The sequence below is a fragment of the Granulicella sp. L60 genome (assembly GCF_009765825.1).
Taxonomy (GTDB): Bacteria; Acidobacteriota; Terriglobia; order Terriglobales; family Acidobacteriaceae; genus Edaphobacter.
Genome location: NZ_LMUR01000015.1, coordinates 261,635 through 319,305 on the forward strand (window position 1 = coordinate 261,635; position 57,671 = coordinate 319,305).

A 57,671-nucleotide genomic window follows, 5' to 3' on the forward strand; every position below is an offset into this window, starting at 1 on the left:
GCTCCAGTTGGAGCTACCTGTGGACGCCGACTGTTGTGAACTCCTCGACGACGCTCTTGAGCCGAGCGGTGGATGACAGCGCCAACCTGGAAAGCCCAAATAGTGGGGTCACCGTCAATGTACTCCCGCAGACCTGCCCTTGTAGTATTTGGAACTCCTCGTACGTTCCTGGAACCGTAGATAGCGGTGACAGCAATGCCGTTGAATTGGGTGTCAAATTCCGTGCGGATGCAGACGGCTCCGTCATAGGCGCCCGTTTCTATAAAGCAGCAGCAAATACGGGTACCCATATAGGTCACGTCTGGTCCAGCGCAGGAACAATACTGGGAACCGCTACTTTTACCAGCGAGAGCAGCTCTGGCTGGCAGCAGGTCAATTTCGCATCCCCGATTTCGGTGCTTGCGAATACAACCTATATTGTTTCCTATTTTGCGCCAGTAGGACACTACTCGAATGACTCAAATTATTTTGAACAATCTGGTGCAGATAATCCTCCTCTGCATGCTCTAGCAAGCGGGGTTGACGGTCAAAACGGAGTCTATGTCTATCCGCCTTCTAATACCGCGGGTGGTTTCCCCACGTCTAGTTCTCTTTCGACAAATTATTGGGTAGATGTCGTCTACACTTCTTCCAATACTTACAACATAAGTGGGACGATAAGTGGGTTTGGAGGCCTTGGAGCAACGCTGAGCCTGGCTGGGACAGAGACGCTAACGACGACAGCGGACGCGTCTGGTAATTACAGTTTCAATGGTGTGGCTAACGGAAGCTACAGTATCTCTGCGAGCAATCCAGGTGTCACCTTCACTCCTTCAAGTCAGTCAGTGACCATCAATGGCGCTGTGGTAACTGGTGTCAACTTTACGGCTGTCGTGACCAATCCATTGAGTGTCTCAGGAACAATCACTGGTGGCGCGGGAGCGACTGTGAACCTCGGTGGAAGTGCTTGGGCCACAACAACGGCAGATGCATCTGGGAATTATTCGTTTGGTGGGCTATTGAACGGTTCTTACAATGTTACGCCTTCTGAGACCGGTTATATCTTTAGTCCAGGCCTACAGTCCGTGGTTCTAACGGGGACAAGTGCCGCTGGTGTAAATTTCCAGGGACAGGCTTGTAATTGCAGCTCGATTTGGCAGCCATCGGCAACACCAGCGTTGATTGATAGTAACGACGCCACTCCGATCGAAGTTGGCGTTACGTTTACAGCTGATGGTCCTGGCTTTGTCACCGCGCTAAGGTTCTACAAAGCAAGTACAAACGTGGGTAACCACATCGGACATGTGTGGACTAGCTCTGGTGTTCTGCTAGGTAGCGCAACGTTTACTGGCGAAACGGCATCCGGGTGGCAGCAAGTAGCCTTCTCCACGCCTATCCAGGTGTCGGCAAACACTCCCTATATCGCATCCTATTACGCACCTTCAGGGCACTACTCCGCAGATACGAACTATTTTGCAACGGCGGGAGTGAACAGCCCACCGCTTCACGCATTGGCAAATGGCGTCGATGGTCCAAATGGGCTGTATCTTTACACCACAAGCCAGAGCGGTGCTTTTCCTACCAACACCTACTCATCAACCAATTATTGGGTAGATATTTTGTACACTGGCGCCCAGGCATACAGCATTAGTGGAACTATTACGGGTGGAGCAGGAGCCACCGTAACGTTGAGCGGGACGAGCAGTGCAACGACCACCGCGGATGGTTCCGGAAACTATATCTTCAATGGCATCTACACTGGTTCTTATTCGATCACTCCAAACCTCGCGGGCGCTGCCTTCGTTCCCGGCAACCAAGTTGTGTCAATAGCTGCAGCTAACGTCACGGGTGTTAACTTTGTCGTGCCGCAAATCTGCCCATGCAATACAATTTGGCAGCCTTCAACACAACCTGGAACGGTTGATGCAGCTGATCCCTTATCATACGAGCTTGGAGTTAAGTTCCGCGCAGACTCTGATGGCTACATTCTCGGAGTACGCTTTTATAAGGCAGTTGCGAATACCGGCGTTCACATCGGTAATCTCTGGTCTACTACGGGAAACATAAATCCGCTCTCGCAAGCCGCGTTTGTAAATGAGAGTGTTTCGGGATGGCAACAGGTACTATTCGAAAATCCTGTACCGGTTAGCGCAAATACTGCGTATATCGCCTCCTACTTTGCTCCATCGGGGCACTACTCAGATGACCAGTCGTTCTTTGCCACTGCGGGCGTTGATAGCGCACCTTTGCACGCGTTGGCAAATGGAGTGAATGGTCAGAACGGCGTCTTCTCGCAGTCGTCGGCTAGTGTGTTACCAGTGGGTAGCTTTAACGCCAGTAACTACTGGGTGGACGTGATCTACGCGACGACAATGACGCACAGCCTTGGAGGGATAATTACTGGCGCTGGTGCCGCGGAAGCGACAATTGCTCTGAACGGTATGGCAACTGCGACCGCCACTTCAGACTTGTTTGGAAACTATAGCTTCGGCGGCCTTGCCGATGGGACTTACACGGCGACGCCAAGCAAATCTGGCTATGTCTTCAGTCCTGGAAGTCAAACGATTACCATTAGTGGAGCACACAATCTCGCTGTCAACTTTACCACCGGACCATTGACTTATGTTGTTTCGGGCACGATCGCTGGAGGACCTGGGATCACAGTATCTTTGGTGGGGACATCTACGGCAACTGCCACCACGGATACCTCCGGAAATTACAGTTTTCCTGCGGTGCCAAACGGCACGTATACGGTAACGCCAAGCGCTGTGGGATTTACTGTCAGCCCCATCAACCAGAACATCACTGTCAATGGAGCGAATGTGGGGGCAGTAAACTTCACCGCCACCGCTATCACTTACTCGATTACTGGCACGATCAGCGGAGGCGCAGGAGCGACAGTGAGTCTGACGGGGGCGGCCAATGCTACAACTACAGCTGATACTTCCGGAAATTACAGTTTTTCCGGCGTAACGAGCGGGTCTTACACCATAATCCCTGCCAAGACTGGCCTGGTCTTTACTCCGACAACTCTTGCCGCCACGGTCGCAGGAGCGAATGTCCTCGGCGCGAGCTTTGCCGTGCCACAAAATTGCCCATGCGACACAATATGGCAGCCTGCAGCAATGCCCTCCGTTATTGATGCCGCGGATAATAAAAGTATCGAAGTTGGAGTCAAATTTCGCTCCGACTCCAGTGGATATATAGTGGGAATAAGATTTTACAAGAGTGCGGCGAATGTCGGAACTCACAAAGGGAATCTCTGGTCGAGTACGGGAACGTTGCTTGCAACTGCGACCTTCACCAATGAGGGAAGCTCCGGATGGCAGCAGGTCTTCTTCACCAATCCGGTTGCGATCGCGGCGAACACGACTTACGTTGCTTCGTACTTCGCGCCAGAGGGTAATTACTCAGGCGACTCGAGTTTTTTTGCAAGTGCAGGAGTGGATACTCCTCCGCTGCACGCGTTAGCCAATGGGGTTGACGGCTCGGACGGAGTCTACCTCTACGGCCCTAGTAGCGGATTTCCGATTAGCAGTTTTAGCGCCGCGAATTACTGGGTCGATGTCATATATGTGCCGACATACACTATCTCGGGCACTATTAACGGAGCCGGTGGTGCTGGTGCAACGGTAAACTTAAGTGGGGCAGTGACGGCTAGCACCACAGGAGACGCATCTGGCAATTTCAGCTTTAGCGGATTGACCAGTGGTAGTTACACGGTTGTACCCAGCAACACCGGATATGTATTTTCCCCGACAAGTCAGAGTGTGATGGTGAACGGGAGCAATGTTACCGTTCCTGCTTTTACTGCTACTCCTCAGACTTATACCATCTCCGGTACGATCAGTGGGACAGGAGGTAATGGAGCAACTGTGAGTCTAAGTGGAGCAGCAACAGCTACCATTACTGCGAATGCTTCCGGCTTCTACACTTTCTCTGGCTTAGCAAATGGATCGTACACGCTGACACCGACCAAGACTGGCTACGTCTTTACACCTGCAAGCCAAGTAGTCACGATTAGTGGAGCAAATGCGGCTGCGAACTTCACTTCGGTAATACCGACATATGCAATTACTGGCACGATCAGCGGGGCAGCGGGCAATGGAGCGACTGTGAGTTTAAGTGGAGCAGCAACAGCTACCACTACAGCGAATGCTTCCGGCGGTTACACTTTCTCCGGTTTAGCAAATGGATCGTACACACTGACACCGGCCAAGACCGGCTATGTCTTTACGCCGACAAGTCAGGCAGTCACGGTTGGCGGAGCAAATGCGACCGTAAACTTCACCTCAGCGCAAGCATTCACGCTCTCTGGCACGATCAGCGGTGCTGGTGGGTCGGGAGCTACAGTGACGTTGACGGGAGCAGCGACAGCTGCAGTGACCGCCAATAGCTCCGGTGTTTATAGCTTCTCCGTTAGAAACGGCTCGTACATGGTAACGCCCACAAAAGCTGGATACGCGTTCACTCCAACGAGCCAAGGAGTTACGGTGAGCGGAGCGAATAAGACCGCAAATTTCAGCTCAGCGGTGACCTATACGATCACTGGCACGATCAGTGGAGCTGGAGGCAATGCAGCAACAGTCAGTCTCACCGGAACCTCATCAGCTACCACGACAGCAAGTGCCTCCGGTGTCTATAGCTTCACCGTTGTGAATGGCTCGTACACGGTAACACCCATCAAAGCTGGATATGTATTGACTCCAGCGAATCAGGCAGTCACCGTAAGCGGAGCGAACAAGACCGCAAACTTTAACTCAGCACCGACCTATGCGATCACTGGCACGATCAGTGGAGCTGGAGGTAATAGCGCGACGGTGAAACTGACTGGAGAAGGGACGGCTACTACGACGACGAATAGTTCCGGCGCGTATATGTTATCCGGCGTAGTGAACGGCACGTACACTGTGACGTCTACTAAAACTGGCTATGTCTTTACGCCGGCAAGTCAGGCAGTCACAGTTAATGGAGCGAATGCTACAGCGAACTTCAGCTCTGCAGCTCAAACCTATACGATCAGCGGCACGATTACCCACGGATCGGGTGCGACGGTGAAGTTGACGGGAGCGGCAACAGCTTCTGTGACTGCGAACTCGTCGGGAGCCTTTACATTTACGGGTGTGACGAATGGATCGTATACTGTTACGCCTAGCAAATCCGGTCTTACATTTACTCCTTTGAGCAAAGCGACAACGGTCAACTCGGGGAATGTGACGGGATTGAACTTCGTTGTTCTCCAGTGATAGTGGCGCGGATGGCGGGGGTAATTCTTGGGAAATGTATCGGTTAGAGCGCGCTTGATTCAATGGTTTGCTATCAATAGGGTCGTTTAGGAGCTGAGCGCCTGAAGTGTCTCGATAATATAGTCTTGCTCGGACTCAGTCATTTGGTGGAAGAGGGGGAGAATCAGCGCGGTATCGGTGGCGAGGTTAGTCTGTGGTAGAGCGTGGTCCCAGCGCTCTGAGCGGTAGGGTGGTTCACGATGTATCGCCATGATTGCTCGCCGCGTGGAGATCTTTTTCTCCAGCAATTCCTGCATGACAGCGTCGCGTCTTGCTGCAAAAGCACCGACCAGGCGCACTAGGTAGGACTGGTAGTTATGGCGGCAATTAGCGGGGACCATAGGCATCCGCAACCATGGAAGCGTTTGAAGAGCTTCAGTGTAACGCGCGGCCAAGTAACGTCGCCGCTGCAGAAAATCGCTCAGACGGCTAAGTTGTGTAATGCCTACCGCCGCCTGCATGTCTGTCATGCGGAAGTTGAAGCCGACTTCATCGTATGTCTCAGTGGTGGTCTGCATTGCATTATGGCGAACCACATCTGACAAACTCATGGCGTGCTGTCTGAGCCGCCGAAGCCTCTCTGCGAGTTTAGCGTCGCTCGTGGTGATCATTCCACCCTCACCGGTTGTTAGCACTTTGCGGGGATGGAAGCTGAAGCATGCCATCGTGCCCAGAGGCTGGCCAATCAGTCTTCCGTTATACTCGGAGCCGATGGCGCACGCAGCGTCCTCGATCACGGTGAGATTATGCCTGGCAGCTACGGCTAAAATGCCATCCATGTCCGCCGGAAGTCCAACCTGGTGAACTACAAGTATAGCTTTTGTGCGCGGTGAGATAACCTCTTCGATCCGACCGGGATCGAGATTATAAGTTTCCAGATCGATGTCACCGAAGACCGGGGTTGCTCCGGTGTGGGCGATCGAGTTAGCAGTGGCGATAAAGGAGAGGCTCGGGCAGATAACCTCGTCTCCCGAGCCTATGCCACTTGCCAGCAGTGCAAGATGGAGTGCAGTAGTACAGGAGGAAACGGCAACGGAATAGTCGCAACCAATATACGCCGAGAACTTCACCTCGAATTCGGCGGCGCGAGGTCCTTGCGTTACCCAACCGGTGCGCAGTACGTCGATAACGGCCTGTTCTTCCTCAGCCCCTATATATGGACGAGCGACAGGAATCATCTTCGTAACAGGAGTCGAGAGAACACTCACTTTTCACCTCCTACGGCAGCTGACATCTCCAACCTAGTTTCATTGCGCCACTGGATTAACGTCTTCAGGCCAGTTTCGAGATCTGTCTGTGCTCTGAAGCCTAGCATCTTCTCAGCTTTCTCGATTGCAGCGCGACGTGTTTGAACATTGTTTACTTTTCGTGCTTCGTGGTACTCCGGCTTGAGGTGTGATCCGGTAACCTCCAGTAGCATATGGCATAATTCATTCAAGGTCGTTTCAACACCCATTCCAACATTAAAGATCTCGTCAGTGACGTCGGATACGAGGCCCGCAACATTTGCGCGAGCCACATCCTCTACAAACACGAAATCCATCGACTGTGAGCCATCTCCAAAGATTTTTGGAGATTGGCCGTTTTCAATAGCATCCATCCAGCGGACCAACACCTCAGTGTAGACACCGTCCAGATCCATACGCGGTCCATAGATATTGAAGTAACGAAAGGCAACGTAAGGCAGCTGAAACATTTCGTAATAAGCCCGAAGCATTTGTTCGTTAGCTATCTTGCCAGCTCCATAAAGAGTCCGATTATTAAATGGGTGGCTCTCATCCATTGGAAGATAGGAGGGATTACCGTAGACAGAGGCTGAGGACGCTGCCACGATCTTCTTGACCTTGTGACGAACCGCACTCTCCAAAACATTTGAGGTGCCATCCATGAGAACCTGGACAGCTTCACGCGGCGCTTCGGCACAGCGGGTGATACGGAGAGCAGCTTGGTGAAAAATATAGTCGACACCATCTATAGCGCCGTCTACCGCATTGGCATCACGTATATCTCCGTCAATGATTATCACGTTTCCTTTTCTTTTTGCGCTCTCTAGATTTCTCAAGTTTCCACGGACAAAGTTATCCAATACGCGCACTTCAGTTGCACCTGCATTCAGCAGCTGGTCTGCAGTGGCGCTCCCTACGAAACCTGCTCCGCCTGTGATGAGTATCTTCGCCCCTTGAATAGGATTCATTTCAGGCTCTCCTGCCACTTCCCTAACTGTTTATCACCAGTCTTCATAATAATTGCCCAACTTGACGCGAACGATTGCTCAACTGACTACTATGTACGATGCCGAATTACTCGCGCAGGTACTCCCGCTACGACTGCATATTCCGGAACATCGACAGTAACTACAGCCCCCGCGCCGACAATGGAATGAGCACCCACATGAACACCGGGAAGAATTGTGGAATTTGTACCAATATCCGCTCCGTAGCCTATGACTACCGGCTTGATACTGAGTTCTGTCGCAATGATGGGGACGTCTATCGGCTTACCCGTGTGGGAGGATCCGAGCACCTTCGCTCCTGGACCCCACCCTACGTAATCCTCAATAACCAGATCCCGAGCATCGAAGTAGGCGTGGGGGCCGATCCATACATGGTTGCCGATGCGGCATGTTCCGTCAAATCTTCCCTGAATCATCGTTTGAGGCCCGATGAACACGGCATTTCCAAGCTCCATGGTCTCGGGATGCTTCAAGACAACCTCGGGGCTAATCTGCAGGCTATGTCCAGCCGTTCGACACATTGCACGAAAGATCATGCGCCGAAGCTGGGTTTCAAAGATGCCCTCCTCGCTCCGATATCTGGAGTACAGAGCGAGTAGCTCGAGCGGCGAATGATTCTGTTTTAAGTGCGCAGCGAAGTCCCATTCCCAACCTGGATCAAAGAGTATTTTAGTGCTTCCGAACACCGCAGGCACAGCTCTGGCCTTCGAGGTTTTTGCTGTCTCGCGCTCAACCAACATGGCAACTCTCCCGGAGCTCGGATACGACCCGTTCGATCGTTTGCGTGCGGATACCTGGGTACATCGGAAGTGAGAGAATACGATTCTTAACTCTCTCGGCTACCGGGAAGTCGCCCTCCTTGTAGCCAAGAAAACGGTAAGCCTCTTGTAGATGAAGTGGTATCGGATAATGCAGCCCAGATTCAATGCCAGCGTCAGTCAATTGATGGCGAAGGGCATCGCGATTGGACGTTTGAACGACGTAAAGATGATAAACGTGATGGCCGTAGTCCATTTCGTTGGGTATCTCAATATCGGTATCAACGAATGCTTTGTCGTACGCTGCTGCCGCTTGGCGCCGCTGATTATTCCATCGGTCGAGATACTTGAGCTTTACGGAAAGAATTCCACCTTGAAGCCCATCCATGCGCATATTGAGTCCGGGGAATATATGTTCATATCTTTTTGATGATCCGTGATCGCGCCATAACCGAATGCGCTGTGCAAGGTCACCATCGTCAGTAGTCACAGCTCCGCCTTCACCACAGGCTCCAAGATTTTTCCCTGGATAAAAGCTGAAGCATCCAGCTATGCCGAATGCACCTGCTTTACGGCCTTTATATTCTGCACCATGAGCCTGGCATGCGTCTTCAACTACTGGAATACCATGGAGGTTTGATATTTCAAGGATCCGGTCCATATCCGCAACCTGCCCATAGATATGGACAGGGATGATGGCGCGGGTTTTGCTCGAGATAGCTGCTTCGAGCAGCGCAGGATTCATCGTGAAGGAAACAGGGTCAATATCTATAAATACGGGACGAGCTCCAACGGCTGTAATAGCCTCTGCGGTGGCGATAAAGGTATGAGGAACTGTAATGACTTCATCTCCAGATCCGATGCCGAGAGCTGCCAGAGCCAGTTGAATGGCAGCAGTTCCAGTATTCACTGCCACGCAGTGGGTCGTTCCGACATACGCAGCAAACTCCTGCTCGAATCTCTGAACCTCAGGTCCCAACACAAAGGTCGACTCATTGAGGACGCGATCAAATACATCGCGAAGCTCTTCCTTTATTTCGCTGTGCAGTAACTTCAGGTCCACAAAAGGGATCTTCATTTTTTCTCCATTTGTCTCAGCGTGCGAGCAGGATTACCCGCGACAGTCGTATTAGGAGGAACATCACGAGTAACGACACTGCCAGCGCCTACTGTGGAAAATTCACCGATAGTAACTCCGCAGAGAATTGTGCAACTTGTGCCTATTGATGCACCACGTTTCACAAGTGTCCGAACAACCTGCCAGTTTGCTTCAGTCTGCAGTTCACCACCGGCGTTCGTGGCGCGGGGATACTTGTCGTTGATGAACGAAACATTATGGCCAACGAAAACATCGTCTTCAATCTGAACGCCTTCGCAGATGAACGTGTGGCTCGAGATCTTTACGTTCCTACCTATTTCAGCGTTCTTCTGGATCTCGACGAACGTCCCAATTTTGCTGTTTTCGCCAATCGAACATCCATAGAGATTCACGAATGCAAAGACACGCACACCCTCACCTAGCTTTACATCGGGAGCGATGCGGCTGAACTCGGACATCTCGCGACGCGATGTCTCAGGCGCAATTTGGCCTTTGTAGAGAGGCCACAAATCGATATTGATTCGAGGATCAGTCATCTTTAAGCAGCTCCGCGACTCAGCACGAGCCCGTCAGGCGCGAGATGTACTAGTTTGCCGCGCTGCTTCATCGAAAGCGAAGCACTTTCGAGAATGCGGACAACTCGCAATCCTGCCTGGCCTCCTGTAATTGGCTCAGCTCCAGTCTGGATACACTCAGCAAAATGCTTTATCTCAACCTTCAGGGCCTCTGAGAGATCCAACTGGGGAGCGAACATATCGCCTGAACGGTAGCCAACTAGTGCTTGATATCGCGAATCAGGTGACCCATTTACGGTAATTCCTTTGTCATAAACCTTGACCTTTTCGCTTGGCTCCATGTCGTCGTACACGATCATCTGTTTGCTACCACCAACCAGCGTGCGCCGAACCTTGACAGGCGAAAGCCAATTGACATTGACGTGCGCGATCAGATTTTCTTCGAAAAACATAGTGATATACGCCAGATTTTCCGTGCCGCCAAAGACATGATTGATTCCAGTTGCGGCAATGGCACATGGAGACGATGGAAGGATGTAGTCCATAATCGCAAGGTCATGGACTGCGAGGTCCCAGATAACATCGACATCGCGCTGGAACAAGCCTAGGTTTATACGAGTGGAGTCGTAGTAAAGAATATCACCTAGTTTTCCGGATGCCGCAATGTCTTTAATCTTGCGAACTGCCCCTGTATAGACAAAGGTATGATCCACCAGCAGCGTCAACTTGCGGCGTGCGGCTTCGTCTATCAACCGAAGAGCCTGATCAGAAGAAGAGGTCATCGGCTTTTCAACCATGACATGTTTGCCGCTTTGCAGAGCCTGTAGGGCCAGATCGTAGTGGGTCGAAACTGGCGTAGCGATCGCAATCGCGTCAATCTCGGGGTTGTTGAGTAACCTGCGAAAGTCCGTCGTCACTTCAACAGAGGGATAGCGGTTGCTCAATTGCTGCAACCGTTCTTCGCGCATGTCGCTGACTGCAACCACGCGAGTTTCCGATACTTCGAACATATTGCGGACTAGATTAGGTCCCCAATATCCGTAACCAATTATCCCGAAATTTATCACGTTTCCTCCACGACTGCGTAAACATAACCATCGGAGTGTCAACCTAATACAAAAAATTGCACATACATACAGGCTGAATGACCAAGGAAAACCTTTAGAGCCTTATTGATTTTAATCTTTCTACTCATCCATCTACGGACTGCGTAAACATTTATGAGAGAAGCATGTCGACTTCCAAACTTGCATCTGGAAGAGTTATCTGAAGTCATTAATTCCAGGCAACTTCTGAAGATCACGAAATGGCAACTTATGCTGTGGCGGATTCGCAGATTGAACTACGGGTAGTCCAACTTCCTTGATTTTGTACAACAGCGTGCGATAACTGATATCCAATGAATGTGCAGTTTTCCTCCGGTTCCATTTATGTGCCTCGAGCACGCCCAAAATAATCTTTCTCTCCAAGTGCTGAATCGCACGCTTTGTCTGGACGCGCAGGGGAGTTGTCAAATCGATTACCTCTGGAACTAGCGGGCGAAGCTCTTCAGGCTCCCTCATTAGAGAAAGAATGTGTTCATCTCCACCTAACACGACGTATCGTTTTGCCATGTTCTCAAGCTCTCGAATGTTTCCGGGCCAGTGATAGGATTCAAGCGATTTCATAAAAGACAGATGCAGCGGCGCTGGCGTTCCTCCGAACTGCGCACTATACATCTTGACGAAATGGTTCATTAGGATGGGTATGTCAGAGACGCGCTCGCGTAAAGAAGGCATCTGAACCCTAATCACATTGATCCGATAGAACAGATCGGTACGAAATCCACCTTTGGCTACTTCAGCCTCAAGATCGCGGTTTGTCGCGCAGACTAGTCGAATATCGATTGCGCGTTCATCCACTGCTCCCAGCCTCACGACCCGGAAGTCCTGGAGAGCGTGCAAAAGTTTAGGTTGGAGGGCCAGATTCAGCTCTCCTATCTCGTCCAGAAATAGTGTGCCCTTATCAGCCTGCTCACATTTACCGGCTTGCGATCCCGTTGCTCCCGTAAATGCGCCCGGTTCATGTCCAAAGAGCTCACTCTCAAAGAGTTGGTCCGGGATGGCCGGGCAACTCACTTTGAGGAAACTGTGAGAACGGCGTGCACTCAGATTATGTAATAGTCTTGCAGCCAGCTCCTTGCCCGTGCCGCTCTCACCCGTTATGAGAACTGGAACTTCGGTCAATGCCGCTTTTTGCAGTTGATCGCTAATTCGATGGATCGCCGGTGAGTCACCAATAAGGGCTTCAACCGGTCTACATCCTTGAATTTCGAGCATACGCCGCCCTCAGCAGGAAGAAAATATGCACGTGGGTGACCAAAGCGAAAAATGAAAATTACTGCCACTACCACTATCATCCCAGCAGGTAATCCGTCTGTTGGGTACATGCGTGGAGTAAAGGAGCTATAGAGCTGAAAGAAACTGGATCGAAGAAACACAAGCTCTTGGTCGTAGTACAACAAATTGCACACTTTGCAAATTACTGCAGAATCCACGACATTTCTGGGCCGATTTTCGCAACCATATGGTGGCAAATCGCTGAAAAGCCCTTTTGTCTTTGGCCATCTATTTGCTATTTATCAGACTCGAGGGTAAACCACGGTAGATGCGTCCTTATGGCTCAATTCGGTTGTTCGCTACCCTAATAGTGTTAGGTCTTTCGGCGAGCTACAATCAAGCACAAAGTGTCGTCGCTACTGAGCCGGATGCCATAAGGCCGGCAAATGCCAGACAACCCAGTGTGGCAGCGAATGTCGAGTTGCGGGCTTCCAGCGAGACATCTCAATTCGCCCTCGGTGTAGCCGATGTGATTCACGTAAATGTTTGGAAAAATGCCGATCTTTCGCAAACGGTAACGGTTGGTCCGGATGGTTTTGTGTCGTTACCCCTGTTGGGAGATGTGCATGTCGCGGGAATGACCGCGAATCAACTGGCGCAGTCTCTGTCTTCCCGGCTCACCACCTATGTTGTGAGTGCTCAGGTGACGGTTAGTGTAGTCGAGATCCGGAGCAGGCAAGTCTACGTGATGGGGCAGGTCGGCAAACCCGGCGGATACCCTCTGATTGCACCGATTACGATTCTTCAACTCATTGCTCAGGCAGGAGGACTAAACACGTTTGCGAATCGCAAGCGAATATTTGTGATTCGAGGAACGAAAGGGGAGATTCAGCGACTAAAGTTCAACTATGTTAACGCCTTACAAGGGGATACTCGGCAGAATATTAGTCTGCAGCCAGGCGATACGGTCGTCGTCCCATAGGGAAAGTCATGAGCAAATTCGAGCGTATTCGCCTTATAGTCGCGCTATCTACCGGTCTTATTGCGGGATCTCTTTTGGCCCAGACGTCGAGCGAAGATCAGACAAGCACAAGCGCCCAATCTCCCGCCGAAGTAACGGGTATGGTTGCTGAAAATTCTGTTCAAGATTCCAAAGGGAGAGAGGAAGAGCAGATGCAATATGCTGCGGCGCTCAACGGCTCAGGATTGATCTCTATGGAAGGCTCCATGAGCTCGCATCTACTTCTTGGCGCGACTGTTGCCGGTGGATGGGATAGCAATCCCGACAGTCTCGGAAACGGGATGTCGTCAGGAGTGTACACGCTAAGTCCATATTTAGGGATACAAGCAAATACTGCTAAGATGCAGGTTCTTCTCCAATATCAACCCTTGATGACTGGGTACAGTTCCGATGTTTACTCGAATCAGACAATGCATATGGCGTCCTTCGCAATTTTAGGAAACGTAAACGAGCGTTGGAAGTGGGAGTTAAAGGGTACAGGTAGTTACGGACAAGATTCAACCCGTTTACTTGCGCCTCAGCAGACGGTAGTCGTAGGAGAGGTTTCTGGAGCGGGTCCCAATTCTGCTTCGTATATCCCCAACGCTGGCACAATAACATATATTGATGGTGGGTTGGAAGTCCACTATAAAGAATCTGAGCGGGATTCAATTGAATTTCGCGTTGCGAACTCGTTCAACCAATACTCTGGCTTCAGTTCAAGAAACAGTATTGCAACTACTAGTCTCAGCTATAATCGAGACCTCTCATCTACGCTTGGGCTATTTGCCTATGGGCGGAACTCCTACTATTATGGGTCTTTCAATTGTTCAAGCTTTGGGGGTGGGCTCGGCCTCCGGTGGCAAGCGCTTGAGAAGACATCCTTATCGCTAAGCGGTGGACCGCAGCTCGATACTGCGGCATGTGGAAATCAGCAAGGTTTTTCCTACAACGCAGCTTTTAGTACTAGACTGTCCGATAAATCGCAGATATACCTATTGGCGGCTCGTGAACCCGCTACGTCCTATCTTGGGCCCGGACTGTGGCTAATAAGCACATCTGGAGGATATCAGCGGCAAGTGGTGACCACAGCTACTTTGAGCCTGGATTTAGGCTATGTCAGTAGCAATACTCTGACTACTACAAATTCCTATCATGACATCTATTTCGACTGCATATACAACCATAGTTTGGGCCACGGATTGAGTATTTCGTATAGCTATCGTGGCTATGTAGGAGACACAGGGGAGACTAGCTTTCGTCGTAACGCTGCACTGTTCTCGATAGCATGGTCGCCAAATGCGGGAAAGATTTTTCAGTAAAAGTTGCAATTTTAATATTGAGAGGACTCATGAATCAGAGACAAGTCAATCCAGACGGCTCATCTATGTCGATCAGGCAATGTCTGGAAGCCCTGAAGAAGCATGGTCATATCGTATTTTTGTCTTCGCTTCTCCTTGCGGTTTTCGGCATAGTTGGCGTATCTCTGCTACCTGACGTCTATCGCGCTAAAACTACAATCTTGGTAGATCCGCAGAAAATTCCTGAGCGCTATGTCGCCTCAACAGTTACCTCCGATCCAAATGCACGTATGAACACGTTGACGCAACAAGTACTCAGCACCTCCAGACTGCAAGAGATCGTAGACAAGAACAATCTCTATCCCGATCTGCGTAAAAAGTGGTCAAGGGAAGAAGTCATAGAATACATGCGCCAGAAGACGACAATAGAGCTAAAGCTAACTCCCCCCCCGGAGCAGGGACTGAGTAGCTTTAGCATCTCGTACGAGGACGAGGATCGATCGCTTGTGGCGAATATAGCGAATCAGCTTGCTTCAAGTTTCATAGATTGGAATCTTAAGGTGCGCGAGCAGCAAGCACTCGGCACCTCACAGTTCCTTTCAACCGAATTGGGACAAGCCAGAAAAAGTCTCGAGGAGCAAGAGGGGCAGCTTGAGGACTTTAGAATGAAACATTCTGGGGCTACCCCAGACCAAGTCAACTCTAATTTGCAGGCATTGTCCCGATTGCAGGCTGACGTCCAGACAAATGCGGACACGATCAGCAGGCTCGACCAAGAGCGAATCTTGTTAGCCCAAGTGAAGCCTACAGAAGCGCGCGACACCGCTTCGCTTACTGAGCGGGGACGCATGCTTCAGGAAAAGCGCCGTTTGGATGGCGAGCTTTGGAATCTGAAGAGACAGTTCACAGATACGTATCCGGACGTCATTGCTGCGACGGAACAGCTCAAGAATCTAAACGCACGGTTAGCGGCAATGCCTGAACCTCCTGCAGACTCTGTTGATTCGTACGACTCTAACACTCAAGTCCGTCTCACTCTCATCGACAAGGAATTGCAGCGGCGCAAACTGCAGCAGGCGGCTCTTCAACAACAGATTCAGTCTTATCAGGGAAAAGTAGATTCCGTACCAGTTCTCGAAACCCAACTCGCTGAACTCACGCGCAACTACGAAGTGTCGAGACAGAACTATCAGTCTCTACTCGACAAGACATTCTCCGCGGGAATGTCCGAGGAGTTGGAACGCAAGCAACAGGGACAACGATTTACGGTTCTGGATACTGCCAAGACTCCCGAAAAGCCGATTAAACCAGACCGAATCCTGCTAATGGCTGGTGTCATGGCTCTAGCTCTCCTTCTGCCAGCAGGGATAACGATATGTATTTATTTAATGAGCGGCTCGATTAAGTCCGAGGCCGAACTGAAGGGAATGCTTCCGCTTAAAATCCAAGTTCTTGGAACAATCCCGCCGATTACGAGCAGAGCTGATCTGCATCGTGGACGGATGATCACAGTTCAGACAGTTTTAGTGTCAGTGATTGCATGTACAGCGTTAGTTATCTTTCTGCTTAAGGTTAGGCCTATTTTATGAGTTCAACTCTAGGGCTGCATACAGCAAACGCAGTTCGTTTAGTCGATAGCACCCCTCTACGCATGACGCCAGGGAGACGGATGATTACAATCCAGCCGAACAAAAAGTCCCGCCTGGTTTTCTTGACTGAGCCCACGGGGCTTGCGGTGGAGCAGTATAAAATACTGCGTCGTCGACTCTGCACGCTCCATCCAGATGGCGGAACAGTTTTGATCACGAGCCCAAGTCCAGGTGAGGGAAAGACCCTAACCTCGGTCAATCTCGCCTGGTGTCTTGCAGAGGCTGGGCAGCGTACTTGCCTGGTTGATCTAGATTTTAGGGCTCCAGGAATTGGTCCTACACTAGGCTTTGCGTTCGAAGAGGATGGCGTCGAGGAAGTGCTGGCTGGTAAGCGGACTGTCAGCCAATCTATTCGTCAATTAGGGGATCGTTCGCTGTATGTACTAGGTATTAAAAGGCGTCTTATCTCGCCTGGGGAGCTTCTGTCACCCACAGCTCTAATTCCGCTCTTGACTGATCTCCGCGCCATGTTCCAATGGGTAATTCTAGATTTTGCACCGATAATCCCCATGTCGGACGTTGCCGAGGTCGTAGCAAACGTAGATGGGGCGCTTATGGTGATACGTTCCGGAAAAACGGATAAATCGATGGTCCCACCATCTCTTGAGATATTGGGGCCCAAACTCTGGGGGATGATCATGAATGACTCTCCTATCATCGGTGGCTCGTACTACGGTTACTACGGTAGCCGTAAAGACTAAATTGCACAGAAAGAACCCGAATATCCATTGAGTTAGTGCATTTATTGCATCTGCGGTGTGCTCTTGTCCAACTTGTATCCTGGCATTGCAGCGTGGGCTAGGAAAGGTAATTGAGTTGCCTTTGCTCATAGTCTAGCTTGAATAGCTTCCTTGCTAGGCTTCGGAACGATCATCCATCTCTATTTTAGAGAAAAGAGGGAAGTGTTGAATAGTCGGCGATATCGCGGTATCTCTTTGGTCGTGCTCCTGACTCTGGTTGGCATTCCGAGTAACGCTCAGGAATCTATGCCAATGCCACCTAACAACCAAAAGTCCGCGGAAGTGCCGGCAAATGTGCTCAAAGATAACGGTAAGATGCCGACATATGATGAGGGTAGGCCTGGGATCGTCCGCACGTACTACATAGCCGCAGATGAGGTCGACTGGGATTACACGCCACGGGGACGTAACTTGGCTGGGGTACCGCATGTTGAGACGGCCGAAGACGAGGCTGGTGGAGCAGGACGCCATCGCATATATCATAAGGCCATCTATCGCGAATACACCGATGCTACCTTCAAAACACTGAAGATTCATACCCGGCAGTGGGAACATCTGGGCATTCTGGGCCCGCTAATTCGCGCAGAGGTTGGCGACTCGATACGCGTTGTTTTTAGAAACAATACTCATCTCTCGGTTACTATGCATCCACACGGTCTGGAGTACAAAAAAGATGCAGAAGGAGCCTTGTATAACGATGGAACTTCCGGGATTGTGAAAGAAGATGACAGAGTCGGTCCTGGTAGGACTTATACTTATATCTGGACTGCGCCGGAACGAAGTGGACCCGCAGTCATGGATCAAAGCTCAGTATTGTGGATGTACCATTCGCACTTTGTGGAATCCACGGACATAAACACTGGTCTTATTGGTCCTATTATCGTTACGGCTCGCGGTTTGGCCCGGCCTGATGGATCGCCGAAGGACGTGGATAAAGAGTTCATTACGGACTTCGCAATATTTGATGAGACCGATAGCTGGTTCTTCGAAGGCAACTCGGGAAAGCAAGGGCGAGCTATGCGCTCAAAGGCTGCAAACCCCTTGCTTCGCGAGCAGAATCTGCTCTACACGATCAACGGCTATATAGAGGCCAATCTTCCTTTGCTGACGATGAGGAAAGGCGAGCGTGTCCGTTGGTATTTACTTTCCAACAGCAACGAGGATGACATTCACATGGCTCATTGGCACGGAAACACCGTGGTCTGGAACAAAATGAGAATGGACTCACTCTTTCTAGGACCCATGGCGATGGCCACCGCGGATATGGTGCCAGACAATGAAGGAACCTGGCTTTTCCACTGCCATGTAAACGATCACTTCATGGGTGGGATGGTAGGGCTATACCAAGTACTTCCTTAATGCGGCGCATACTCTGTGTCGAGTCGAAACCTTTCAATTGAAACGGAAGTGAAGTTTTGTCTGCACGCATTTGGGAGGATTTGGCTCACATGTTCTACCACTGAGATATCCGTTCAGCGTTCAGGCAATTAATACCACAGAGGCGGTTTCAATGTAATCTACGAGTCTGGCTCCCGCCCTTCATTTTGGTGCTTAAAAAAATCTTATCCTGCGGTAGTAGTCATGGCTTTCATTCACAGTCTCTCCTGCGTTGTTGATGTGAAGATTTTTGGTGACGATTATGCAGGTCGTTGCATAAGTTCGACCCATCTGCTGAATCACCTCCGCCAATTCCTAGGATGGCCCGAATGGCGTTAGGATTTGGAACTGCTTACTTAGACCTTGAAAACTCGTCGGATGCTTCTTTTTATCTCGTCCACTGCAAATAGGCCTCACAATTTTCTACGTCATGGTGACCAACGTCTTGGTAAGATCTTGAGTTGAACAACTCCTTGCACACTTGTTATGCCACGATTCACCGGGTTATTCGGGCGAAGAAGCCGATTGATCTCGTCGATTTGACGGCAGAATACCGAGGCCTTCGCCTCCTCAGAAGTTTTGTCCCTGTCATTTTACGGGCAGTGACTGCCGTCAAGTTGTTGAAAATAGGTTTCGCGAATCCAATCAGGTAGTTTTAGATCGGTCATTACGGCCAAGAGCTTCCCTGATCTGAACCTTGAGGAAACTTCCCATTTCTCGTGGAAACCGTCCCCAGCTGATAAGCAAGAATATCGATTAATGAAAAGAATCGACATTCTGCCCCCCTAAAAAGCTTGATCTTACCCCATGGTTGGTGAAGCCTATGAATACGGTCGTTGGGGACCGAACATAGACATGTAATATCTTGCCATATTGCGAATGTGCAAGTTCAGCTGGCATTCCAATTGCTTAGGTTATTGAGTCAGAACAAGAGCGCCCTGATCAGAATTGACAGCTCGGCCCCGATCTCGATGCACGCTAACTGTTCCGCTTTATTCGACTTTATATATGGTATTTGGTGCAAATTTAGCCTGAACTTAGGTTTTCACAGTGACCACTGTAGGTTACCATCGCGAAGCGTTGCCTAGTATTGGTTGACGCGATTTGGGAGGGGCAATGAGCTGTCTAGCGGAGTCGTTGTCGAACTACGCCTCAATCTTAAATCCAGCCGCGAGTGATCGCCCTCATTGGTATGCCGTATATACCTACCCGCGCCATGAAAAAGTTGTGACACAACAGCTCGAATCAAAGTCTGTTGAAGCTTTTCTTCCCACTTTTGTCACTGAAAGCCGCTGGAAAGACCGGCGGGTACGAATTCAAACCCCAGTCTTCCCGGGATACGTATTTGCACGAATCGACCTGAGAGAGCGAAGCAAAGTATTTACCATCCCAGGGGTGATCAGGATGCTGTCATTCAACGGCACACCCGCCCCAATCGAAGACTCCGAGATCGAGGCAGTCAGGCTCTGCGTGGAGCGAGGCATTACTTTAGAGTCATGTCTATCTCTCGAAGTTGGAGATCGTGTCAGGGTTCGATCAGGCGTGCTACAGGGCTTAGAGGGCTTGGTTTCGCGGTGTAAGAACGATCGCAGACTGATAGTTCCTATCTCGCTGATTAATCAATCTGTAGCAATCGAGATCGACGTTCGATTGTTGGAGCCGCTTAGTGCTCAGCATGATATCCAACGTAGACATTTAACCCAATTGGGGACACAGGGTCGACAGTGAGTCCAACACGAATCGGATGGATCGGTTCGATGAGGTGTGAGCTTGCTTCTAAGAAACTTAGCATCTATTACGTATCCTGCACAAGAACACTGGTCACCATCAACGCAGCTTCAAATTATCGCCTGATATCCCAATATTCTAAGGATCATTTGGATGGCTACTCAAAAATCAACGTTGTTGCCGTGGATAAAGAAAGCTTATTCCAAAGATGATTTTGCGGCATCTTTTGAGGATCAGCTTCAGGCAGTCGTGCTTCAAGAGGTTGTTTTTGTACAGATGCTTCGGCTCGAGCGTCGTAGGAGCGAACGTTCCGGAAAGCGGTTTGTGCTTGTTCTTATAAGTGGTGAAGATTTTCATTTCGGGTCGGACGAGACGTTGCTCAATAATATTGTCGCTGCGATCTCTTCTAGTACCAGGGAGACCGATGTGCTCGGGTGGTATAAACGAGGCCTGACGTTAGGCCTCCTCATGACGGAGATTTGCCAAACTGACATCGTAACCATCGACACTATCATTCAAAAAATCTCAGTTGCGGTGAAGCGGGCCATAAGTCTCGAGAAATACCGTCGACTAAAGTTAGTCTTCCGCGTATTCCCGCAGGAAGGGGAAAAACGATCTTCAAATGACGAAGGGAACGTTATTCTCTACCCGGACCTCTCGGGCCGGCACGATCCGAAATGTCATAGTCTAGTTCTAAAAAGAACTTTGGATATCTTTGGAAGTCTCGTCTTTCTCATCGTATTTCTTCCGGCATTCGCCCTCATTGCACTGCTTGTGAAATTAACGTCAGAAGGACCAATTCTTTTTTGTCAAAGACGAGTGGGCCAATATGGAAATGAATTTAATTTTTATAAATTCCGTACTATGTATGTCAACAATGACTCGGGAATACATCGGGAGTACGTTACAAAGCTAATTGCAGGCGGCGGAGACCTCGGTAAGGGGATCTATAAATTGATTCACGATCCCAGGGTAACTACGCTTGGCCAATTGCTGCGCAAGACCAGCCTCGATGAACTACCCCAGTTCGTGAATGTACTTATGAATGACATGTCTCTTGTAGGGCCACGACCACCACTTCCGTATGAGTACGAAAGGTATCAAACCTGGCATAAACGTCGCGTATTAGAGCTAAAGCCAGGGTTAACTGGCTTGTGGCAGGTTGAAGGGAGGTCACGTACGACCTTCGATGAAATGGTACGCATGGATCTAAAGTACGCAAAAATAAGATGTTTGTGGGTCGATCTAAAAATCTTGATGCAGACACCCGCGGCGATGTTCGGCCGTGGCGCCTATTAGCTGCTTTGGTCTCCTTCACATGGCACTGATCGCAACGCAGCCATGAACCTGAGCAGTTGGCAAATAACAGCCAAATATCTTCTCGCGGCGATCTAACATGTCATCAGTATCTTACGACAAAGGGGACTTGATAACTCCAGCACCGACGCCGCTCCAAGCGGCAGGGAAAGTGCCTGTCGCAAGGGGAAGTTATAACCAGATACTGAAATCTTCTGCCGTAATTGGCGGTTCTTCGATTTTGAATATAGGATTCGGGATCATTCGTAGTAAGGCTATGGCAGTGCTCCTTGGTCCTGCTGGATTTGGCCTATTCGGACTCTATGGATTGATCGCCGATCTTACCCAGAGCATTGCGGGAATGGGTATCAACAGTAGTGGCGTACGTCAAATTGCCGAAGCTTCTGGCATGGACGACATGGAGAAGATTGCAAGAACCAGTGCTGTCCTGCGTCGCGCGTCCGTTGCACTCGGGGTAATGGGAGCTCTACTGCTTATTGTATTTTCCAAGCAGGTATCTCGGTTAACCTTCGGCGGCGTTCAGCATGCTCCCGCAGTTTGCCTTCTGGCAGTTGTGGTATTTCTAAAGTTAATATCTGCCGGTCAAGGGGCACTGGTCCAGGGAATGAGAAGAATTGGCGACCTTGCTAAGATGAGCTTTTTAGGGGCAATTTTTGGCACATGCATCAGTATTCCCATAGTCTATTTCTTCCGCGCCAATGGTGTGGTTCCATCTCTGGTGTGCGTGGCAACAACGTCGATTGCGACTTCATGGTGGTTCAGCCGAAAGCTCCATGCGGATAGTCCGCCCATGACCCTCACCCAGATCGGAGAAGAAGCGGCGGCGTTGTTGAAGCTCGGCTTTGCTTTTATGGCAAGCGGTCTCATGACGATGGGAGTCGCGTATCTCGTTCGTATTACAGTGCTTCACAAGGTAGGCCTTGAGGCGACGGGCCTGTATCAGTCAGCCTGGACTATTGGCGGCTTATATGTTGGTTTTATTTTGCAGGCCATGGGAGCGGATTTCTATCCACGTCTCACTGTCAATGCTAAAAACAACTCCGAATGCAATCGGTTAGTCAACGAGCAAACCTTGGTAGGTCTGCTGTTGGCAGTGCCGGGGATTATTGGAACTCTCACCTTTGCACCACTTGTGATTGCGCTCTTCTATTCCGCAAAATTCGGCGCTGCCGTCGGCGTCCTACGTTGGATCTGCCTCGGCGTCACGCTTCAAATAATTACTTGGCCCATGGGGTTCATCATCGTCGCGAAAGGAAAGCAAAAGACATTTTTCTTTTGTGAGCTGGCCTGGACTATCGTGGCAATGAGCTTAGCTTGGATTTGCATTACTTTTATGGGTGTGAACGGGGCCGGCATAGCATTCTTTGGATCTTACGTGTTTCATTTGGTGTTGATCTATCCGGTAGTCCGCCGTCTCAGCGGCTTTTACTGGTCGGCCGCGAACATGCGAACAGGATTATTCTTTTTTTCTTCAATTACCTTGGTATTTTGTGCTCACTACATATTGCCGTTTTTATGGTCTATTGTTTTTGGCACACTGGCGATATCTCTGACGGCAGCTTACTCAGTCCGAACTCTTCTTACTATAGTTTCCATCGACGACCTGCCGCCTCGCATTCACAAATCACTTGCGCAACTAAAGTTAGTTCTATTAAATCTACGATAGTAAGTTAAAAACTATCATTGATTGTGAAGAAAACTCTAAGATTCATTGGTGCAAGTGAGAGATATAGGTAGCTCCAGTCACTAATTTAGTGCGTTTCCCAAATCCAGGAATTTTGCAAACCTGATGACCGAGATATGTAAACCTAAACTCGTATTCTTTCGGTGGACAAACACCGATACGGCAGGCTATATCCAGCTACATTTAGATCAGCATGTTAAGTGTTTGGCGCAATTTTTTGATGTCACTGTGATTAGCGGACAGTGCGATTACAGCGAGATTTGTGACAGGTATCATCCCGATCTAACACTCTTTGAGTCGGGAGTATACGTAAGCGGAATCGCTAGAACCATCAGAAACATATTCACCAACTCGAAGATTCCGAAACTCGGCTTCTGCCATGCCGATGCAATGTGTGGCAGCCGTCGAGCGTTCATAGCTGATATGGCGCAGTGGGGCGTGGACACATTTTTCACCCTCTCGGTTTCAATGGCGGAGTACACTCCAGAGATTGCCGACCAACTATATGTGTGGCCAAATGCTGTTGACACTGAACTGTATCGCGACTACGGTGAACGAAAAGTTATCCCCGTATTATTCACCGGAAGTCAGGCTCCGCAGTATCCCTGGCGTAATCGCATCTGTAAATGTGTCGCTCAGTATTATCCTTCGCTGACGTGTCCGCACTTTGGTTGGGGTACCAAAGCGACGACGTCACGTATGTTGTTCGGCGAGCAATATGCAAGGCTGCTAAATGCATCGTGGTGCGCACCAACCTGCGGAACTGTAACAAACGATATAGTCCGCAAACATTTCGAAATTCCAGCATCAAGAAGTTGCTTGATAACTGAGGATACTGCAGCAGTAACATCGGCTGGATTTGTAAATGGAAAGAACTGCATCTATGCCGACGTCAGTAATGTCATCGAGGCCTTGGACTACCTGTTCCGTCATAAAGATGAGATGGAGCTAATAATCGCCGCAGGGTTCGATCTGGTTCAAGCTCGACACACAATTAAGCAACGCGATCAAATATTGCAGTGGCTGACTTTGAAAAGTTGCTTGCATCCGTACCAACACATAATTCAACGTGGACCGTTTGGCCCCCTGTCGATTGCAGACAGCAGGGCCGGGACAGCATCGTCCCATGTAGTCAGCAATGGAATAGATAGAGTTTTGCTGCAAAAAGGAGATTACGAACTCGGATCTGCCAACTATGGATCGGCGGAGCATTTCTATATGCAAGCATTAGCTTATCTTCCGCTACTTCCAGAGGCAAAGCTACGAGTTGCCATATGTAGCCTATATATGGGGAAACCTGGCGCAGCATTGAAATGGATCGATGAACTGCTCAAAAGCAGCGAGAGGCTTTGCTCAATCGAGCCTGATCCATGGGAGTGGATATATCATCTCATCACACTTCTTTGCCTAGGCCGGTTTAACGAGGCAGCGAAGAGTTCACTACAATACCCGAGACTTCGTCATCCCGAAGTGGATCGCATACGTACTTTGATTGCAGGCGTACTTCAACGGACCGTCTGTGATATGAGCGACTCGACTTTAGGCCGTCGTTTCAGCGTTCATCAACTTCCGGAATTTATGGTTCGAGATTGGTCAGGCTCCATCTGTTCAATGCTGAGGGCCTGTGGACGGGTAGATCTCGTAGATAGAGTCGCTAAGTGCTTGACATCAGCTCCTGAAGAGTGGCAAGCAGGTAAAAGGACCGCCAGACAGGCATCATGTCTTGTACCGTCGAGAGCACTATTGGGTGTTTTACAGACTAACAAACTATACTTAGCGTTAGCCATTACAAATAGAAGCAATCGGACGATTAATAAAGTATCGAGTCGACTCCGCAAGCATGCTAGAGTGTTGATCCATAAGTTCGAGAATAGATATGGCTATGTGCTGCCATATCGCATATCAGCCATAAGAAATGATGAACTCTACAAGTGTATCGAGGATGTCTCACGCGAGGGGAATGTCAATAACATTCTGGTGCTCGGAGCAGTTGCTGGGGAAGGTGCTACTGAGGCGTGCCTATTCGGAGCCCAACAAAACCCAACTCGTCCTGATGTCATTTGTATTAATCATTTGCAAAATGAGCTTACTAAACTAAAAAATAGCGCAAGAAATGCATCTTTTATTAATTATTATCAAAGAATAGACGAAGCCACCTGTAATAGTTCGTTCGGAATGGTTGTCCTTACTGGTAAGGATCATCATAGTATGTGGACGCCCGATGATGAAGCATTCGATGCAAGGATAATCGTAGTCAATGATATGAACCATAACAACAGGTATCAGCTTGTTAGGAAACTCAGCGAAGATAGAAATTATTCGGTGCTAGCCTATAACCCTAGTCACCGCAATGGCTATGCAGTGTTTAGAAGAATGTAGCAGCCGAGTTACATAGAATAACCGCTTTATCGCTGGCAGTTGATCAGACGATCGAATAGCCGGACAGTATGAAAAATGTAGTTTCCGAAAGGTGTTTCACCGACAATGACAAGAATTGAGTTACCTCCGGTATCGATTATTATTCCGACCTTTAACCGTGTGGCAAAGGTTGTTCATGCTATTGATAGTGTTCTCGGACAAAATTACCCTAAGGAGTGCCGAGAGGTAATTGTCATTGACGATGGTTCTTCAGATGGAACTGCGGGAGTCCTAAGTGCACGGTATGGCTCCCGAATCCGCCTTCTTCAACAAACGAATTCGGGACCGGCGGCAGCAAGAAACAAAGGCATTAACGCCTCTCAGCACGAAATAGTAGCTTTCCTAGACAGCGATGACCGTTGGTTGCCAACGAAGCTCGAGCGGCAGATTCCATCGCTGAGTATACCCGGCGTTGTGCTCTCATATTCGAACTGGGCTCAACGGGGTATCGTTGCACCAGCAAGTCGTTTTGAGGAGATCAATTTGCGACTTGATTCCGCCATAAGTGTTCTGGACGACCCTCTCGCTACGCTATTGCGCCCCGGGGGGGGCGGCATATGGACTTCCACCTGCATCGGACGCAAAGGCGCTTTGCGCCGTTGTGGACAGTTTGATGAGCGAATGAGGATTTGCGAAGATATACGTCTTTGGTTTCGTTTGGCAGGGGAAGGAAAATTTACCATAGTCCGAGAGCCTCTGGTGGAGCGTGGAGAGCCAGGCGACGACAATCTGGTTCGGCCAGCGGATCCCGTTTATGCGCGCGAATCTGCACGACTGCGTCTCGAGCTCTTTTGGGAGGTGTATGCGCGCTCAACGGATGCTCGATCAGACGTTTTGGCGCGAATCCGACATTTTATTGTCAAGAGCTTATATGAACAAAGCCTCTGTTATACGCGAAGCCGCGATTACTCCAACGCAAGACGTAAAGCAATAGAAGCCCTTGCATTTACTCCCTCTGGCTTGGATCTCGCCAAAGTACTCATCAGCGCTTGTGCTCCATCGCTCGCAGGATATTTTCAACGCCGGCGTCGTCTTGAGCATCGTACGCCGCACTCTCAACAGTTACCCCATCAAATAGCTTCGTAAAAATTAGATCCAAATACACCATCTTATCGGGTTACGGGTGATGGGTATTTATAAGGCGTTACGCAGAAAGAAACTTGGCGATCGTGTGTCGATACCCTCAAACAAGGAAAGCGATTACGATGTTTGCAAAAGAACTTCTCAAGAAGTTATTGCCTTCCGAGTGGAGACAGCAAGCACGCGAATGGTTCGCTGCAATGAACATTGTTCATGTCTACGGTCCGAGAAGTATTCAATGCTCAAATGAAGAAGCGGTGGTGACATGTGTAGTGAAGAATGGCGCATTTTATATTGAATCCTTCATTAAACACTATTCGGAGATGGGGTTTCGTCATATATTCTTCTTAGACAATGGGTCGAGCGACCAGACACTTTCAATCGCCAGAAGCTATGGCAATGTCAGCATATGCCAGTCCACCCTGCCGATTAGCTCACATCAGCGATTATTTAAAAAATATTTAGCTGAGCGATTGGTTAGGACCGGATGGTGCCTAGATGCGGATATTGATGAGTTCTTTGATTATCCACTTTCCAACATTGTCGGTTTACAAGCATTTCTTGCTTACTTGAATCTATATGACTACACAGCGGCAACGACACAACTTCTAGACATGTTTTCAGATAGGCCTATTTCTCATCTCACCAACGAGCAGAATGAGGATGTTAAAAGCGCCTATCAATATTATGATCTTTCGGACATAGCAAAGACCGACTACTGCACTTCGCCCGTAGTGACCAAGTATGGTTATGCCAATAAACTTGCTGACAGACAGACTCCTCTGTATTGGGGTGGGATCAGAAAAACGTTATATGGAAATGATTGCTTGCTGACAAAACACTCATTGTTTTTGCTTGGAGGAGAGATCAAGCTATTTCCACACGTTCATTTTGTTAACAATGCGAGTGTGGCAGACATATCTGGGGTTATGCTGCACTATAAATTGACAAGTAATGCCATGGCGATTGCGCTGCAGAACCGTAATAATTTCACGGAAAATTATAGGACATATGACGCATTCATCGATGTTCTGGAGAGAGAGTCAACCCGTGAAATCAGGAGAGACACAGCACAAAAATTTGTCAGCGCCACGAATTTGGCCAAATGTAAGTTTTTGTTAATGTCGGCCGCCTATGAAGAGTATGCAATGGCCATGAAAATGTCTAAGCAAAGCGAATGTATATCAACCTACGGGAGGAGCGAATGGCCCGCATCCAGAACCTAAGTGATGTAGTTGATTGGAACCTCTGTACGGGTTGCGGTGCGTGTTATTATGCGTGCTCTGAAGGGTCAATCTCTCTCGTCAATATTGACGCAGTGGGTATACGTCCGAGATTCAACTCTTCCACTTGTGCAACTTGCACGAAGTGTCTTTCCATCTGCCCAGGTTACATCGTTGATGCCAATACTAATAATATGGCAACGAGGTCCTCGCCTATGCGCACCGAGGCGGATCATGCATTTGGGCCGGCCATGGAAATATGGGAAGGTCACGCCAGCGACTCTGAGATTCGTTATCGCGCGTCATCAGGCGGAATACTTACAGCACTAGCACTTTACTGTCTGGAACACGAAAATATGAATTTTGTGCTGCATACAGGCATTAATGAAGACCGTCCTTGGGAGAATAAGACTGTAAAGAGCAGTACGCGTGATGAGCTCGTGGCACGTACAGGTTCTCGCTACGCACCTGCGTCACCCTGCGAGGGCCTTGCAGCAATCGAAGAGAGTGACAGCCCGTGCGTGTTTATTGGCAAACCTTGCGATGCCTCCGCCGTTTCCATGCTACGTCGTGATCGCCCAAAGCTCGATCGCAATCTCGGGCTTGTCTTGACTTTCTTCTGCGCTGGAACGCCAAGCACGCAGGGAACGTTAGATTTGGCCGAATCGCTAAAAGTCAATCCGAAACTAATCGATTCTGTACGCTATCGTGGGGAAGGATGGCCGGGACGGTTCAGGATAGTCTATGACGACAAGAAACGCGAGCAATCCCTCTCATACTCTGAGTCCTGGGGTGAATTAACTCACTATCGGTCGCTCCGCTGCAATCTCTGTCCCGATGGACTTGGACAATTGGCCGACATCTCCTGCGGAGATGCATGGGAGAACTCTACAGACAGCGAAAATCCTGGCTTATCGCTCGTTGTTGTTCGTACAGAGAAAGGCAAGCGAATTCTTCAGGGAGCAATCAATGCAAACTATGTGCAGTTGCAGCCAGCTTCTGCAAGCAGCGTCTTTGCTGCGCAAGGCAACTTGCTGCGCCGTCGAACTGAAATTTTTGGGCGGCTGCTCGGTCTAAGACTGTTTGCTATTCCATTTCCCCAATTCAGTGGGTTCTCTTTAATTCGTGGTTGGCTGCGGCTCCCGATGGGCCGAAAGACAAGGACCATCCTCGGTACGGTGAAACGGGTAATAGTGCGCCGACTCTATATTCGACGATTCCACGTTAGCAGATAGTTTTGTTCTGTGAAGCATGGTAGTTAGGACGGCCACGATTCTAATAGATTACTTTTGGAGTTATATGAAAGTCTGCATGCTAGCGTACTCTTTCTATGAAAGTGATATGCGTATCTTGAGATATGCTAAGACACTTGCAGAGCGCGGCGACTTGGTGGATGTCATCGCGCTAAGACGGGAGGGCGCATCGACCTTTGAAGTTTTGCAAGGAGTCAATGTATACCGAATCCAATTGCGACAGAGAAATGAGCGCAACTGGTTTGACTACTTAATTCGTGTCATGCGGTTCTTGTTTGTCTCTGCTTTCGTTCTCACTCGAAAACATCTTTCAAAATCTTACGACGTTATCCATGTGCACTCTGTACCCGATTTCCTAGTCTTTGCCGCAGCAGTACCGAGGCTGCTAGGGGCAAAAGTCATCCTCGACATTCACGATGTCCTTCCAGAATTCTTCGCCGAAAAATTTAGAGCTGACAAGAAATCACTGAAATTCAGATTACTACTGTTGGCAGAATATATATCCGTACGATTTTCAGATCACGTGATCATTGCCAACGATTTGTGGTATGAACGCCTGATAAAAAGGTCTGCGAGGGCTGACCGATGTACAGCGATAGTGAACTATCCAGATTCCGAGGTGTTTCGTCCTCGCAATCGATCTGTTGCGGTCAAAGAGAAGTTTTTGATTACTTATCCCGGCACTCTAAATGCTCATCAGGGATTGGATATTGCTATTCACGCGGTTGCCAAAATCAAAGACGAAATACCGGATTTGGAGTTTCACATTTACGGAGAGGGCCCGGCAAAGCCCGCTCTGGTTGATTTGAGTTTACAACTTGGCTTATCGCAGATAGTTATCTTTCACGAATTTCTTACCTGCAACCAGATAGCCGAGGTAATGGCTCTCTCAGATCTATCAGTCGTGCCGAAGCGGGCAAGCTCGGAATTTGGAAATGAAGCAATGAGCACCAAAATTATGGAGTTCATGTCCCTTGGAGTTCCAGTTATCGTCGCGCGGACAAAGGTAGACACTTATTATCATAATGAATCCAGAGTTAAATTTTTTGAATCAGAGAACTCATTAGATTTAGCAAATGCTATATTGCTTCTGCGTCGGGATATCAAACTAAGGCAGTTTTTAGCTAGCAATGCTTCAGCTTATGTTAAAAACCACAATTGGCATGAAAAAAAACAACTTTATCTTCAATTGGTTGAAGGTCTCTGTTTGCGGACGAGCCGAACTCCGAAGCCGATTAGACGCATCGCTAATTGATTAGGGTCAAAGTCTATGTCTTCTTCTTTTCGGCTAGATCGTACGGTGACCCTTAACCTGGCTCAACCGGTTCGTCGCGTGATTGGTTGCTCTAACGCCAGCAGAATACCCGTGCTTATGTATCACGGTATCAATGACATCACTGGGGTTACCCACCCATATTTCGAAACAAATACATCTCCGACTATTTTTGCACGTCAGATGCGGCATCTGCGTGAACACGGCTATAGGACCATAGATCTCAAAGCCGCAGTGCAGATGATAAATTCTGGCGCAAATCTGCAAGGAGTAGTAGTTATTACATTTGACGATGGATTTCGTGATTTCTACACACATGCGATACCGATTTTGCAGGAGCATCAGCTTACTGCAACGATGTTTGTTGTCTCCGGTTTTATTGGGTCCGCCTCGACCAGGCTTGCTGCTAAAGATTTTATGACATGGAGTGAAGTAAGAGAAATCGAATCGTTGGGAATTGAAATCGGATCACATACAGTCAGTCACTCCCATTTGAACAACTTGCATCTGAGAGATGTAGGTCGAGAACTTAAGGGTTCGAAGCAAACTATTGAAGATAAACTTGGGAGACCCGTTAACTCATTCAGCTATCCTTATGCTTTCCCGGAGCACGAAAGTATATTTCTAGAACAGCTACGGCAGTGTTTGGAAAGCACGGGGTACGAGTACGGTGTCACTACTGTTCTAGGCGGGGCTAATCAGACAAATGATAGGTATTTCTTGCCGCGAATTCCGATAAATGAGCATGATGATATCAGGCTATTTGAAGCTAAGCTTAAGGGTGAGTACGACTGGCTGCATCTGCCGCAATCACTTTATAAGTTCATGCGTAGCTGCTATATAAATCGAACATGCTACAAGTAAAGCAAGACCGCGAACCTAACATAGCGACAGAACTATGACGAGCCTATCAATCATTATTGTAAATTGGAATTCAACAGACTATCTGCATCTTTGTCTCGATTCTGTGTACAGAGAAACAAAAGGAATCAGCGTTGATGTCATTGTCGTGGACAATGCCTCGCATGACGATAGCTGCGCAGAACTTATCCGAACTGAATTTCCAAATACGTTACTTTATCGTAGTAAAGAGAATCTGGGCTTTGCTCGTGGTAGCAACCTTGGCTATGAGCTGTCTCACGGGGACTATCTACTATTTCTCAACCCTGATACCGAAATCCATAGTGATGTCTTCACGCGTATGGCTAGCGAGCTAGGGTTAAACAAAAAAAACGGTGCAGTGGGTTCAAGATTAATCAATAGCGATGGGTCGCTACAGTCGAGCTGTATTAGAACATACCCAACAATCTTGAATCAGCTACTGGACTCTGAGCTTTTGCGAAATAAGTTTCCGACATCACAATTATGGGGTATGCGACCATTGTTCGTAAGTAATACGAAGCCCGTCCGAGTGGATGTGATCTCAGGAGCTTGTTTGATGATCAAGCGAGAGGTATTTCTACAGGTGGGGAAGTTTGACGATAAATATTTCATGTATGTCGAAGATATTGACTTATGTCATCGGGTAACTACATCGGGCTACGCTATTCAATACATAAACGATTGTGAAGTGGTCCACCATGGTGGGAAAAGTTCGGCGCTACAGGGAGACTATTTTGCCAATCTTCACCAGCAAGAAGCCATATTACAGTTTTTTTCTGTCACAAGAGGGGAATGGTACTCCTTTCTTTACCGATTTTGCCTTGTGTTTTCAGCAGTGCTTCGTCTAATACTAATTATTAGTCTTCTTCCATTTCGCGGCACAGTACATAAGACCACAAGTTGGCAATTCAGCTATCGAAAATGGGCATGCATCTTCCGGTGGGCTATCGGGTTGGAAGTTTAAATTGAATAGCAAATCAACCGATCTAGTTGTGTGTAATCCCTTGAAAACCAGTTCATTCAACACGAGCGGTACCGAAACGCATCCGCGTATTGCTTTAATCACGCCTTTAAGAGACGAAGAAGACTATGTAGAGGCGATGATTCTCTCCATTATTGCGCAACAAAAGCGGCCAGCGAAATGGATTATCGTCGATGACGGCTCAACAGATAGAACATCAGTTATTGTGCAGAGATACTGTGAAAACTTTGAGTTTATCGAATTACTTGAATTACCTGCGCGCTCTGCGCGGAGACCGGGGGGGGAAGGGGCAATCATATCCGCGTTGGAGAGGCTTGACCTGTCGCAGTTTGATTATCTAGCTCGCTTCGACGCCGATCTTTTGTTCGAGAAAGACTATTTTTCCCGACTTTTGGAAGAATTTTACCAAGATCCGAAACTGGGGATTGCAGGTGGCAGTCTGTTCATCCGTAAGAACGGCATATTAATACTAGAGAAGGCTCCTGAATATCATGTCCGGGGCGCACTAAAGATGTACAGACGTGAATGCTTCGAGCAGTTGGGCGGTCTTGGTACTGAGATTGGCTGGGACACCATCGACGAGGTGTATGCATGGAGTCGAGGATGGCGGACTCGCAGCCTCAGCGATATACAAGTGATCCATAGGAGACCAACTGGCGAAGGTTTGCATGCAAGCCGCATCTATTGGGAGCGAGGGAGAGCCGAGTACTTAACCTGGAGCCATCCAGCATTTGTATTTTTGAAGACCGTGAAGCTGGCCGTGGATAGCCCTGCCAATGCGAGGTGTTTTTTTGCTGGATTTCTTCGCAGCTATAGGACACATCAAATACGCTTACGAGACTCCAAATTCAAACGGACGAGACGAAATCAGCAATTGGCTCGAGTCTTACTAGTCCTAAATCCTAAAACGCTTTGGTATTTGTTGTTTAAATAACACTATTTTTTGAATTACGCCGACATCAATATGTTGCTTCACCAATATGGAAAATATGGCGCTGGTAATTGTTATCGACTTAATCATTATTTTTTGGCTGTGTCGAGTGAGCCTGACTTCAGGAGTGGAAGCAGCCTTGCCGGCGGCTTCCCTTATGTTAGTTTTAGTACCGATCGAGTCCAGCATACCTTTGGGTTTATTCGAGCTTACCACTCAGCGGTTGATTATCGGGCTGCTGCTTATCCTCTATTTTTCTAGGTCAGGCATTGCTGGTCGGCAAATCAGGTTGCCGATGCCGCTCAAGGCGCTGATCCTGTTGCATGTATGTTGGTGTCTGCTCTCCACCGCTAACTCAGTTGTGCCATTGATGAGCCTTAAAAAGGCCGCCTCAATAATCGTTGAGTACTATGCTCTATATTTTGTGTATTGGAGAGCAATCTCAAAAACAGAAACCATTCACAAGATTCTCTTCGCTATTGTGGTGGCTATGATTGTTTGTTCTGTTTTTGGAGCCTTTGAAGCGTATGGAGCCAGCAACGTGCTTACTTTTTTCCCAAAGGCTAGTCATCACTTTTCCACGATGGAGATGGAAAGAGAGACTCGCGTGCAGTCTACTTTCGATCATCCGATACTATTTGGAGCCGCCTTGGCGATGGCGATCGTTATTACTTTATACCTTGTGACAATGGTAGAAAAATCGTGGCAAGTCACCCTTCTTTGGTTCGGATTGATGCTAATGTTCCTTAACATCTATAAGACAAGCAGTCGAGGTCCGTGGCTTGATGTTATGTTAGGCTGTTTTTTGCTGGCTATCTTCTCGCGTCACAAAATGAGAAAGAATATCCTTATAATTGCTGCTTTGGCGGTCGTTGCCACGGTCATTCGCCCGGGGATATGGGGAACCGTCAAAGGGATTTACGATAACTCCTTCGATATGAATACTAGTACGGGTACCTCGTATGAATATAGGTACGCACTGCAACATGCGGTGACGAATAAGCTACTGCAAAGTCCCACTCGAGCTATATGGGGCTATGGATTGGAATCTTTTTATGATCTTCAGATCGTAGACGACTTTTTAGGGAGTCCTCACCTGTTTCTTAGCTGCGACAGTTCTTGGGCAGAGCTAATGCTAGAAACTGGATTTGTTGGTCTCTGCATTATCATCTCTATCCTGCTAAAACCTGCTTGGCGGGCTTTACGGGATTATCAAATGCTGCCCGCTCCGGACAGGTATTTAAGCCTGATGCTATTAGTGAATTTGCTCGTATTTTATTTCCAAATGTATAGCGTTGGAATGTACTCCTGGGGTCAAAATGGCTACGTGTTATGGATTTTGATTGCAATTACATTTGCATACCCTCTGTGCCGAGAAGAAGAGGCTGAGTTGGCGAACTCGCAACGGCAGGGACTTACGGCAGACCTGGAGTCTGCGCCTGAGGCTAGCTGACTAGTGAGAAATGCAATAAACGTTGTTGTGCACGAAGCGCCATGTCATGATAGGCCATACAGCGTAAAATCACGTCTGCCCGGTAGTATCGTACAAGTTTCTCTTTGGCTGATGTTTTTCATCTGGGCCGTATGTTCTTCAGCATGGGCATCAGATGTGCTGCTCATGACGAAAACTGGATCGAACGCCACGCTTGAAGACCAAGTTGGGCACGTATCACGTTTTTATGGTCTTGGCACGCAGATAATCTCGATTGACGCACCTATAGATAGTTTGAGCGCTATATATGCGCTCAAACAGCCGGATGTATTGGCCGCCATCATATCGACCGATGCTTTGGAGAATCTTGATCGTGCCACTATCTTCGATGCTTTACAGAGAGCTAATGGGTTTCGGATTCCACTGCTCATAGTGGCCACGGGACCGCGAAGCACATCGCCAGTGCTCTCTATTTGGTCTGGCGGTCGCATCGATGGTTGTAAAGCAGTTGAGAGCCATACCAGCGAGTGGAGAATGATGTTTGCGAAAGAGGTAGACGTATTGCAACAACTTGCTGGCTTTGTCCCGAAGTCTACAACTAGTCCCTCCTGTGGTCTGGTGCTTTCTCATGACAAGTCTGTACGAGCCTTAGCCGAAATGTGGAACGGAAATGAAAAGATTTCTTCGTTTGTCGACTTTTCCATTAATGGGCAGCCAGTCTTTGTTGTTACGGCAATGGGTTCAATTAACAAAGTAGAACAGTCTGGAACTACATCTCTTCAGGAGTCTTTCTCAAGCATGGCTGGACTACTGGTATTTTTACGATATGCGGCTGGAGAAAGAGCATGGCACATGCCCGCGCACTACGCCAATTTGACGGTAGATGATCCTTGGCTGACGGATCCCTACGGTAACCTGGGATATAGAGCTCTCTTGCACGAAATGAAAGAGCACAATTTTCATACGACAATTGCGTTTGTGCCTTGGAATTTTGATAGAAGCAATCTGGACGTCGTATCTTTGTTTCATAACCATGCAGACCTATTCTCGATCTGTATTCATGGAAACAACCATAATCACCGAGAGTTCGGGGAGTACAGTGCTCAGCCATTGAATCGCCAGAGAGACAACATCGAGCAGGCTCTTGCTCGAATGGAACAGTTTAAAAAAGCAACGGGCTTACCTTATGACCGAGTCATGGTATTTCCACATGCTGTCGCTCCGGCAGGGACATTTGAGACTCTTAAAAAGAGTAACTATTGGGCGACGGTAAATTCAGAAAATGTGCCTCTGGGGTCCATAGCGCCCGATGATCCCCTATTTCCTCTTAGCTCCTGGACGCTCACTTTCAAAGGCTTTCCAAGCGTGAAGCGAATCTCAGCCGAAGTGCCTATTTCTAATACGAACATCGCAATCAATGCGTTTTTAGGTAATCCCCAGCTCTTCTATGTCCATCAAGAGTTTTTCGAGGATCGAATCGACGCCTTCGATGCCACCGCTGACGAGATAAACCGTCTTGAGCCGGCGGTTCAATGGAAGAGTTTGGGCTACATTGTCCGGCATCTCTACTTAACTCGGTTGAGGCTTGATCAAGACTATGATGTATTGGCAATATCTTCGAATCTCGAGCTAATGAATCTAACTGAGCGCCGTGTCGTATTCCACGTTCATAAGCCGGAAGATCCTACGATACCGCTACGTTCAGTTGTAGTGAATGGTGTCCCGGCTTCATACCAAGCGACGTCCAATGAGATCCGATTCGACGTTGTGCTCGAGCCGAAGCAAAGCCGCGATGTGGAGATATCGTACAGCGAAGGTTTGACTCTCGCATCTGTGGACATCTCGAAAAGGTCTCTGTTAGTCGCCTTAGACCGTCGACTTTCAGATTTTCGCGACATGGTGTTGTCACGCAGCATGCTCGGTCGCAAGATACAATTTGCTTATTACAAATATCGGTTCGATCGCATAGAGAGGCTCATTGAGCGTTCAATCACTATTTTCTTCTTAGTTATTGCTGGACTTCTATTGTCACGAATGGTTATATCGTTAAGAAAACGAGACATGAGTACAGTCGAAAAATAGTATTAAATGTACAAATCATATGAAAGAAATGGTGATTTAGCATTGCATGATTGCACTCGAACTCGTATTGGTCTCATTGGCGCCAGTTTTGAAACAGGGAACATGGGCGTAGGTGCACTGGCTGCCGGTGCTATAAGGTGCATCTATACCCAATGGCCTGATGCGGAGATATTTATCCTTGACTATGCTAAGAAAGCTTCTTCGCGGTCGCTTTACCTAGGCGACGAAGTGGTTGAGGTTAAGCTGCTAAATATTAGATTTTCCAAGAGGCTATATCTCAGTAACAATATTGCCGCATTGATTTCTGTTGCTTTGATTTTGCGGCTCATTCCTTCGCGTAGGGCTCGTGAGTGGCTATCATTAAAAAATTTAGCATTTCAAGAGATATACCGCAGCGATATGTTTGCATCCATCGCCGGCGGAGATAGCTTTAGCGATATCTATGGTCTGCGACGGTTTCTCTACATTACAATGCCGCAAATTCTAATTATTGTTATGAGCAAGAAACTAATTCTCTTACCTCAGACATTTGGACCATTCCGCTGTAGGTTGTCCCGCATAATCGCTAGATTTATCACAAGAAACGCAGAAGCAATTTACACCCGTGACTGCCAGAGCATTGCAGAGATAGATCGACTACATGAAGGCGAGTATTCAAGACCAAAACCTACGTTTCGCTATGATGTTGGCTTTGCGCTTGAGCCAACGATACCCAATAAGATAAGCATCGGCGGCGAGATAGATCTTACTAGCGATAAACTAATCGGTTTTAATATTAGTGGGCTGCTGTACATGGGCGGCTATGATCGAAACAACATGTTTGGTCTCCAAGTTGACTACCGAGATCTCGTGCGCCAGATACTCGACCTTCTGATTGACACTAAAGGAGCTTCAGTATTATTGATTCCCCATGTGTTTGGTAATGACGAGAGTTCAGAAAGCGACGTTATTGCGAACAACGCAGTTTACCAAGCGTACGGGGAGAAATATGGTTGCCGACTTGGGCTACTACAAGGCGATTATGACCAGGGCGAAGTTAAACATGTGATTGGGATGTGTGGCTTCTTCGTTGGTTCACGGATGCATGCCTGTATTGCCGCAACCTCTCAGTGCGTACCGGCTGTCGCTATAGCTTACAGCGATAAATTTATTGGTGTCATGGAAGCAATTGGCCACGCGGACGTTGTGGCAGATGCTCGCGAGCTCAACATGGGCGAACTGCTGGCACGGGTCTCGCAATCTTATGACTGCCGTTTCGAGGTTCTTCGGCAGCTTGAGCAGTCAATGCCACAAGTGACCAGAGCTGCGCTCCACCTTTTCAGCGAGCCTAATCATGATAGCAGCGGGATAAATTAATCTAGCCTTCATTATCGGGCAGACCTGCGGACCTTATTGAATTTCTATCGTTCTCGTCGTACCGAACGGAAATGATATTTACGTTGGCAAGTCGGAATATCCTCAAGACAACCGAATGGATAACAGCTTTGCAAGCAACCAGTACCATCGGGCAAGCACCACTTTTCAGAACTGGGCGGAAACCTAGCTCATCATCTTAGAAGTATGGAGATCTCTTCCCATGTCTAAACTTCGTAGTTACGCGCCAGTCTTCATGAAGAGGATAATTTGGAACTGGAAGCACCAGCGCAGCAGCATCGATCCCGCACGGTGCCCGCAGGACCTACTCGAGTGCGTCCGTACCCTAGAGTCCAACTCTGGAGTTCTTGATTTGGGATGTGGCGCCGGCAATCTTCGAGCGGCTCTCCGATCACGTGGCTGGAACGGTCACTTCATTGGCGTTGACGTCTCCGAACAAGTCATGGAAATAGCCAAAAAATCTGAAGATAGTAATGCCGAATGGCACGTCAGCGCAATAGAGAATTTCCCAATTCTCAGCCAAAGGATCGACGCCATCTGCTTCTGCGAATCCATCTACTATGTAAAACCCTTGTCCGTTCCAGATCTGCTTGCGAGATGCCGTCAATCTCTTGTCTCTGGAGGGCGAATTGTCATCCGCATTTGGGACGCCGATCTGCACCGCGAATACATTACGCTTCTTGTGGGCTTGGGTGCTCAGTCCAACCCGCCCATTTACATCTTGGCTAAGGAGCCCGCGGCCCACAAGTAGGAACTACATGGGCCGCAGGTTCGTCGTCGGGCGAGAAACTCGTTTCAATGGGCAGTGCCAGTCAGATTGGTCGGAGGATTTGGGCTAATGCCGGTGGCGAATTCGTAGGCGCCTCGATCCCAAGTCGTGCGTGTGTTGCCATCGTAGTCAACGTTGTAAGGGCTACCTAAGCTCAGCCCGGCATTTGTGTGCGCGGTCAAGTGGTAGTTTTCTCCTGTCAAACTTACGAACGGATTGGAAGCCTTGCCCTGTCCGTGAGTTTCACTCAAAGATACGTTGGAAAAATCGTAGTCATCGGAGGAAAAGCCGCCAGTCCCGTTTGTATTCCAATAAATATTGTTCCTGCCCTGCGAGCTGGATGACCAGGTTCCTCCGTTAGACGTTAAAACAGTTCCGTACGGTATGTTGGCCAGCGTGTTGTTGTAGGAATAGACCAGCATGTTATTAGTTTGAGACTCAAGGTATCGAGGGTAGCTGCTTGTGCTTGGATCATGCCAGATGTTTCCGTAGATGTACCAAGTCCCGGTACCAAGAAACATCAATCCTTCGGTATCCCAGTTGACCACTTCGTTGTAGCGAAAGGTTGCCGTTCCCCCTCCGATATTTCCTACGTTCGGATGGCAGATGTCGCCCACGCTGTCTAGGCTGTCGGCTAGTCGGCTGTGCTCTATCACCAAGTTAGTTTCCCCGTAGAGCACCATATTATTGCAAGCACCGTGGAAGTTCATGTACTGGAGCAACCAGCTATCTTGCGTGTCGTAGTCTGATCCGTTCCAATGCTCGATTACGAAAGAACGATGATCCCCTAGATTGTGGCAGGGGGTTGAGCCACATGGCCCCGCTACCTCGATATAACGCAGAGTCACATTATGAGTCGGAGCCGACGTTCCTCCCACTCCGACATAGGCACTCCCAGACGGGTTCTGCATAATGACCTGAATTCCGTTAGAGACAGCACCGTCAATAGTGACGTAGCTAGTTGCGATTTCAATCGTGCCCGTCATCACAACTTGTCCGTCGAAAGCCGAGTTCCATCCAGCCGTTACTGATCCACAAGTCGTGTCCGCAGCGGTGGCCCGTCGGATGGTGATTGGGCTGCCGGATGTGCCACTCGCCCCGGTTGTAATTGATCCGGAGTAAGTCCCCCCAGCTACGCACACCACGTCTCCCGCGGCAAGTCCACTCCAGCCAATACTGGAGAGGTCTGTCCAGGCGCTTGCCCACGAAGTTCCATTATTGGATCCAGTGGCGGATTTGTTGACGAATTTTGTGGCGGACCACGATGGTATTGCTGCCATCATAAATAGAATGAACCCTACTGTTTTTGACCATTTCATAATTGGAATTTCCTATTCGTACTCTCTAGTCGTTATGTCGGTTAGTAAAGCTATTGTGCTCCACATCGCAAATGAAGGGTCGATAATCTTATATGTCGACGACCTGGTCTGAGTAAAACTTTCGATCTGCTATGCGTCCACCTCTGCAGCAGGCATGAAGATGAACATTAGACCGCGAGCGCACCTGGGTGGAATGAAGACTGGGATTTATCGCGATTAAATCGGGAGCGAGCATCTGCGGTTGTGATCAGGCAGCAGAGGATTGCAAGAACGAGTAGGGTCCAAGGAGCATTGATGCTACGAGGTTGTGTGCCGGAGCAGATGGGGAGAAGGTTTCGCTTCTGAAAATTACTCTGAGGAGTGCGAGAAGTTATTGGGGGAATCGGGCCGGGGGAGGCAAGAATAGCGTATTTTGACGACACGGACATCACCTCTTGAAGCGTGCAAAAGAAACATGAGTAAGAGGCAGGGCAAAAGAAAAAGAGAGGTAGTGTTCTATTGTTTTGTACGAATGCATCTCGCCCAACTGGCAGAGGCGTTCGATGCAGGGGAGATGATTTTGTCTTACCTGGCAACGATGAGTTGCACAGGGCGCCTATCATTCCCAACGTTCGTACAAAAGCAAACGTTTTTACAGCAGTTTGTGGTTTATCAAGGCAAAATCACAGGAAGAGCGGAATGCCTCACCCATTACAATTTCAGACTGACATTCGCAGTTGGGTGACGCAATCACACAAATAGGTTACAAAATCGACCAAGCATCGGTTCCCCAACACCTGATGCGTTTATACCAAAGATCCCCACAGCAATCAAGCAAACCCCATACAAGCTAATCGCCCGCTTGGACGGCTGTTGAATACAGTCTCATATCGCTCATTTGTGGTACTAGGATCAGGCGTACAGCAGATAGGTCAGGGCGGTGAGATCTGCGCATTGACAGGCCGTTAGTTACACGCCTCAGCTCACATTTTAGTATGGGAGCATTGATTGCGAATGGAAGTAACTCAGCGGACACCTATTCTTCAGAACTGGCGATGCCGAACCATGTTCACGGTCATATCTAATATCTGATTGCACTATGGTGCCTGAACAGTTATATTGAGCCAACCACTTTTTTCCTCGTAAGTTACAAAGCCTTTGTGACCGTCTCCGCAGTTGCACTTAGGATTCTGACAGGCTAGGCGCTGGCAGGCATTCTATCTTGCAGGAGAAAGTCTCTGTTGACTGCCCAGTTCAGGATGTTGTTGCAAATACTCTCTCTTGCACCATGGTTGGAGGAGCGTTGTCTTACCTGGTTTTCCTTACACTTCGGTCAGTCGTCCTCTTTGCAACGCTTGCTCCGTCGCAGCAGTCCCCCCAGGCACTTCAGCCTGAACCGGCGATCGTTCAGCCCGGCGCTCCCGGCACCGGCAACAAGATCATTTCCAAAGCTGCCGCAACTGCTAACGAAGCGCCTAAGGCACCTTCCAAAGCCGACATCGATTTCATGCAGGGCATGATTATGCACCACACACAAGCTGTCGAAATGACTGAGCTCTTGAAGACCCGCACCAAGGATCCTGAGGTTATGGAGCTGGGTAAGAAGATCGACGTCTCTCAAAGCGATGAGATGCGCTGGATGAAGCAGTGGCTTAGCGATCGCGGCTTTCCAATCTCCGCCGATCCCATGGCAGGCATGGACATGAAGGGTATGGATATGAGCATGCCCACGATGCCCGGCATGCTGACTGCTGCTCAGATGGACGCCCTGCGCAAGGCCAGTGGACCTGAATTCGACCACCTTTTTCTTACAGGAATGATTCAGCACCACAGCGGCGCTCTGCAGATGGTCAAAGATCTCTTTGCCAACCCTGGGGCAGGTCAGGACCCACAACTGTTCGACTTCGCCAGCGACGTCGACAACACACAACAGGCTGAAATTGACATCATGCGTCACATGCTGAAGGAGAGACAATGATCCGAAGTATTTCTTCGCGCTTCACCTGCAACGTCCTGGCGCTGGTCCTTTCCTTGTCAGCTACCGGCCTCTGCACTGCCCAGACTTCTACTACTGCATCTGCGGCGACCCCCACGGCCAAGATGCCACCTAAGCCACCCAGCGTCTTCGTCAATGCACGCTCCGGCTCGGACGATCCTCGCGTCGGCCTCAAAGGCGGCCTCTATGACGCCAACACCGCCATCCTCGGCATGAAGCTGGTCTCGACAACCCCCAAGCCCGCCGGCTTTGCGCCTGACCTCGACTCCATCAAGGCCGTCGATGCCACGCCTCCGCCGCCGCCTGTTGATCCCGACGCTCCTCGCCAACCCGGCGCCACGCATCCCAGCGGACCTCGCGCCAACTACGGTGGGACGAACTCGGACCTCGCCTTCAACTCCAAGTACCTGTTCAACGGCAACTACAGCGGCGTCAATATCTATGACATCTCCGACCCAACGCGCATGACGTTGCTCACCTCGATGGTTTGTCCCGGCGGTCAGGGTGATGTCTCGGTCTACAAAAATCTCCTCTTCATGTCGGTCGAAGCTGCCAACGGCCGCATGGATTGCGGTACCCAGGGCTTCGCTACTGCGAGTCCCGAAGCTCAACCACCTACTCCGACCGGCGACGCAGCAGCCGATGCCGCCGCTATGAGAGCCTTTAGAACGCGTCAGCCTGCGCCCAGCCCAGATCGCGTGAAAGGTGTCCGGATCTTCGATATCTCCGACATCCACAACCCGAAGCAGGTTGCTGACGTTCAGACGTGCCGTGGCTCTCACACGCACACCCTTGTGCTCGACCCCAACGATAAGGACAATGTCTACATCTATGTCTCCGGCTCTGCGGGTGTTCGTCCCTCCGCCGAGCTTGGCGGCTGCTCGGGAGCTGATCCTGACAAGGATCCCGATACTGCGTTGTTTACCATCGTCATCATCAAGGTGCCGGTCGCGCATCCTGAACTGGCTAAGGTGATTGCTAGCCCGCGCATCTTCTCCGATCCCGAGACGGGCAATGTGAACGGTTTGTGGAAGGGCGGCAACCATGGTGATGGCACACAGACTACCTCCTCCACCCGAGGCTGCCATGACATCACCGCCTACTCCTGGCTTGGTCTGGCCGGCGGCGCGTGCTCCGGTAACGGCATCCTGCTGGACATCCGAGACCCCGCACATCCAAAGCGCCTCGATGCCGTCACCGATCCCAACTACGCCTTCTGGCACTCGGCCAACTTCTCCAACGACGGCAAGACTGTCCTTTTCACGGATGAGTGGGGCGGCGGTGGCCAGCCGCGCTGCCGCGTCTCCGACCCCATGGCTTGGGGCGCGGATGCGATCTTCTCCATCACTGCTGACAAGAAGTTGAAGCTCGACGCGTACTACAAGATGCCCGCCCCCCAGACCGACAAGGAGAACTGCGTCGCGCATAACGGCTCGATGATTCCAGTTCCGGGACGCAACATCGAAGTCCAGTCCTGGTATCAGGGAGGCGTCTCCATCATGGACTACACCGACCCATCGCACCCCTTCGAGATTGGTTACTTCGATCGCGGCCCCGTTGACGATAGCCGTCCTGCGATGGGTGGCCAGTGGTCCACCTACTACTACAACGGCTATATCTATGGCTCAGAGATTGCACGTGGTACGGACGTCCTCAAACTTGTTCCCACCAAAGACCTCACACAAAACGAGATCGATGCAGCGGCCCAGGTCTATCTGCCTGAGTTGAACGTTCAGGACCAGCCCCACATAGACTATCCGATGACATTTGTCACGGCGAAGGCCTACCTTGACCAACTTGGCCGCGGTAGCAGCCTGGCCGCAGACAAGATCGCGGAGATCAACGCCCACATCGACGCGAAGAACATCAAGAAGCTTCACGCCGATGCCAAGACAGCAGAAAGAGCCGCAGCCACTGCTAAAACACCGGCAGACGCCGACCGTCTCCACGCACTATCGAAGATCCTCGTCAGTGATGGTGCAGGTGCAGGTACCACCAAGGCCGGCGAGTAACCGAAAGGAACTATAAGTCGGGTCGGAGATTGCGTTCCGACTGTTGCCATAGGGCTTAATGCGCCCGTTGAGCCTATGGCCTACCAGCGTGAGAAGATCTGCCACATCTCCGCGTTGACCAGGCATAAGCTGCGCTCAGTCTCTCTTCGTGATGAAGTGGTGGATGAGGCATCTTTGTCGGGGCTGCTGGCCTGTGCGGAAGTGTATAAACTGAAGTCGATGGCTTGGTCTCCAGGAACTCGTGTTGGGTCATACGAGATAGTCGACGTTCTCGGTGACGGTGGTATGGGAAAAGTGTTTCGCGTGCGGCACCTGATCTCCAACCGCGCAGAGGCAATGAAAGTGCTGCTCGCGGCATCTTCGGCAAGCCAGGAGATGCTGGATCGGTTTACGCAGGAGATTCGGGTGCTTGCCACACTGAATCATCCAAACATTGCAGTGCTGCATACGGCATTTCATCACGAAGAGCAGCTCGTGATGATTATGGAGTATGTGGAAGGGATGGATCTGCGGCACGTACTGGCAGCGGGGATTACGCTGGACCAGGCGGTAGCCTATACACGTCAGCTCCTCACGGCATTGGAGTATGCGCACTCGCGCGGAGTGATTCATCGGGACATCAAGCCTTCGAATATCATGATCACCCCAGGGGGGCAGGTCAAGGTGCTTGATTTCGGGCTGGCACTGGCAGCCCCTGAAGTGCGGTTGACGATGACCGGGGCACTGGTGGGATCGATGCACTACATAGCGCCGGAGCTGGTATCGGGCGAAGGGCACGATGCGCGGTCGGATCTTTATGCGGTGGGTGTGACGCTATACGAGATGATTACAGGCAAACTCCCCATTGAGGGCGCGAACTACGCGCAGGTAATCGGGGGGCTTTTGCAGCGCCGTCCGGTATCGCCAAGCCAGATCAACCCGCTGATTCCCCCGGAGTTTTCCGCAATCGTGATGAAGGCGCTGGCGAAAGAGAAGCAAGAACGGTGGCAGAACGCGAGAGACTTTCTTGTAGCGCTGGACGCGGCACATCTAGGCCGCGCTTCGGAGCTCAGAGTTGTTTCGCTTCCGACGTCTGCGTTGACGGGGGCCGCACAGCCAGGAGTGACTGGTGAGGCGTCTAAGTACGAGCCAGATCAGTTGAGTGAGATTGCGCTTAAGCTCGCCCACTATGTCGGTCCGATCGCGAGCGTGCTGGTAAAACGTGCTTCAAGCGCTTCGAATGATCTCCAGGCGCTCGTGGAGAAGGTCGCGCAGGAGATTGAGGGGGCAGAGGCGAGGCAGAGATTTCTCTCCTCGGTGAGCGGACAGTTTCGCAAGAGCGGCGTGTTGTAGCTAGCCTAGCATTCGTAAGGCCTTGACGACGGTGACTACAAGGCGATTGAAGGATGCGGTGAGTTGTGCCATCTCATCTTTGCCGCGAACGGGTAGTTCGGCCTGGTCAAGCTGGCCGAGACTGACACGATCGGCGACGATGGAAAGCTTGCGCAGGGGCAGGATGATGAGGTAGTACAGCACGAGATCGATAGTAAGCATAATTACAGCGAACGTCGTGACGAGCGACCACATGAGGGTATTGAAGGCTCTTGACGCAATCTGGATAGGCAGCGCCATGGGCACGGAGACGATCTGGGCACCGACGATTTCGTTGAGCTTCCAACCGAAGCCGTTGGTTGATCCGTACTTGTCGACCATGGTTTTTGGAGCAGCCGAAGGCTGTGAGTGGCACTCCAGACAGCTTGACTCAGTCTTGATGGGGTGAGCGAGATAGAGCGAGGGGCCGGAAGGGGTTTCGCGTTCGCCGACGAACTCCTTCAAGTCCGGCTTGTTGCGAAAAGCATCAATGACGTCGGTCTCCCAATCTACGGCGCGATCCTGGAGGTTGGTAGGGTTGAGCGTGGCTTCCTTGTACATATACTCGGGAAATTTTTGCCGGAGACGAGCAAAGGTGACCGTCGCGCCGTAAAACGGAATCGCCTGCGGGAGAAAAGTGTGTTCCATCGCTGGAGCGGTGACGATGATCGGCGTGAGCTCTTCCGTGGTGTAGTCGCGTGTGGAGCTTGCGCTCTGGATCATAAGTTCGGCCTGCTGCAGGACTTGAGCTCGCGCATTGTCGACGAGGAAAGAGTGAGCGACCCACGAGACTATGGCAAGACCGATGGCCACGACGACGATGACAATCAGATTGAATTTCAGTAGAAGTTTCATGGTCTCTCCAACAGACGCATTGTTTCTTCAGGCGTCAGGCTGTTCTCTCGATGATCAGGAGGGTGCAATCGTCTTGCGTAGGCGCACCCTCGCAGAAACGGAACATGGAAGCAAAGATGGCCTGAACGGGGTCTGGGGCAGAAAACTCACTCTGGCGCTCAATGGAGCCGAACTCCACACCTGCGGGATTTTCGGCTTCAGTGACACCATCGCTCAGGAGCACAAGACGTGCATGAAGAGGCAGTGTGAAGGAGATGGGGTGGAAAGTAGCGTCATGGAGAAGGCCAACGGGAACATCGCCGCCGAGGATCGGAGTAATCGTGCCGTCTTCAAGGACGAGGAGAGGAGAGATGTGGCCACCGTTGATTAATTCGACCTCACCATTTTGTTTGTAGTGGAGGACCAGAAGGGTTACATACTTCTGGCCGTAGACACGAGAGCACAGAAAGGATTGGACAGTGGCCACGGTGTCGACCAGGGACACGTGACTTCGGGCCTGAGCGTACATCATGCCTTGGATAATCGAAGCGAGCAAGGCAGCAGGCACGCCTTTGCCGGAGACATCCGCGACGATGGCGACTAAGCCGTCCTCCACAGGAATGACGTCGTAGAAATCGCCGCCGACCTCTGCACAGGGAATGGTCTTCGCCATGACTTTGGCGTAAGGGAAGGTTGGAAGATCGCGGGCGATGAGGCTCTGTTGGATAGAGGCAGCGATCTCCATCTCATTGCGGAGAAGTTCGGCAGCGCGCTCGGCCTGAACTAAGCGGGCATGTTCGACGAGGGTAGCTGCCTCGGACGCGATGGCAAGGAGGATGTCGCGGCCGACGCTGTTGAGCGTGTTGGTTCGAAGGCGGCTGTCGAGATAGAGGAGGCCGAGAAGACGGCCGGAGTTGCGGCCACGCAGGGGGATGGCGATGACGCTGAGAAGTTCGTGGGCGATGACGCTCTCGCGACTGACCGGCTGTCCTTCGCCACTGACGTCGCCGAGAATGTACTCTTGTCCGGACTCGGCTGCATCGCGGACGATTGAGCGCGAGATTTTCGTGTCGTCGAAGATTGGCTCGCCTTCGCAGTTGAAGCCACACTGCAGGGAGAGGTTAGCAGCACTATCGCCGAGGAAGACAAAGCCGCGTTCGGAGTGGGTAAGTCGCAGTGTGTACTCGATCATCGTGCCGAGAATGTCTTCCAGAACACTGGAGTTGTTGAAGCTCTGTGCGGCCTGAAGGAACAGGGAGAGCGTCTGAAGCTCGGAGTTGGAGGCTTCCGAAGCCATCTTATGAAAGAGAGCCACGGTGGATGTGTGATCAGGAGAGGTGAGAAAGAGAAGGGTGATGCCGGATGGGCCGAGTTTGATGCGGTCTCCAGAGCGGAGGCGCGCCGTGTCCTTGCGGATGTCGTTGACGAAGGTTCCCTGGCGGCTGTTGAGATCCCGAATGAAGAACCCTTCTGCGTCCTCGTGGATGATGGCGTGTTCGCGTGAGATCTGCGAGTTGGTGAGATAGAGATTGCGATCCGCTTGACGGCCGATTGTGAAGGGCAGGGAGTCGATGATTACGGTGCGCGTCTGATCTTTTTCACGAATTATCAAGCGGGCTGGATGTTTGGTGGTCTCCATAATGAAGTAACGTACCGATCGGACACTCCGATTTCAATCAAAGTATGACGTTGATGATAATTGATGAAGTCTAACATCAGAATCAAAGATGTTGGTGGACAACCGCGTGTTCAAGGCTCTCAAGTTTCGCAGCAAATGCGCGATAGATCCTGCAAAGTCGGCTTCTGTCTACCAATGAACTCGCCAATGAGTGCATCGGCGATTTATCACTCATTGACACTGTGGACCTATTGCTTCCAAGTTACCAACTTTCGGAATCGGTGACGGGAAGCACATTTGTGAGGACAGATCGTGAAGTGACTAACCCGGATATGAGTTTGTATTTCGTTTACATTCGACCTCGCAACGGACTGGAATAACAGCCGATGGTATTTCCCCAAAGTTCAAGAGACGATCATTGAAAACATCAGTTCGTTTGCGTTGTACGGCTTTCCAGAGTCACACGCTGCCAGCTTTGCTTATGCATCTGCATAATTCAAAGTCAAATACCTCGCAGCCTTTACCTGCGCAATAGACCCAAAAGCTCAGCCATGTGCTGGGGCTTTTTGTCTGCGGCGGCTTGCGCATCATCATGGACGATTGAACATCTTGTAGAGCTGCTAGAGGCGTGAGAGCATTGCTGGCATGAAATCGCTCGTACTTGTTTTGCGATGTGCTCTAGAGGGGCTTCTAGGCGCTTCAATGATGCTTGCCACACTTGCCGGAATAGCGATTAGCCTTCTCAACTCTTACGGAGTTGCTTATACCCTTGTATCGCTTACGGGAAGTTTCATTTTAGGAGCATTAGGGTTCTATATGTTTCGCGATGCAATAAGAGTTGGCCGACGACTACGATCTAAACCTGAAATCAATTCCATTTCAAACTGAATCACATCGGGTTTTGTTCGCTCGCAGCCTTCTATAGGACCGATTGGGCGTGCCCTTGAGTATTAATCGACACAGAACGTGGATTGGTCTGGCTGAGACTGGCAGACGAACAGTACATCAAGCTGAAATAGGTTCCCGCTATGGCTCTTTAGGAACTCTTCAGCGAGTCTCATGCCCTCTTCACAGGCTGGTATGTCGTCTTAATTCCAAGGGGACAGTAAGACATTGCGATCGATAGTGTCGGGGCAGTAGATACGGTCGGAAGCTCATCTCACTCAACGAACGCTTTGCAGACTTCAAGCGGCATCGCGCAGGGTGCGAAGCTGTAACGAGGTGTGAAATGACAAAGCTTGTATAGGTTAGTGGCCCGTGCTTGGTTTTGCGTATCTCTGTATCAGTCAGCAAAATGCCATTGCCTTTGTTTTTAGGAACCATCAAAAATGCCATTGGCAAGTGCAAGATTCCATAATACTTGGTGAACTATCTGGGACTTTAGTTTCTTCAGTTTTGTGGAGTTTTCTCGGCACCTTGAGACTGTCTAGGACGACACAAGAATAGTCTATGGCGGAGAGACAGGGATTCGAACCCTGGATACCTTGCGGTATACACGCTTTCCAAGCGTGCGCCTTCAGCCACTCGGCCATCTCTCCGCGTATTGCGGGCCTTTTTGAATCTAACACAATTGCTCGGCCACAACGAATTCTCGTAGATTGCTGAGCAATTTATGGTGCTTGTGCACTGATGTTCTGTTTCAGCGTCACAGACGGTTTGAGCTCGACTGGCACTCCTTGAAGCAGGTATCGGCGAAGGGTCGAGCGGTCGCCCCAGTTGATATCCCAGCCGTTATCAATGCCGATGAGAATGTATTGTCCCGGAATAATATCTTCTATCTCGAAACTGCCGTCTGTGTTGGTTTGATCCTGACGGAGAAACGTAATTGATCCAGGATCTTCGATCGTCGTTGGGACCAGCAGCACCAAAGCTCCGTCCGATGGCTTTCCGCCAAATGTTGCGACGCCGCTCAAGTGGGCGCGACCGCTTGCCACATGGATGGTCAACACGGAATCGCCCGCTGCCAGCGTCACATAACGGCCCTCGATCTTGGCCTCCTTCATAGCGATGCCAGTAAGGTAGACATTGGGTCGTCCTTGAAGAACCACCTCATAGCGTCCTGGAGGTACTTCGATCAGATGGTCGGTGCCGCTGTCTCTCTGACCACGCCGCTCATTGCCGTAGCCCATCGCTCCATCATTGTCGGAGGAAAAGCTGCCTCGATGAGTATCCGTATCCACCAGCCTGACCCTCATCGAACCGTTGCGTCCTGCGCCAGATCCCGCATCTAGATCGGTGAGACCTTCGAAGTGAACCGTCACCCTGGCAACATCCTCTGGCGCCGCATTGAGATCCAGCGTACGGGTCGAATTAGCCGTAACCTCGACCAGCGAAGCCCTCCTTCCCTGGTTTGGTCCACCGGGCTGAATTCGATACAGCCCTGGGGCCAAACCGGACACATCGATCTGCCCCTGCCCGTCCACATGTGTCGAGACTGGAACATAGCTCTGAATGTCTTCTCCTGGAACAATCTGCTGAACGATTGGAAATGCCGGCGGCGAAACATTGTTCTCTCCTTCCGTTCGCGGAGTCACAACTCTGAGGTGAACCGAAGGCATCGGAACAAGATGAAGATCCGCTTGCCTCGTATCTCCGGCATGCAAAACGATCGTCTCCGCCAGCGCAGGATTATCTATCCCCGGAAACCATGTAAGCGGATAAGCGACGTCGAGTGACGGATCGACCGGCGCACTTCCGCTTGAACTCACTCGGCTGGATTGCTGTGATGCCGCCGCGTACCAAGGCTGTGCCTGCACCATCAGCCGATAGCTTCCCGGCAAAAGATTGTCCAGCTCATACATGCCGCGATCGTCGGTTCGTACCATCGTCCGCACGCTACCAGTTGGCTGCGTCCCTCCCGGACTTGGCGGGGGTACAACCTGCAATGAAACCTGTGCCGTGCGTATCGGTTCGCCAGCTTCGTCCAGTACAACGCCGGTAATACTCGCCTCAGGACTCAGACGAAACCGAATATCTACCGTTGGCGCCTCTGACGTTACAGCAATTGCGGAAAAAAATCCCTGATGCCTCTCGTACTCTTGGGTCACAAAACCACGAGCGCTTGCAGTCAAACTCCATAGACCAGCCGACGGAAGGGCTATGGAGAAGCGTCCGTGTTCATCGGTCTCGAAGCTGCCGATAGAGGGAATCTGTCGATTCGACGAACCTCCATGAACCATCAGCGACGGGCTCAGTTGACAGTGAGCTACCGTGCTGCCATCGACGCTGCTAACTACCGTCCCTGTGATCTTATAGTTCACATCCGCTGCATTGGAGCCCACCCGTGTCTTCGCTTGCGATAGCGACTGCGAAGGAACGCCCACCAAACAGCCCATCATCAAGCCCACAAGAGCAACCCGCAAACCGTGCATCGGCCTCAAGGCATCACCGCCAGCGCAGGAGCGGCGTCAAGGTTCAGCGTAGATTTATCCCCGGCCTCAATCGTCACATTATGGACATAGCTGCTATACGGCGCGAGACTTGCCGGATCGCGAAAGTTCACCGAGAGACGGCGTTCCGAGGCCAGCGCCTGATAGCTGCCAGGCGGCAGATGTGCCGAACTGAAGCTACCATCCGTACCGCTTCGAAGACTAAAAACGCTCTGCGCGCTCGGCCCCGATGAGATGAGGTAGATCCAGCACACTCCCGGACTTCCGTTCACCAACACCGCTCCCTGCAGACTCCCCGTCTGATCGCTGACGGTTACTCGAATGGGCGCACCTGCAGCTCCGGGCGCGACCACAAGCTCCTGCTGCAGCAGATCGGAGTCGCCGTAGTTGACTGACTTGATGTACCACGATCCACTCATGCGCGCCTGTAGGCGATAGTTTCCAGTTGGCACGGTGAACGCATAACTATGATCTCGCACCATCGTCGGACGAATACTGGAATCGCCTCGCTCGATGTCTACCTCTTCCTTCTGCAGCGTGAGACCCAGTTGTTGCAGTTGAGGTGGATTATTGATTGCAGCAGACTCGGAGTCTACCGACAGCTCTACCGGGATCGATGGAATAGGTGCGAACTGGAGCACCACGCCCGACACATCGTGGTCCGGTACGGTCACGGTCGTCTCTGCCTCCGCGGAAGACTCTCCATTATTCATCCATGCAGTGAGCACGTAACTGCCTTGGGGAAGCTCCATCGTCATCGCACCCAACGCACCATCGGTCCTTGGGTTCACCTGCATAAGACTGCTGCCGCTCCTCGTGTGGGCGGTGATCCTTGCAAAACCGCGCCCCGAAGAACCCTGCGTCGTAAGCGTCACCGTGTGGATGCGGCTGACAGCCGGACGCAGCTCGAAGTGCTGTTCGTCTCCGCCACGAATCTGGATAACCTGTGGCATGCTCGACGAACTCCCCTCAGGAACGACGACCGGTAGAACCGCTTCGCCCGTAGCACCATCTTGCGGTGTGTAGTGACTCTCGATCCTGTAGCTGCCACCCGGGACTGGAAGCCTGAAGTTACCATGAACGTCGGTTTGACTCTGAGCCGTGGTGCTCCAATGGTGTCCAGACTCATCGAATGAGCTACGCATCGCACTCACCAGAATCCGCTGCAAAGGAGCGCCATCCGGTCCCAACACCCTGCCCGTCAACAATGCCTCTGGATAGATTCGCAGCTCCAGCGGTACGGCGAGCTGCGCTGCCTGGAGAAAAAGATTGCCCGCTTCCGATGGATCGGCAGACGCATAGAACCCAGGTTTGGTGATCAGAATATTCGCGGCACTCTCCGTATTCTGCTCGAACCGGAACTTGCCCTCATGATCAGTCAGTACCGCACGGTCGTTCAACCGAACCAGCGCACGCGGAACCGGCGTCCCGGTCGCAGCGTTCAGAACGCGCCCTGTCACCGAGTCCGGCACGGTGGCTGCAGTACCCGATGTACCTGTGGCGCCGGCGCTCGCCTGCGCTCCCAGCGGCCTGAGTTGGACGCCCGTAACCATCAAAAAAAGGAGCAGCCGGCAACACCTTCGCAAGCACCACTCCATCCGGGCTGAGCACACGAGCCACACCTCAGACTGACACAATTAAGACTTACAACCCAACAATAAGTGAGGGGATGCGATTCTGCATTGGCGAAAATGACACGATCTTTCCATATTGTGAGCCGAGATCGTTTTGTCCCTTAACGGGTCAGCATACGAAGTAAGCGTTCGGGCGATCGACTGTGTTTACCGATCGATATCTCGACATGGAACCTGGCCGAAGCGGAGAGTTGTCTCCCCGCTACGCATAGGCGAACGAGTCAAGTGACGGCTTGTACAACCGGTCAGGCCTGCCTGCCTCGACCGATCAGATAGAAGATTTTGTACGGAATCTTCCGGCAATGGACGAGAATCAGATGTACAGAATCTTTTTGGAGGTACGGATATGTATCTGATTGCGATATGCGCGGTCGGCGTCTGTGTCTTGATCTTTGGAATCGTGAGAATCAGGCAGGTACGGCGGCATAAGTTGGAGGAGCACAGCATCGACGCAGAGAATCTCCATGCGCTGATGCAAAAGGATATGAATCTGTTGGTGTTCGACGTCCGGCAGCCGTTGGATCTGCTGGCGCACTCGGAGATCATTCCAGGGTCGAAGAGGATTCCACCCAAGGCGATCTTAGAAGAAGCCGCAGCGATCCCGAAAGAGAAAGATGCAGTCATCTACTGCACATGCGTCAGCGAAAAGACCAGCCGGATGATCCTTGAGAAGGCTCTTGCACTGAACTTCACCCGGATCAAGTTTCTCAAAGGCGGCCTGGCGGCTTGGAAAGAGAAGGGGTATCCCGTGGAGCGTTACGACACGCCTTTTCATTTGGATACAGCGGTTTAGCTCCCCGGCGATGCCGGTAGAAGTACGCCCCGATCGCATGTACCAGGAGCATCCGGGCCGCGTCCCGTCATTGCATTTTGGTCATAACTGCTGTAGAATGAGGGTTGCGTAATTTTTTACGTCGTTCGCAAAGTGTAGGTTGTAAATCTCTACAGAGGTACTAACAAAGATATGGCAAAGCGTCGTGGAAATCCAAACTGGGGCAAGCCCGAGCCCATTGGGCCGATTGTTCCAACGGTAACCTCGTTCGAACAGGTTGTGAAGGAGTTCAAGCTTACCCCCGACCAGTACATTCGTTCGACCAGATTGCGGGAGTGGGCTCGGCGGAACAAGAACTCGAAGTATATTCCTGAGGCGTTGCTGGAAGCCTGGGGCTTCGAGATTGAGTCTACGCTCTAGTTTGCAGATTGAAAGAAGATGGCGCCGCCCAACCAGGGCGGCGCCATCTTTTTGTCACTTGTCTGTCACTTTTATGTCAGGGCCAAGGTTTTTGCATCGCGTTGGCGTAGGATTCGTCGAAAGTAGTGCAGTGTTTCCGTAAGGAATGAAGGAGTGACAGCATGTTCGCTGATGTAGCTGAGGCGGTAGCCGAGATCAGGGCAGGACGGATGGTAGTGGTCGTCGACGATGAGGACCGCGAGAATGAAGGCGATCTGACGCTGGCGGCGGAGTTTGTCACGCCGGAGGCGATCAACTTCATGGCGAAGTTTGGCCGGGGATTGATCTGCCTGACGCTGACAGAAGAACGTGCGGACTACCTGCGCCTGGGGCCGATGACGCAGGAGAACACCTCGCGATTCGGCACGGCGTTTACGGAGAGTATCGAGGCGCGGGAGGGCGTGACTACGGGTATCTCTGCGGCGGACAGGGCGCATACGATCAAGGTAGCAATCGATTCTCAATCCACGGCGCACGATCTGGCGCGTCCGGGGCATGTGTTTCCTCTGCGTGCGCGCAAGGGCGGAGTGCTGGTGCGGGCGGGGCAGACCGAGGCTTCGGTGGATCTGGCGCGTATGGCCGGACTGGTAACGGCGGGCGTGATCTGTGAGATCATGAACGACGACGGCACCATGGCGAGGGTACCGGACCTGGTTAAGTTCTGTGCTGAGCACAACTTGAAGATGGTGACCGTGGCGGATCTGATCCGATATCGGTTGCAGCATGAGCGGTATATCCACCGGGTGGCGGAGTCGCTGCTGCCGACCGCGCACGGCGAGTTTCGCATGATCGCGTATGAGAGCGAAGTCGAAGGCGGCGAGTCGCATGTGGCGCTGGTGTACGGCGATGTCTCGGGTGATGAGCCGGTGACGGTGCGGGTGCATACGCACTGCCTCGCGGGCGATGTCTTCTCTACGACGCTGTGCGATTGCAGGGCGGTGGTGGAGCGTTCGCTGCGCATGATCGCAGAGGCAGGACGTGGGGCGCTGGTGTATCTGCACAATGGGGCCGCGGGTTTTGGCGTGGATGGCAGCGTGACGCCGGCGAGGATTATTCTGCATCGGGAGCAGAGATCGCGGGAGGGAAGCGAGGATCGCGCGCAACGGACGCTGCGCCAAGTGGGTCTTGGGGGGCAGATTCTGTCCGACCTTGGGATTCACAAGATCCGTCTGCTAACGAACACACCGACGCATGTGCCTGCGCTTCAGGGCTTCGGCATCGAGATTGTGGAGCAGGTTCCGATCGCGATCCCGGCGGGTGTGCGGTAGGATTTTCGCCAAAAAAGTTGGAGCGTGGTGGAGGACGTAAAACCTGCTTCTTTCGGGCGTTTTTGAGGGGTGTTTGGGAAAACAGGTGGTTTTGACGTGGTAGTTTGCTGGCGAGTTGTGGAGGCTTGCCGGCGAGTTCGTGGCTGTTCGCTGCGTAGTTTTCGCCCCCGAACACTACGCCATGATCTTCGCTTTTTTTTACGGGATCACTTTCACGATATAACCACCGATTTTCAGCGTATGATCGACTTCGTTCGCTTTGCCATTGGTCTGCAGAAAGATTGCCTCCAGAGACGCCCGATTCACCGCGGGCTGGAGTGCCTTGTTCGGCTCACTTGGATTCATGTTTTGAGCGGGGTGTCCGCTGAGAACGACAGCCAGCATCTCTGCGGGAGAGTGGAATGAGTACGGCCGTTTCGGGAATGACGGATACGGGGCTTGAGGTCATCGACCTTAGTGGCGATTCTTCGTTTGCGGCGCGGCGTCTGCATGAGCGTGACGTTGCGAGTCAGATGATGGGAATGGACCGTCTGGCGCGGGCCTTTGTAGACAGCCCGGACACGATTCTGCAGGAGCTGGTGAACGCAGCGGTCGATCTGTGCGGTGCGGATAGCTCAGGCATCAGCATCGAGACCGAGGGTGGCCGCGATGAGGACTTTTATACGTGGGTCGCGACGGCGGGGGAGTATGAGGGGTTCCTGCATGCGACGCTGCCGCGCTATCCCAGCGCGTGCGGTACGTGCCTGGAGCGGGGACAGCCGCAGCTCTTTCGCGTGACACAGCGCTTCTTCGACCTGATGGGGATTGAAGCTCCGGTCGTAACGGACGGCATTCTGCTGCCGTGGCAGGTGGAGGGAACACGCGGAACGATCTGGATCATGGCGCACGGCAGGGGAGAGGCCTTCGACGCGAGTGACCTGAAGATGATGCAGGTGCTGGCGAACTTTGCCGCGATGGGTGTGAGGCAGCAGAGGCAGCAGAAGATGCTGTTGGAGCAGGCCGGCGCGGCTGCAGCGGCTGCGATGGCGAACGACCTGGCGCACAAGATCAACAACCCGCTGCAGAGCCTTACGAATATTGTGTATCTGGCGGCAGAGGGTGAGACGCGGAGCGATACGAAGTCTTTGGCGCATGAGATGTCGGATCACCTCGGACGTCTTTCGGTGCTGGTGGGCGAGCTGCTGACGCTGCCTGCTGGGAATGGTCCGCGGAAGTAATCAGCATGGATCGTGGCTGCGTCTTTGCTGTGGGCGACCCAATTTTCTGTTCCTAAGCTGCGAAGCGGGAGGATAATTACTCGCACGCACAGGAGGAGCTTTCGATGAACTCAGTCCAGTGGATGCGGTCGATTGCGTTTGCGGCGGTGGGAACGCTCGTGTTGGCTGTGGGCAGCGGCGGGGCTGCGATGGGCCAGATGCCGCAGACTCCCTCCATGCCCTCAATGCCTGGGATGCCCCCAACACCTTCGGCGCCTCCAACGCCTTCGATGCCGCAGATGCCCGATATTCCGCAGGGCAATCCGAATCTTTCGACGCCTGATATGCCGCAGCCGTCCCAGAGCGGGCCGACAGATGCTGCGCGTGGATCCGCAAATGGGGCCCAAGGCGCTGGGTTTTTGGGTACCTGGTGTGTGCAGGGAGACCGGACGAAGCAGGCTTCGATCAGCAGCAACGGCGCATTTTTGAATCTGACGAATGAGAGTGGGGACACGTCGATCGGGAATCTCCAGGGATCGAACCAGATTGTTGCGCCGGGCTGGCAGTTTGTTACGGGAACGCTGAGCGGAAATGGCGGAACGATCAACTGGTCGAACGGAACGTACTGGACGCGGTGTGGCAGCGGTGGTGGAGGCGGTGGGCACAGCAGTTACAGCTTGAACGGGAACTGGTATCCGAACGGCAATCGCTCGTTGCAGTGCTCGATTCAGCAGCATCGCGGGAATCTGACGTTGCAGAACGAGAGTGGGCAGAGGGCGACTGGATCGCTGGTGGGGCGGCGGCAGCTGACGACGAACTGGGCTGGAACGACGATCCGGGGAACGGTAAGTTCGGATGGGAACCGCATCAACTGGGATAACGGGACTTACTGGATTCGTTACAGACTTTATTGAAGATGGGAAAGATATGTCCTGCCGGACGGGCCCACTGCTCGTGGGGAGGTCACTTCGTGACTTGTATACCCCTTCGGCTGGTCCTCCCGTTGGTCGGCACGATCATGATTCCGACCATCGGGAGGACTTGTGTCGCCTGCGCGGGCGTGACAGGTACATAAGTCACGAAGTGACCTCTCGCCGAGCAGGCGGCCCGTCCGGCAGGACATCATCTTTACCGCGCAGTGACAACGAGGTTAAGGGTTACAG

At 51.0% G+C, this 57,671-nt stretch carries 43 protein-coding genes, 1 tRNA gene and 1 pseudogene (1 of these 45 cut by a window edge); 30 read left to right on the forward strand and 15 right to left on the reverse strand.

From position 1 onward, the window contains the following. Nucleotides 1-68 precede the first annotated feature (68 nt). Nucleotides 69-5,225 (forward strand): DUF4082 domain-containing protein, encoded by a 5,157-nt coding sequence (locus GSQ82_RS08315; RefSeq protein ID WP_371417190.1) that lies wholly within the window; start codon nt 69-71, stop codon nt 5,223-5,225. A gap of 86 nt (nt 5,226-5,311) precedes the next feature. On the opposite strand, the gene GSQ82_RS08320 is transcribed toward GSQ82_RS08315, so the two are convergent. The 7 genes from GSQ82_RS08320 to GSQ82_RS08350 all read right to left on the reverse strand — a co-directional run bounded on the left by GSQ82_RS08320 (nt 5,312) and on the right by GSQ82_RS08350 (nt 12,187). Further along, a complete protein-coding gene (locus GSQ82_RS08320; RefSeq protein ID WP_254061508.1) occupies nt 5,312-6,472 on the reverse strand; it encodes a DegT/DnrJ/EryC1/StrS aminotransferase family protein in 1,161 nt (386 codons plus the stop codon). Continuing rightward, nucleotides 6,469-7,458: an NAD-dependent epimerase/dehydratase family protein gene (locus GSQ82_RS08325; RefSeq protein WP_216847046.1), complete on the reverse strand. Its 990-nt coding sequence runs from the start codon at nt 7,456-7,458 to the stop codon at nt 6,469-6,471. Before GSQ82_RS08325 ends, GSQ82_RS08320 begins: the two co-directional genes overlap by 4 nt. Before the next feature lie 89 nt (nt 7,459-7,547). Continuing rightward, entirely contained in the window at nt 7,548-8,237 is a 690-nt protein-coding gene (locus tag GSQ82_RS08330; RefSeq protein WP_158791821.1) for an acyltransferase, read from the reverse strand. Next, on the reverse strand, nt 8,227-9,333 hold the full coding sequence (locus GSQ82_RS08335) for a DegT/DnrJ/EryC1/StrS aminotransferase family protein (RefSeq protein ID WP_158791822.1): 1,107 nt from the start codon (nt 9,331-9,333) through the stop codon (nt 8,227-8,229). Before GSQ82_RS08335 ends, GSQ82_RS08330 begins: the two co-directional genes overlap by 11 nt. Continuing rightward, nucleotides 9,330-9,890 carry an acyltransferase gene (locus tag GSQ82_RS08340; protein ID WP_305794665.1) on the reverse strand — a complete coding sequence of 187 codons (561 nt, stop codon included), beginning with the start codon at nt 9,888-9,890 and terminating at the stop codon, nt 9,330-9,332. Before GSQ82_RS08340 ends, GSQ82_RS08335 begins: the two co-directional genes overlap by 4 nt. Before the next feature lie 2 nt (nt 9,891-9,892). Then, entirely contained in the window at nt 9,893-10,936 is a 1,044-nt protein-coding gene (locus tag GSQ82_RS08345; RefSeq protein ID WP_158791823.1) for a Gfo/Idh/MocA family protein, read from the reverse strand. A gap of 195 nt (nt 10,937-11,131) precedes the next feature. Then, nucleotides 11,132-12,187 carry a sigma-54-dependent Fis family transcriptional regulator gene (locus tag GSQ82_RS08350; protein ID WP_158791824.1) on the reverse strand — a complete coding sequence of 352 codons (1,056 nt, stop codon included), beginning with the start codon at nt 12,185-12,187 and terminating at the stop codon, nt 11,132-11,134. Nucleotides 12,188-12,650: 463 nt separating this feature from the next. Here GSQ82_RS08350 and GSQ82_RS08355 point away from each other — a divergent pair, with 463 nt between their 5' ends. From GSQ82_RS08355 to GSQ82_RS08450, 21 genes and pseudogenes are all read left to right on the forward strand, one after another. Further along, nucleotides 12,651-13,169, forward strand: a complete 519-nt coding sequence (locus GSQ82_RS08355) for a polysaccharide biosynthesis/export family protein (RefSeq protein ID WP_158791825.1) — start codon at nt 12,651-12,653, stop codon at nt 13,167-13,169. Between the two features lie 8 nt (nt 13,170-13,177). Continuing rightward, a complete protein-coding gene (locus GSQ82_RS08360) occupies nt 13,178-14,509 on the forward strand; it encodes a hypothetical protein (RefSeq protein WP_158791826.1) in 1,332 nt (443 codons plus the stop codon). A 29-nt stretch (nt 14,510-14,538) separates the two neighbouring features. Next, nucleotides 14,539-16,077: a GNVR domain-containing protein gene (locus GSQ82_RS08365; RefSeq protein ID WP_158791827.1), complete on the forward strand. Its 1,539-nt coding sequence runs from the start codon at nt 14,539-14,541 to the stop codon at nt 16,075-16,077. 80 nt (nt 16,078-16,157) lie between these two features. Then, on the forward strand, nt 16,158-16,838 hold the full coding sequence (locus tag GSQ82_RS08370) for a CpsD/CapB family tyrosine-protein kinase (RefSeq protein ID WP_158791828.1): 681 nt from the start codon (nt 16,158-16,160) through the stop codon (nt 16,836-16,838). Nucleotides 16,839-17,129: 291 nt separating this feature from the next. Further along, a complete protein-coding gene (locus GSQ82_RS08375) occupies nt 17,130-18,236 on the forward strand; it encodes a multicopper oxidase domain-containing protein (protein WP_254061510.1) in 1,107 nt (368 codons plus the stop codon). A gap of 1,134 nt (nt 18,237-19,370) precedes the next feature. Beyond that, a complete protein-coding gene (locus GSQ82_RS25660) occupies nt 19,371-19,982 on the forward strand; it encodes a UpxY family transcription antiterminator (protein WP_158791830.1) in 612 nt (203 codons plus the stop codon). Between the two features lie 153 nt (nt 19,983-20,135). Beyond that, the gene (locus tag GSQ82_RS08385; RefSeq protein WP_216847047.1) at nt 20,136-21,281 is read left to right on the forward strand and encodes a sugar transferase; all 1,146 of its coding nucleotides are present in this window, start codon (nt 20,136-20,138) and stop codon (nt 21,279-21,281) included. 97 nt (nt 21,282-21,378) lie between these two features. Then, the gene (locus tag GSQ82_RS08390) at nt 21,379-22,965 is read left to right on the forward strand and encodes an O-antigen translocase (protein ID WP_158791831.1); all 1,587 of its coding nucleotides are present in this window, start codon (nt 21,379-21,381) and stop codon (nt 22,963-22,965) included. Nucleotides 22,966-23,088: 123 nt separating this feature from the next. After that, nucleotides 23,089-25,362 carry a glycosyltransferase gene (locus GSQ82_RS08395; RefSeq protein WP_158791832.1) on the forward strand — a complete coding sequence of 758 codons (2,274 nt, stop codon included), beginning with the start codon at nt 23,089-23,091 and terminating at the stop codon, nt 25,360-25,362. Nucleotides 25,363-25,467: 105 nt separating this feature from the next. Further along, on the forward strand, nt 25,468-26,487 hold the full coding sequence (locus GSQ82_RS25665) for a glycosyltransferase family A protein (protein WP_158791833.1): 1,020 nt from the start codon (nt 25,468-25,470) through the stop codon (nt 26,485-26,487). Between the two features lie 119 nt (nt 26,488-26,606). Further along, nucleotides 26,607-27,707 carry a glycosyltransferase family 2 protein gene (locus GSQ82_RS08405; RefSeq protein WP_158791834.1) on the forward strand — a complete coding sequence of 367 codons (1,101 nt, stop codon included), beginning with the start codon at nt 26,607-26,609 and terminating at the stop codon, nt 27,705-27,707. Continuing rightward, nucleotides 27,686-27,859, forward strand: a pseudogene (locus GSQ82_RS25670) (4Fe-4S dicluster domain-containing protein); the annotation flags it as partial. The gene GSQ82_RS08405 and the pseudogene GSQ82_RS25670, both read left to right, overlap by 22 nt. 60 nt (nt 27,860-27,919) lie before the next feature. Continuing rightward, on the forward strand, nt 27,920-28,939 hold the full coding sequence (locus tag GSQ82_RS08410) for a Coenzyme F420 hydrogenase/dehydrogenase, beta subunit C-terminal domain (RefSeq protein ID WP_254061511.1): 1,020 nt from the start codon (nt 27,920-27,922) through the stop codon (nt 28,937-28,939). A gap of 106 nt (nt 28,940-29,045) precedes the next feature. Next, nucleotides 29,046-30,212: a glycosyltransferase gene (locus tag GSQ82_RS08415; RefSeq protein ID WP_158791836.1), complete on the forward strand. Its 1,167-nt coding sequence runs from the start codon at nt 29,046-29,048 to the stop codon at nt 30,210-30,212. Nucleotides 30,213-30,257: 45 nt separating this feature from the next. Beyond that, nucleotides 30,258-31,094 (forward strand): polysaccharide deacetylase family protein, encoded by an 837-nt coding sequence (locus GSQ82_RS08420; RefSeq protein WP_158791837.1) that lies wholly within the window; start codon nt 30,258-30,260, stop codon nt 31,092-31,094. A 34-nt stretch (nt 31,095-31,128) separates the two neighbouring features. After that, nucleotides 31,129-32,076 (forward strand): glycosyltransferase family 2 protein, encoded by a 948-nt coding sequence (locus GSQ82_RS08425; protein ID WP_158791838.1) that lies wholly within the window; start codon nt 31,129-31,131, stop codon nt 32,074-32,076. Between the two features lies 1 nt (nt 32,077). Continuing rightward, on the forward strand, nt 32,078-33,028 hold the full coding sequence (locus GSQ82_RS08430; RefSeq protein ID WP_158791839.1) for a glycosyltransferase family 2 protein: 951 nt from the start codon (nt 32,078-32,080) through the stop codon (nt 33,026-33,028). 55 nt (nt 33,029-33,083) lie between these two features. Next, nucleotides 33,084-34,478 carry an O-antigen ligase gene (locus GSQ82_RS08435; protein ID WP_158791840.1) on the forward strand — a complete coding sequence of 465 codons (1,395 nt, stop codon included), beginning with the start codon at nt 33,084-33,086 and terminating at the stop codon, nt 34,476-34,478. A gap of 3 nt (nt 34,479-34,481) precedes the next feature. Beyond that, entirely contained in the window at nt 34,482-36,539 is a 2,058-nt protein-coding gene (locus GSQ82_RS08440) for a hypothetical protein (RefSeq protein WP_158791841.1), read from the forward strand. A gap of 6 nt (nt 36,540-36,545) precedes the next feature. After that, nucleotides 36,546-37,895: a polysaccharide pyruvyl transferase family protein gene (locus tag GSQ82_RS08445; RefSeq protein WP_158791842.1), complete on the forward strand. Its 1,350-nt coding sequence runs from the start codon at nt 36,546-36,548 to the stop codon at nt 37,893-37,895. A gap of 220 nt (nt 37,896-38,115) precedes the next feature. Next, entirely contained in the window at nt 38,116-38,664 is a 549-nt protein-coding gene (locus GSQ82_RS08450) for a bifunctional 2-polyprenyl-6-hydroxyphenol methylase/3-demethylubiquinol 3-O-methyltransferase UbiG (protein ID WP_158791843.1), read from the forward strand. 44 nt (nt 38,665-38,708) lie between these two features. On the opposite strand, the gene GSQ82_RS08455 is transcribed toward GSQ82_RS08450, so the two are convergent. Then, entirely contained in the window at nt 38,709-39,668 is a 960-nt protein-coding gene (locus GSQ82_RS08455; RefSeq protein WP_216847048.1) for a hypothetical protein, read from the reverse strand. Nucleotides 39,669-41,283: 1,615 nt separating this feature from the next. On the opposite strand from GSQ82_RS08455, the gene GSQ82_RS08460 reads away from it, so the two are divergent. From GSQ82_RS08460 to GSQ82_RS08470, 3 genes are all read left to right on the forward strand, one after another. Continuing rightward, nucleotides 41,284-41,958 carry a DUF305 domain-containing protein gene (locus GSQ82_RS08460; protein ID WP_158791845.1) on the forward strand — a complete coding sequence of 225 codons (675 nt, stop codon included), beginning with the start codon at nt 41,284-41,286 and terminating at the stop codon, nt 41,956-41,958. Continuing rightward, nucleotides 41,955-43,988 carry an LVIVD repeat-containing protein gene (locus tag GSQ82_RS08465; RefSeq protein ID WP_158791846.1) on the forward strand — a complete coding sequence of 678 codons (2,034 nt, stop codon included), beginning with the start codon at nt 41,955-41,957 and terminating at the stop codon, nt 43,986-43,988. The genes GSQ82_RS08460 and GSQ82_RS08465 overlap by 4 nt, the downstream gene beginning before the upstream one ends. 219 nt (nt 43,989-44,207) lie before the next feature. After that, entirely contained in the window at nt 44,208-45,320 is a 1,113-nt protein-coding gene (locus GSQ82_RS08470; protein ID WP_158792193.1) for a serine/threonine-protein kinase, read from the forward strand. On the opposite strand, the gene GSQ82_RS08475 is transcribed toward GSQ82_RS08470, so the two are convergent. The 5 genes from GSQ82_RS08475 to GSQ82_RS08495 form a co-directional block, all read right to left on the reverse strand. After that, a complete protein-coding gene (locus tag GSQ82_RS08475; protein ID WP_158791847.1) occupies nt 45,321-46,193 on the reverse strand; it encodes a DUF3365 domain-containing protein in 873 nt (290 codons plus the stop codon). It abuts the gene before it with no gap. A 34-nt stretch (nt 46,194-46,227) separates the two neighbouring features. Then, complete coding sequence (locus tag GSQ82_RS08480; protein WP_216847049.1) at nt 46,228-47,811, reverse strand: SpoIIE family protein phosphatase; 1,584 nt, start codon at nt 47,809-47,811, stop codon at nt 46,228-46,230. A 1,429-nt stretch (nt 47,812-49,240) separates the two neighbouring features. Further along, nucleotides 49,241-49,328 (reverse strand) — tRNA-Ser (locus GSQ82_RS08485). Between the two features lie 72 nt (nt 49,329-49,400). Beyond that, nucleotides 49,401-51,128, reverse strand: coding sequence for a carboxypeptidase-like regulatory domain-containing protein (locus tag GSQ82_RS08490; protein WP_216847050.1), 1,728 nt, complete (start codon nt 51,126-51,128; stop codon nt 49,401-49,403). A gap of 38 nt (nt 51,129-51,166) precedes the next feature. Then, nucleotides 51,167-52,765, reverse strand: a complete 1,599-nt coding sequence (locus GSQ82_RS08495; protein ID WP_158791850.1) for a carboxypeptidase-like regulatory domain-containing protein — start codon at nt 52,763-52,765, stop codon at nt 51,167-51,169. 394 nt (nt 52,766-53,159) lie between these two features. On the opposite strand from GSQ82_RS08495, the gene GSQ82_RS08500 reads away from it, so the two are divergent. The 3 genes from GSQ82_RS08500 (at nt 53,160) to ribB (ending at nt 55,312) form a co-directional block, all read left to right on the forward strand. After that, nucleotides 53,160-53,606, forward strand: a complete 447-nt coding sequence (locus tag GSQ82_RS08500; protein WP_158791851.1) for a rhodanese-like domain-containing protein — start codon at nt 53,160-53,162, stop codon at nt 53,604-53,606. Nucleotides 53,607-53,777: 171 nt separating this feature from the next. Continuing rightward, nucleotides 53,778-54,005 carry a hypothetical protein gene (locus tag GSQ82_RS08505; protein ID WP_158791852.1) on the forward strand — a complete coding sequence of 76 codons (228 nt, stop codon included), beginning with the start codon at nt 53,778-53,780 and terminating at the stop codon, nt 54,003-54,005. Between the two features lie 161 nt (nt 54,006-54,166). Continuing rightward, nucleotides 54,167-55,312 (forward strand): 3,4-dihydroxy-2-butanone-4-phosphate synthase, encoded by a 1,146-nt coding sequence (ribB, locus tag GSQ82_RS08510; protein WP_158791853.1) that lies wholly within the window; start codon nt 54,167-54,169, stop codon nt 55,310-55,312. Between the two features lie 198 nt (nt 55,313-55,510). Here ribB and GSQ82_RS08515 read toward each other — a convergent pair whose 3' ends face one another. Then, nucleotides 55,511-55,696, reverse strand: coding sequence for a hypothetical protein (locus GSQ82_RS08515; protein ID WP_158791854.1), 186 nt, complete (start codon nt 55,694-55,696; stop codon nt 55,511-55,513). A 17-nt stretch (nt 55,697-55,713) separates the two neighbouring features. On the opposite strand from GSQ82_RS08515, the gene GSQ82_RS08520 reads away from it, so the two are divergent. Together GSQ82_RS08520 and GSQ82_RS08525 are read left to right on the forward strand one after the other, a co-directional pair. Then, nucleotides 55,714-56,529 (forward strand): GAF domain-containing protein, encoded by an 816-nt coding sequence (locus GSQ82_RS08520; protein ID WP_158791855.1) that lies wholly within the window; start codon nt 55,714-55,716, stop codon nt 56,527-56,529. Between the two features lie 104 nt (nt 56,530-56,633). Further along, nucleotides 56,634-57,422: a hypothetical protein gene (locus tag GSQ82_RS08525; RefSeq protein WP_158791856.1), complete on the forward strand. Its 789-nt coding sequence runs from the start codon at nt 56,634-56,636 to the stop codon at nt 57,420-57,422. 214 nt (nt 57,423-57,636) lie between these two features. On the opposite strand, the gene GSQ82_RS08530 is transcribed toward GSQ82_RS08525, so the two are convergent. Further along, nucleotides 57,637-57,671, reverse strand: the final stretch of a protein-coding gene (locus tag GSQ82_RS08530) for a choice-of-anchor D domain-containing protein (RefSeq protein WP_158791857.1). It continues 5,890 nt past the right edge of the window; only the last 35 of its 5,925 coding nucleotides appear in the window; its start codon lies beyond the right edge, outside the window — the gene reads right to left on this strand; it ends in the stop codon at nt 57,637-57,639.

Coding starts and splice junctions, on each gene's coding strand:
- GSQ82_RS08395 (WP_158791832.1), top strand. CDS start 23,089: ATGACCGAGATATGTAAACCTAAACTCGTATTCTTTCGGTGGACAAAC.
- GSQ82_RS08425 (WP_158791838.1), top strand. CDS start 31,129: ATGACGAGCCTATCAATCATTATTGTAAATTGGAATTCAACAGACTAT.
- GSQ82_RS08330 (WP_158791821.1), bottom strand. CDS start 8,237: ATGTTGGTTGAGCGCGAGACAGCAAAAACCTCGAAGGCCAGAGCTGTG.
- GSQ82_RS08465 (WP_158791846.1), top strand. CDS start 41,955: ATGATCCGAAGTATTTCTTCGCGCTTCACCTGCAACGTCCTGGCGCTG.
- GSQ82_RS08360 (WP_158791826.1), top strand. CDS start 13,178: ATGAGCAAATTCGAGCGTATTCGCCTTATAGTCGCGCTATCTACCGGT.
- GSQ82_RS25660 (WP_158791830.1), top strand. CDS start 19,371: ATGAGCTGTCTAGCGGAGTCGTTGTCGAACTACGCCTCAATCTTAAAT.
- GSQ82_RS25665 (WP_158791833.1), top strand. CDS start 25,468: ATGACAAGAATTGAGTTACCTCCGGTATCGATTATTATTCCGACCTTT.
- GSQ82_RS08525 (WP_158791856.1), top strand. CDS start 56,634: ATGAACTCAGTCCAGTGGATGCGGTCGATTGCGTTTGCGGCGGTGGGA.
- GSQ82_RS08335 (WP_158791822.1), bottom strand. CDS start 9,333: ATGAAGATCCCTTTTGTGGACCTGAAGTTACTGCACAGCGAAATAAAG.
- GSQ82_RS08340 (WP_305794665.1), bottom strand. CDS start 9,890: ATGACTGATCCTCGAATCAATATCGATTTGTGGCCTCTCTACAAAGGC.
- GSQ82_RS08500 (WP_158791851.1), top strand. CDS start 53,160: ATGTATCTGATTGCGATATGCGCGGTCGGCGTCTGTGTCTTGATCTTT.
- GSQ82_RS08405 (WP_158791834.1), top strand. CDS start 26,607: ATGTTTGCAAAAGAACTTCTCAAGAAGTTATTGCCTTCCGAGTGGAGA.
- GSQ82_RS08505 (WP_158791852.1), top strand. CDS start 53,778: ATGGCAAAGCGTCGTGGAAATCCAAACTGGGGCAAGCCCGAGCCCATT.
- GSQ82_RS08520 (WP_158791855.1), top strand. CDS start 55,714: ATGAGTACGGCCGTTTCGGGAATGACGGATACGGGGCTTGAGGTCATC.
- GSQ82_RS08480 (WP_216847049.1), bottom strand. CDS start 47,811: ATGGAGACCACCAAACATCCAGCCCGCTTGATAATTCGTGAAAAAGAT.
- GSQ82_RS08365 (WP_158791827.1), top strand. CDS start 14,539: ATGAATCAGAGACAAGTCAATCCAGACGGCTCATCTATGTCGATCAGG.
- GSQ82_RS08370 (WP_158791828.1), top strand. CDS start 16,158: ATGATTACAATCCAGCCGAACAAAAAGTCCCGCCTGGTTTTCTTGACT.
- GSQ82_RS08350 (WP_158791824.1), bottom strand. CDS start 12,187: ATGCTCGAAATTCAAGGATGTAGACCGGTTGAAGCCCTTATTGGTGAC.
- ribB (WP_158791853.1), top strand. CDS start 54,167: ATGTTCGCTGATGTAGCTGAGGCGGTAGCCGAGATCAGGGCAGGACGG.
- GSQ82_RS08385 (WP_216847047.1), top strand. CDS start 20,136: ATGGCTACTCAAAAATCAACGTTGTTGCCGTGGATAAAGAAAGCTTAT.
- GSQ82_RS08390 (WP_158791831.1), top strand. CDS start 21,379: ATGTCATCAGTATCTTACGACAAAGGGGACTTGATAACTCCAGCACCG.
- GSQ82_RS08470 (WP_158792193.1), top strand. CDS start 44,208: ATGGCTTGGTCTCCAGGAACTCGTGTTGGGTCATACGAGATAGTCGAC.
- GSQ82_RS08410 (WP_254061511.1), top strand. CDS start 27,920: ATGCGCACCGAGGCGGATCATGCATTTGGGCCGGCCATGGAAATATGG.
- GSQ82_RS08325 (WP_216847046.1), bottom strand. CDS start 7,458: ATGAATCCTATTCAAGGGGCGAAGATACTCATCACAGGCGGAGCAGGT.
- GSQ82_RS08415 (WP_158791836.1), top strand. CDS start 29,046: ATGCGTATCTTGAGATATGCTAAGACACTTGCAGAGCGCGGCGACTTG.
- GSQ82_RS08435 (WP_158791840.1), top strand. CDS start 33,084: ATGGCGCTGGTAATTGTTATCGACTTAATCATTATTTTTTGGCTGTGT.
- GSQ82_RS08455 (WP_216847048.1), bottom strand. CDS start 39,668: ATGACGGGCACGATTGAAATCGCAACTAGCTACGTCACTATTGACGGT.
- GSQ82_RS08445 (WP_158791842.1), top strand. CDS start 36,546: ATGTACAAATCATATGAAAGAAATGGTGATTTAGCATTGCATGATTGC.
- GSQ82_RS08450 (WP_158791843.1), top strand. CDS start 38,116: ATGTCTAAACTTCGTAGTTACGCGCCAGTCTTCATGAAGAGGATAATT.
- GSQ82_RS08375 (WP_254061510.1), top strand. CDS start 17,130: ATGCCACCTAACAACCAAAAGTCCGCGGAAGTGCCGGCAAATGTGCTC.
- GSQ82_RS08515 (WP_158791854.1), bottom strand. CDS start 55,696: ATGCTGGCTGTCGTTCTCAGCGGACACCCCGCTCAAAACATGAATCCA.
- GSQ82_RS08475 (WP_158791847.1), bottom strand. CDS start 46,193: ATGAAACTTCTACTGAAATTCAATCTGATTGTCATCGTCGTCGTGGCC.
- GSQ82_RS08490 (WP_216847050.1), bottom strand. CDS start 51,128: ATGATGGGCTGTTTGGTGGGCGTTCCTTCGCAGTCGCTATCGCAAGCG.